The sequence below is a fragment of the Cohnella sp. 56 genome (assembly GCF_037963805.1).
Classification (GTDB): domain Bacteria; phylum Bacillota; class Bacilli; order Paenibacillales; family Paenibacillaceae; genus Cohnella.
In genome coordinates, this window is sequence record NZ_JAZDQE010000012.1 from 57,672 (window position 1) to 115,342 (window position 57,671).

The window sequence follows — 57,671 nt, forward strand, 5'->3', positions numbered from 1 at the left end:
GAACGCCGTCTCCCCCAAAGGAGCGATCGGAATCATGCAGGTCATGCCGGACACGGCCCAATGGATTCTGAAGCAGGATGACTTCGGCGATATAACGGTCAAGCAGGCGGGAGAGCGGGCGGATGCCGGCATACGGCTGGGCGCCTGGTATCTCAAGGAGCTGCTCCGGCAATTCGACGGGGATATCGTCAAGTCGCTCGCGGCTTACAATGCAGGCCCGGGCAAGGTCAAGCAGTGGCTGCGGGAAGGAGCGTGGGATGGACGGGAGGATACGCTGACGGACATTCCATACGGAGAGACGAGGCGCTATGTGCAAAAGGTGCTTTTTTATCATAAAAAATACGGCGAATTGTATGACAATTGGTCCTGAGGACGGTAATATATAAAAGAAGCCCTGAAGCGCGAAGCTTCAAGACTCCTTGTTATTGAATTACCTAGGTGAAGAGCGTGGACTTAAGCACGGCCAGCGAGTTGTTGCTCGGCGATTTGGACCAGACGCTTGGTGATGCTGCCACCAATCGAACCGGTGTCGCGAGTAACCATGTTCCCGTAATAGCCGTCTTGCGGGATAGCGATTCCCAGTTCTTGAGCAACTTCATACTTCAGTTGATCAAGTGCACCGTGAGATTGAGGCACAACCAGGTTGTTGCTGTTGCTGTTGTTTCCTTGGCTCATGTTGTTCACCTCCTCGCGGTTGGTAATCGTATTATGTGCCTTATCCCGTGAATCATGTAAGGGAAGGTCTGGAAATTAAAAAAAAGTTCTTCTCGAGCCCAAAAGGAGAGCCGCCGACATATGAAATGCCCTTATTGCGACTACAATGGTACGAAGGTACTGGACTCCCGTCCGGCCAACGACAACAAGTCCATCCGCCGCCGCCGCGAGTGCGAATCGTGCAACCGCCGCTTCACGACGTTCGAGATGGTGGAGGAGACGCCGCTCATCGTCATCAAGAAGGACGGCAGCCGCGAAGAATTCAGCCGTGAAAAGCTGCTGCGCGGCCTGCTGCGCGCCTGCGAAAAGCGTCCGGTATCCGTGGGCCAGCTCGAGATTCTCGTCTCCAACGTCGAACGCGAGCTGCGCAACACCGCCCAGGCCGAGATCGACAGCAATATGATCGGCGAGAGCGTCATGGAGCAGCTGTACCCCGTCGACGAAGTCGCGTACGTGCGCTTCGCATCCGTGTACCGGCAGTTCAAGGACATCAATATGTTCTTGAAGGAGCTGAACGTGCTCATTAACAAGCACGGAATCTGACGTTGGCTGGCCCACGCGACATGCACAGCTTTTTTGAGGGCAAGTGGGACAGGCTCTGCCTGGTTGAATGGCAGAGCCTTGGCGGCGTGAGTTTGGCCGAATTTTTCTTTGAATTTAGCGTTGACATGACATCTGGTCCTATGATAAGATCATTCTTGTCGCCAACGAGCGATACATGCTACGGGGCCATAGCTCAGCTGGGAGAGCGCATCGCTGGCAGCGATGAGGTCAGGGGTTCGATCCCCCTTGGCTCCACCAAATGCAAACTTCAGACACGCCGAATAAGGCGTGTTTTTTTGCATTTAGTGGAGCCCCGGAGGGCGTTCCGCGCGCAGGGAGCCGGAGGCGGACAGTAGTGTGGGGTCCCCGCAAAGTAGTTGGAATAAGCTACGGAGCATTGCTTCACTTTGTGGGGAAGGAAAACGGCATCGATATCTACCGCTGCGCTCTACATCGGCGAATTTGCTTCGTTAGCAAGTTAAATCAGGATATCGTTATCCCCCTTGGCTCCACCAAATGCAATTCCGACATTTCACTTGATCTTATTTTCTGCTGTAGAAGAGGTACTGATAAATATAGTTTTGATAGATGCTCTCTTATTGAGTTCTGTGCTATGGTTGATTTGTGAACCGATATTAAGCAGGTGAAGAAATGATTGTTAAATTGCTATCGATTATTTTAAAGGTTTTCTTCTACCGGTTGCCCGCACCATTGTTTTCAGCTGAAGAAGTTAAGGCGTTCAGTAGAATATACGAGACTGCCGTCTCCACCCATACGGAGATTGTAATTGAGAGTTCATTTGTTAAGTCACGGTTTATTCAGTATGTCTGTGCGACGCGTGAGGTAGTCGTTCATGGGTCGAATCATAGTGGCATCGATGAATTTATACCGAAAAGACAAACCTTATTCGATGGAAAATACGTGAACGCCGTGTTTGCCACAAAGGATGCCGTTTGGGGCATATTTTATGCTGTATTTGATCGGCGGAAGCTTGTTGGAAGTTTTCGAAATGCTTGTTTGAAACTCAGGGAAGACGACAGTAGTTATTATTTTTTTTCCTTAACGCCGAATACTTTGGATAAGAAACCATGGACAACCGGAACCATATATTTTCTTCCTCAAAAGTATTTCGACAGATCAAAAAAAGGAATCGTTTCTTTTGATGAATGGACAAGTCAGGTAGCTGTTAAGCCGTTGACCCAGTTGCAAGTGGGTCCACAAGATTTTGGCTTTCTTAAGTCGATCTCTTGGCACAAACCAAGCGAAAATATTATTAAATCGTGGCTTCTTTATAAGTACAGAATACCTCAGACACGCCGATAAGGTGTGTTTTTTGCATTTGGCGGGATCCCCGGAGGAGGCGGACGCTGAACTTTGTTCATTTAAGAAATCTTTATTTTTTATAGTAAAATCTCTACTTCTCTAGGTGTCGCCCCCTTAAAACGCTCGCTATGATGGAAGATACAGGAGGAGGCATCCAACATTAAGATTGAGAGCGCTTTAGGTAACTTCAAAATCCAAGCAGGGGGAATGACATCCGATGAGTAGACGCTTCAAACGGCTATTGCTGTCACTGTTAGCGGCTGCATTGTTAGTGCCGCAATTCTGGTATGCGCCAAAGGCGAATGCAGCGACCGCAACGATACCGGTCATCCTGTACCATGTCATCACCGATAATCCGTCCGGAGATTATCAATACAGCACGGCCAACTTCAAAAAACATATGAAGTATTTGAACGATAACGGCTATACCACGCTATCCGCGGAACAGTACGTCGACATTATCGTGAACGGGGCAACCGCTCCTGCTAAACCGATCCTGCTGACGTTCGACGACGCGACACCGGACTTTATTACGAACGCGCTCCCAGTATTGACGCAGTACAATATGAAAGCGGTGTCTTTTGTCATCCAAGACAACATTGGTTCTTGGGGAATGACGTCGAGTCAGTTGAACACGCTGAAAAATAACCCGAACATCAGTCTGCAAAACCATACGAAGACGCATGATCAAGGGGTATGGACAACTAGCATCACCAAAGAGACCGCTGCCGCGGAAATTCAATCCGCGAATGCGTTCCTGAAAGGAATTACCGGCAAAGATCCGATCCTTCTTGCCTATCCTTACGGCAATTTCAACGCGGACGTAAAAGCAGCCGCGGCGGAAAACGGTATTAAAGCCGGCTTCAAAGCCTGGAGCGGCGATGAGGGCGCCCTGGCTATGGGACGCATTCTCATTAAAAAAGACGATACATTGAACACCTTCGCAGCCGCGATCGGCGGACCTACGCCTCCGACACCGGAATCGATCGGGGCTGTCGTTCTTTCGCACGACTTCGAGAACGGCACGCAAAGCTGGTTCAAACGCGGTAACGAAACGGTAACGGCTTCGACCAATGCTGCTCATGGCGGAGCGGGCAGTCTGTTGGTGCAAGGAAGAACGGACAACTGGAACGGACCGGGCTTTAATCTCGCCGCTACCGGCAAACTGAACAAGGAATCCGTTTACGAGTTTTCCGCATGGGTTAAGCTCAAAGAGGGAACGACCGGCTCCGAGACGATTCAATTCGGCGCTCAACAGACCGGGGCAGCCAACGAATACGTGAATCCAGGCTCCGCTGCTACGGTAACGGCAGACGCATGGGTACAAGTCAAAGGCGAGTACACGTACGATGCGAACGCCAATGCCCTGCAAATCTACTTGCAGAGCAACAGCAGTAAAACCGTCAGCTTCTACGTCGACGATTTCCAAGTGAAGGTCGTCAAACCAGCCGTCCTTGTCGAGAATTTCGAAAACGGCAGCAATGGATGGACCGGCAACGGCGCTGCGGCGACCGTCACGAATGCCGTCCACCGCTCCGGCTCGAACGCGCTTCTCGTGACGGGACGCGCCCAAAATTATCACGGCCCGAGCCTGGTGCTGACGAATACGCTCGAAAAAGGCGCGGAATACGAAATTTCCGCCTACGCCAAGCTGGATGCCGGAGCCGCCTCGACGCAGCTAAAAGCATCGGTTGAGCAATCCGGATTAACCGGCAACGATCAGTTCAAGCAAGTGATCGGATTGACGGCGGTCACGGATGGCGATTGGGTGAAATTGAGCGGTACTTATACGTATAACGCCGCTGCTACGGGAATCAAACTCTACTTTGAGTCCGAAGACGCCGGCAAAAATACGAGCTTCGCAATCGACGACGTCGTCATCCGCCAGACAAGCGCAGCTCCTCCTCCAGGATTCGTCGTCCTGTCCCAAAGCTTTGAGGACGGTCAACTCGGCGGTTGGGCGGATTTGGGATGGAACGGCACCGGTACTGCGGTAGTATCGTCCGACTATGCATCCGAGGGCACGAAATCCCTGCTGTATAAGGATCGTTCGGACAGAAAGAGCGCCGTATCGCTCAATCTGACCAGCAAGCTGGTAGCCGGTCACAAATACGATATTTCGTTTAAACTCCGTTCCGCTCAAGGAACCGATAACTACCACCTGGGTGCGAAGGTCAAAGCCGACGGTGCGGAGAGCTATCCATGGATTATCGGCAACCAAGCCGTTACGGATTCCGCTTGGAAGACGCTGGAAGTGAAAGGCTATGAAGTGCCTGCCAAGACGACCGAATTCCTCGTATGGATCGAGGCGAACGTCTACGACACGGATGCAGCCGCAACGGCAAAAGCCGACTTCTATATGGACGAATTCGTCATCAAAGACGTTACGCCTGGCGCCGAGCCTGCCAGAACGCCGGCTGTGCCGTTCAATACCGTAACGTTCGAGGATCAATCGCAGGGCGACTTTGTCGGCCGTGCAGGAACGGAAACTTTGACCGTTACGAATGAAGAGAACCATACCGACAACGGTTCTTATGCGTTGAAAGTAGAAGGCCGTACGGATACCTGGCACGGTCCGACGATTCGCGTCGAGAAAAACGTGGACAAGGGCAGCGAGTACAAAGTAACGGCATGGGTCAAGCTGATCTCACCTGCCAGCTCGCAGCTTCAATTGTCCACGCAAGTCGGCAACGGCGGCACCGCAAGCTACAATACTATTCAAGCCAAAACCGTCAGAGCTGCCGACGGATGGGTGAAGCTTGAAGGCACCTATCGTTACTCGAGCGTAGGCGACGAATTTTTGACCATCTACGTCGAGAGCTCCAGCAACAAGACTGCTTCCTTCTACATCGACGATATCAGCTTCGTAAACACGGGCTCGGCCGCTGTCTCCGTGCAAAAAGACTTGACGCCAATCAAGACGAAGTACCAGAACGACTTCTTGATCGGCAACGCGGTATCCGCGGCGGACCTTGACGGTTCTCGCCTGGAGCTGCTCAAATTGCATCATAACGTCGTAACGGCGGAAAACGCCATGAAGCCGGATGCGACGCAGGCGGTGAAAGGCACCTTCACTTATGCGGATTCGCTTATCGATAAAGCGATTGCCGCAGGCATGAAAGTACACGGTCATGTGCTCGTATGGCATCAGCAGACGCCTGCGTGGATGACGACCTCGAACGGTTCGCCCCTGAGCCGCGACGAGGCGCTCGCCAATATGAGAACGCACATTCAAACGGTGATGACGCACTACGGCGAGAAGTACGGCAACAATTTGATTTCTTGGGACGTCGTCAACGAAGCGATGAACGACAACCCGCCCAATCCGACGGATTGGAGTGCTTCCCTGCGCACCTCGCCTTGGAAGACGGCAATCGGCAACGATTACGTGGAGCAAGCGTTCCTGGCGGCCAGAGAAGTGCTTGACGCGAATCCGTCCTGGGACATCAAGCTGTACTACAACGATTACAACGACGACAATCAGAACAAAGCGACGGCCATTTACAACATGGTCAAAGCGATCAACGACAAATACGCGCTTGCGCATCCGGGCAAAAAGCTGATCGACGGCGTCGGCATGCAGGCGCATTACAACGTCAACACGAAGCCGGAAAACGTTAGAGCGTCGTTGGAGCGGTTTATCTCCTTGGGCGTGGAAGTCAGTATTACCGAGCTGGACATAACGGCAGGCAGCGGCGGTACGATCTCCGAAAAGGAAGCGATCACGCAGGGCTACTTGTATGCGCAGCTGTTCCAAATTTACAAGGAGCATGCCGCAAATATTGCCAGAGTCACCTTCTGGGGTCTGAACGACGCGACGAGTTGGAGAAAAGAACAACCGCCGTTGCTCTTCGACATCAACCTGCAAGCGAAGCAAGCCTATTACGGCGTTATCGATCCAGACAAGTTTATAGCGGAGCATCCGCCATCCTCGACGACCGCCAGCCAAACTTCCGCTAAGTACGGTACGCCGGTCGTAGACGGAACCATTGATTCGATCTGGAGCGATGCACCTGAGATCTCGATTCAAAAGTTCCAGATGGCTTGGCAGGGCGCGCGCGGTGTAGCCAAAGCGCTCTGGGATGAGCATAACCTGTATGTGCTGGTCCAGGTTACCGATAATGCGGAGCTGGATAGCTCCAGCCCGAACGCGTATGAACAAGATTCCGTCGAGGTGTTCGTAGACGAGAATAATGGCAAGACGACATCCTATCAATCGGACGACGGGCAATACAGAGTCAACTATAAGAACCAGGCATCCTTTAATCCGGTCAACAAAGAAGCCGGGTTCGAGTCGGCCACCTCTACTTCCGGAACGAACTACACGGTAGAAATGAAAATTCCGTTAACTTCGATCACGCCGGAGAGCAACATGAAGCTGGGCTTTGACGTACAAGTCAACGACGGTAAGAACGGCGCTCGTCAGAGCGTTGCCGCATGGAATGATTTGACCGGTCAAGGTTATCAAGACACTTCCGTTTTTGGAGTGCTCACGCTTGTCGGCAAGAATCCTCCTGCAACGGCACCGGCGGTGCCTGCGAACGTAACGGCTGCCGCCGTGAACACCAGCTCGATCAAGCTGGAGTGGAGCACCGCTTCAGACACGAGCGTGACGTTCTCCGTCTATCGCGGGGCGTCCGAATCCGGTCCGTTCGCGGAGATCGCTGCCGGCGTATCGGCTTCCGAATACACGGATAGTGGTCTGACCGCTTCGACGCAGTACTACTACTACGTGAAGGCAGTTAAAGGGGAATTGGTGTCGGAGGCATCCGCAGTCGTAAATGCAACGACGTCTGCTGTGGTTGTAACGCCGCCTGATGAGGTGTTGGAGGCGCCTGCGGGATTGACGGCTGCCGCTCAAAGCTCATCCTCGATCAAGCTGAATTGGAATGCTGCTTCAGACACGAGCGTGATGTTCTCCGTCTATCGCGGGGCTTCCGAATCCGGTCCGTTCGCGGAGATCGCTGCCGGCGTATCGGCTTCCGAATACACGGATAATGGCCTGGCAGCTTCGACGCAGTACTATTACTACGTGAAGGCAGTTAAAGGACAATTGGTGTCGGAGGCATCCGCAGTCGTGAGTGCGACAACGAACGCCATTCCGCCTCAGACCGGCACAGACACGTCTCCTCCAGTGACTGAACAACCGGTTGAGAACGGCCGGATCACACCGACAGTGACCGTGAATAACGGTAAGGCATCGTCCAGCATCTCTGCCGGCAATCTGCAGAAAGCGTTGGATCAAGCTGCTGCTAACGCTGCAGGCAAGAAAAAAGTTACGATCGACATTCCTGCAACAGCGGGAGCAACTTCATACGAAGTGCAATTGCCGATTCAAAGCCTGAAAGATTCCGGATCGACAGTACTTGTGGTCAAGACGGAGAACGGCACGGTCGAGCTTCCTGGCAACATGCTGGCAGGCACGAACGTCGGCAGCTCCGAGTCCGTATCGGTTCGCTTGGGCAAGGTATCGGCAGAAGGACTCAACGATAACGTTCGCCAGCAAATCGGCAACCATCCGGTCATCAGCCTCGAAGTTCTGGCAGGCGGTTCCGTTGTCGCCTGGAACAATCCGAACGCGCCTGTAACGGTATCCGTACCTTACACGCCGACGGCCGAAGAGCTAAGCAACCCGGATCACATCATCATCTGGTACATCGACGGCAGCAACGCGACACCTGTGCCGAATGCCCGCTACGATGCGGCAAGCGGTGCAGTCAAATTCTCGACGACTCACTTCAGCAACTATGCAGTTGCGTTTGTCGTGAAGTCGTTCGGAGATATTCAAACCGTACCGTGGGCGAAAAAAGCAATCGAAGCGATGGCATCCCGCGGCATCATTAACGGCACGAGCGAGAGCACGTACGATCCGGGCGCCTCCATCAAGAGAGCGGACTTCCTGTCGCTGCTCGTTCGCGCATTGGAGCTTAAGGGCAACGATGCTGCCATAACGATGTTCTCCGACGTGGACACCTCCGCATACTACTACGATGCGGTCAAGATCGCTGTGCAGCTCGGCATCGTTCAAGGTACGGGCAACAACTTGTTCGATCCAAGCAGCAAGATCTCGCGTCAAGACATGATGGTCATCGCGGCGCGCGCGGCAATAGCCGCAGGCAAAGCGTTGCCGACAGGCGGCACTTTGGATGCGTTCAGCGATGAGGCTACGGTAGCCTCCTACGCAAGAGACAGCGTTGAAGCGCTGGTCAATGCCGGTATCGTGCAAGGAGCGAACGGCAAATTGGCGCCGAAGAGCTCTCTCACTCGCGCCGAAGCGGCAGTTATTCTGCAGCGGATTTGGAGTAAATAAAAGCTTAAGCTAGCCGGAAGAGGCTGCTCCGCTGATTGAATCTTAAAATGCTCCCCATACGGCAGACAGGTGAAATCATCTAACCTGTTTGCCCGATGGGGAGCATTTTTCATGCGTACCCGGCTCGCAATCGTGGCCCTCCCGGTTTTACTTCAACTAAAGCGCTTTAATCAGATCGTTTCCGGTTATATCCAGTAGTTCATAAGCCCTGGCAATCATTTCTTTGTCCTGTCCAAAGAGAGGCGTGGTAGGAATTCCACTTTCTTGAGTTACATGAATGAGCTGCTGAACCATAAATTCCGAGTTGCAGAGAACGATAGCTTTATTGCTATAATGCAAAAGATTTCTTTGGAAAATGATAGAACGTTCAGCTACTTCAGGCGAGTAGACAACGGGTTCACCGTCAGAAGACTTCATATCGCGATGATCTACCAGAATACTCAACTCACTTTTTCCGTACGCTGAACATACCCCCATCAAAACGGAGTTCATATAGTCCACGTCACTCCTATTTTGCAACCCTTTTACTTGGAAAGATAAAATCCTTTTCTCGTAATCCACAGAATACTTGAAACGTTCTTTAAAGGGAAGGGCAAACTCCTTTTGTTGATAGGCAGCATTTGTAGAGAAGCGCTCACCTGAGAACAAATAGGCCATTGACACTCTTAGCGCTGCAGCGATGCGTTGGATGTTGTCTATACTAATATTCCGTTGACCTCGCTCCACGCCACTGATATAAGTCCGATCCAATCCTGCGCGGTTTGCCAACATCTCTTGAGACATTCCGCATCTGGCCCTTAATTCGCGTATTTTAGAACCAAACTCGATCCGTATATCCATTGCATATCGCCCCCGGACTGCATCAATTATACTTTCTCTCTTTACTGAACCGAAAATTAGGTATAAAGTTTTATTTTTCTCTTGAGAATAAATAGGACAATGTGACTTAATGTCAACAGAAATAGGCAATAATGCCCAGTATACTTTCTAAGTATGCTCCTTTTCAAGAAATTTTTAGGGATATGATTCCGGTCTATTAAATTTATTAGGAGGCAACTTTGAAAAAGTATTACTTGGCAATTAGGAATGATCGTTGTATGCCAGTATAACTAATGCATTCGTTCCATCTGACGATGTGGGAGCCCTCATGAAGGGAAACACAGAGAAAAGAAGCTCTTTGCAGCAAGAGAGTAACAAGACGGTGTCAAATAGAAAAATTTAAAGTATGGTGATGTCCTATGGCAAAAATAATGCTTGTTGATGACGCGGCTTTCATAAGGATAATCCTTAAAAATCTTCTTGTAATTAATGGACATGAAGTTATTGCAGAAGCTGCAAATGGAATAGAAGCGCTGATGCTTTACAAGCAGTACAAGCCTGACCTGGTGATAATGGACATCACGATGCCTGAGTTGGATGGAATCGGGGCGGTTAAAGAAATAATTTCGTACGATCCGAAAGCCAAAATCATTATGTGCAGTGCGATGGGACAACAATCATTCGTACTGGATGCAATTAAGTTTGGGGCCAAAGACTTTATTGTAAAGCCGTTTTTGAACGATCGAATAGTTGAAGCGATAAACCGGGTGCTCAAACCGTGATGCAAATCCGGCATGTCGCGGACGAGCCCGTGTCGGAATCTGCGGTCGACTTCCGAATTCTCGCGGGTATTGTCCGTAAATTGTATGGAAGCGGGGAAAGCCGGTAAGCTTGGCCCCGCAGCCTGCGTGAATCTATAGGTAAAATTCGATGCTTATACTTTGAATTGTCTCAGCATATCACTCAAATCAACTGCCAACTTGCTCATGGACTTGGCTACGGCGCTGATCTCTTGGATCGTTGCCAATTGCTCCTCGGTTGCTGCGCTTACGACTTGAGCACCGTCAGAGGTATCGGCTGTTATTTCAGAGATTTGATCCACTGAAGCTGTCACTTGTTCGGCGCTGGCAGACATTTGTTCCGAAGAAGCCGAGATTTCCTCTACTTGTCCGGTTACTGTCTGGATGGAATCGCGGATTGTTCTGAATGACGCTCCTACAGCATTCATCAGACTTACGCCGGACGCTGCTTCTGCAGCGCCGTTTTTCATAGCCGTTGTGACACTATACGTATTTTGTTGTATTAAAGCGATCCGTTCCGTGATTTGGTCGGCGGATGCTCTGGATTGTTCGGCAAGCTTGCGTACTTCGTCGGCAACAATAGCGAAGCCTCTGCCGTGCTCTCCCGCGCGTGCGGCTTCAATGGCCGCATTTAATGATAACAAATTGGTCTGTGCTGTAATTTCCGTAATCGCGCTTGTAATCATGCCGATTTCTTCGGATTGCCTATTCAGTATTTCTGTCAACTCTACGGATCGATCAACGCTGTGCTTGATCCGGTTCATCTGTACTGCAGCGAGCTGCACGGTACGGTTTCCTTCTTCCGAAGCTTCTAAAGTTTTGGCGGCGGACTCCGAGACAATTTGAGCGGATTCCGCTATTCGTTGAATACCGATTGCAGACTCCTGCATGGCTCGGGACGATTCTTGGCTGGCCTCCGCAGTCGTTATCGCATTTTGCGTCAAGCCCTGGATTCGGTCCGTTACTTCTGCTGCCGACTTGCTGACCTCCTCGGCGCCAACATTTAATTGCTCTGCCGAAGCCGCAACCAGTTCAGCGTTTTTATTAATCTCAGCGATTAATGCAAGCAGATTGTTTTTCATTGTGTTAAAGGAAATTACTAATACCTGGAATTCATCGCGATTGTTCACCTTTACGTCTGCTTGGGTCAGATCTCCCTCTGCGATCAACCTGGCTGCGCCTGACAATTTGGCAAGCGGCTTCGCTATTATGCGGCTGATGTACCATGCAATCAATGCTCCCAGTACGATCGCCAGCAAACTCATCATTATAACCGTTGTCATGATCGAGCGGGCGCTCTTACTTGCAGTGGCGGACTCTTTTTTTAATAAATCTTCCTGAAACTTGACCATCTCATCAACTTTAAGCACCAGCTTTGCGTAAGTCGGAATGGCCTTGCCCGTCAAATTAGCTAATGCTTCTTCTGTCTTGTCCTGCTTCTTCAAATTAATGCTCAGATCCCTTGCCGTCAAATATTCTTGATGTAATCTCGCTACCTCTTCGATATTTATTTTTTGAGAAGGGATCACGTACATCGTTAGTCCCTTTTCAATATTTGCATTATTGTCTTTGGTCAGTTCATCCATTTTCTGAAGCGAGCCTTCGTCTTTCATAAGCAAATAATTGCGCATTTGCATTCCTTGCTGAGAGACGTTGAGCGCAATATCTTTGACCAATTGAATTCGTGGCAGCCGGTTTTCAATAATATTTGTGTTGTTTGCATCTATTTTATGGATATTAGAATAACCCATATACGCAATCATACAAAGCAAGATTAAAACAGCGCCAAACCCCGCAAACAACTTTCCTCTAACCGATAATTTCATCATTTCTTCCTCCAATCCATACCCAACGAACTAAAGTCGAATATTGTCTATTTTTGTCCATTGTATTGAAGAGGCGGTAATTTGCATGTGAGAAATATCACTAACTATGTTCCCGTGCTGCTACGGACGTAGTGAGATGGCTGCGCTGAACATGATCAGGCAGGGGCTGTTCGGCGAGCTGATCCACTGCCGCGGCGGGTATCTGCACGATCTGCGGGAGGAAGTGGCGACCGGTATCGAGAACCGGCACTACCGTATCCACAACTACCTGAACCGCAACGGCGTGTTTTTTGCGCTTCAGAAAGTGACGGCCTATAAAGCCTGCATCCGTGCAGGTTTTTAGCAAGCTTGACGAGCCAAAGTGAAAAAGCCTGCAAATCGGCAGCTATTTAGCCGCGAAATCCGAAGTCACGATTGAAAAGAGACCAAAGCCTGCAGATTCGCATCTTTTATTGTTCGGCGCATGCATGAGAAGGGAAAAAGATGTAAATACGCAGGTATTCGTCTATTTTTCGCGAATGCTGTGAATATTTCATGTCTTCGACGTTGAAGTTGGCGGATGTCGGCCGGATCGATTTTCTGTCGGCCGGGCTGGCGGACAAGTCGACCGCCGGTGCCGAGTCCGCCCTTTGCCAATCGGCGGCCTATGTTCGTTGAGGTAAAACCGGCTTTTGTCGCCAACGAGCTTTACGGGGTGGCCAAGGACAAGGACAAGGCCAAGGCCAAGGACAACGACACGTCGGACCCGTAAGTGCAAACGCTGAACGTCCCGCTGGCCTTCGACGATCTGCCGGACGTCCTCCCGGTCAACGACACCAGAGCCGGCAAACCTATAATATCCCGGGGCGATAAGCATTAAGAGTGCAGGGTTGTTGACGCCAAGGCCGGGCTGTACACTTTTCATATAACCCGGTCCGGCATCGGGAAGCAGACTGGACAAGGAGTGTGGGAGATGGCGCTCGTACAGGTAAGCCATTATTCGAAATGCATGAAAAGAGAAGTGACCTTCAGCGCCGTTCTGCCCGCGGTCAATGCGGAGGACGATGAGAATTCCAGCTCGACCAGGCCGATGAGGTCGTTGTATCTCCTTCATGGCTACGGCGGTAATCATATGGATTGGATCCGATCCTCTCGCATTCACGAGCTTGCGGATCGATACCGCATAGCTGTATTTATGCCCTCCGGCGAGAATCGTTTTTTTCTGGATGACGAGGAAAAGGAAGAAATGCTCGGAGAATACACGGGGAAGGAACTGGTGATGTTCACGCGCCGTATGTTCCCGCTCTCCCGCGAGCGCGAGGACACGTGGATCGGCGGTTTGTCCATGGGTGGTTACGGCGCGATTCGAAACGGGCTGAAATACGCGGAGCGATTCGGCCGAATCATCGCACTGTCTTCGGCGCTGCTGCCCTATTCGATTGCGAATATCAGACCGGACTATCACAACGGGATTGCCGGCTACGCGTATTATAGAAATGTATTCGGCGATCTGGACCGGCTGCTCGGCAGCGATAAAGATCCCGAAGCGCTGATCGCTTTGTTAAAGGCGGAAAACCTGGAAATTCCCAACATATATATGGCCTGTGGAACTGAAGACTTCCTGTTGGAGTCCAATCGTCGTTTCCATCGGTTTCTGGAGCAAGAAAACGTCGAGCACACATATGACGAAGGCCCGGGTGATCATAATTGGGACTTCTGGAACGCGACGATCCGCGATGCGCTGGCGCGTGCGGATGCAATCGATTAAATGTCGATTAATTAAGGAAAACGCTACGATCCCGCCCCTTCACCTGGAGCGGGATTTTTTTAATTTTAATCGGATTCCCGCCGATAGAAGGACAGCGTCCGGCCAACGATACGCTTGAACAGCCGGTGGAAATGAGGCATGCTCCCGAAACCGCATTCGGAGGCGATCCACGCGACGTTGTGGTCGTTGCCCCGCGGCAGGCCCGTCCGCTTCCGTGCGGACGCTCCGAGCTCCCGCCCCACGGACAGCATGACCCGCTTTAAGCGACAGGAGCGCGGCAAGGCGGCATCCGCTCTTGGCAGCAGGAGAGTTGCATTTAAAATATCAAGATAAGCTATAAATATGCAAGTTTAGGCGATTTAGCTTTCATTTTGGATGCTAATATAAAGAGAGTTGGTAAGAAGGCGATGATGTCTAATGTACCCGAGAATGCGTACCACGATCGACTGGATAATGCTGTAACGCAGGTGCCGGGCGTACCGTAACAGAATCGCGGCCGGATTCCCATCCGGCCGCGATTCGCTGTCTATGCCGCGACGTCGCGACGGGTGAAGAGCAGCCATGCGACAAGCTGGAACACGACATAATAGGCGGCGAGCATGCCGATCGAGAAGCCCAGCGTCATCTCGGGCCGGAGCGGATGTGCCCCCTCCAAATACTGGGTCAGGTCGATGTTGGAGAACAGCAAGTATTTGACCCATTGATATCCGCTGAGGAGCCCGGACAGCGTATTGCCGACGAGCATGAACAGCAGCGAGAAAGCGATCGCCATCGACGAGCTGCGGAATGCGGCGGAGATCATAAACGCCATGGTGACATACATCAAGAGCGAGACGACGCTGTAGCCGTATTTTTGCAGCGAGTCGACGATCATCGAGCCTTCGTGGACGACGCCGTCCGTTCCGACCGCCAGATGCGGGAGATTCAGTCCGTTGAAGCCCTCGAGCACCGACCCGAGGCTGAACGCGACGGCGAAGGAGACGAGCAGGAGCAGCAGCGCAAACATCATCGTGGCGATATATTTGGCCAGCATGACTTTTGTTCGCGAGGCGGGACCGACGAGCAGCAGCTTGATCGTGCCCCAGGAAAATTCGGCCGCAATCATATCCGCCGCGATAATGACGGTCAGAATCGTGACCAGGATGATGAGCGAGGCAGAATTATTGACATAGCTCCACGGCGTCATTGCGCGCGGGTTCAGATCATGATCGAGATAATACTGATTCAGCTTGATTTGCTCCGTCCACCACGCTCGCTGCTCCTGGCCCATATTGGGGTCCTTGTCCAAATTGCTCTGCATGCTGACGATTTGCTGGGACAAGTCCTGCTTCCAATCGGTATGGTCCTTTTTGGACGCGTCCCACTTCATGACGCCGCTCATCAGCGCGAGGGCGAGGATCAGGATGCCGACCATCGCCCATGTGCGGGGACGGCGATAGATTTTCATATTTTCGTTGCGTATCAGATTGGCTAAACTAGACAACCATCTCACCTCCGGTAATTTCGAGGAATTGTTCCTCCAGCGATCTCTGCACCGCATGAATGCCATACACTTCCAGCCCGGCGCCAACCAGCATTCTCGTCAGCTCGGGAATGGCCGCCCTGTCCGCCGCCACTTCAAGCGTCTCGCCGCGCTCGCTTACTTTCGACTCGCCGACGACGGCGACCAGCAGCTCCCGGGCGGCGGACTTGTTCCCCACTTCCACGACGATTTTTGTGCCCTGCTCGTCCTTGTAGCCCTGCAGGGGACGAACGTCCACCAGCTTGCCCGCCTGGATGATAGCGACGCGGTCGCACATCAGCTCCATCTCGGACAGCAGGTGAGACGATACGACGACGGTCAGCCCTTCTTCCCGAGTCAGCTTGCGCAAGTAATCGCGCAGCTCGCGAATGCCCGCAGGGTCCAGCCCGTTCGTCGGCTCGTCGAGGATGAGCAGGGACGGGCGATGCAGAATCGCCTGCGCGACCCCGAGCCGCTGCCTCATCCCGAGCGAGTAGCGCTTGACCTTCTCGTGAATCCGGTTTTGCAGGCCGAGCAGCTTCACGACCTCGTCGATCCGCGCCTTCGTCACGCCGGAATGGCGGCGCGCAAAATGAACGAGGTTCTGATAGCCGGTCAGAAACTTGTACATTTCCGGATTTTCCACGATTGCGCCGATGTGGGTCATCGCCAACTCAAAATTTTGCCGCACCGGGACGCCTTTTACGATCGCCTCGCCTTTGGACATCGAGATCAGCCCGACGATCATGCGGATCGTCGTTGTTTTACCGGCGCCGTTCGGCCCCAGGAAGCCGAATACTTCCCCCGCCGGAATGTCAAAGCTCAGATTGTCGACGATGTTGCGTTTGCCGATCGTCTTGGTGACGTTGCGAAGCTGCAATACGGCCTCTATCATTGCCTAATACCCCCCGAATGGACTTGAATAAGTGAAAGTATAACGGATCGGGAGGAAGCGAAGGCACGGCCTTGGGATGAGTTGGTACCTGTACTTTGGTCGAGGTCGGGGGCGGGAGCGGGAGCGACATTGACCCTTAAAAGGAGAACAGGGATAATAAATGAATATCCGAAAATACAACAGCTAGACGATAGAGGCGCCGAAGGCGGCCAACAAGCTTGGGGAAGGGAGGGGCGTCATGCCGACGAGGCGCGTCCTTTATATTGAAGATAACCCTGAGATCGGGCGCTGGGTGAAAGCGGACCTGGAACGGCGAGGCTATGCAGTGCAGTGGCTGATGTCCGGCGAGGACGCGGATCGGGAGGTCGCCCGGCACGATGTCGTGATCCTCGATATTATGCTTCCCGGCCTGGACGGCTTCACCGTTGGCCAACGGTTGAAGAAGGCTGCGCCCGCCGTACCGATTTTGCTTTTGTCCGCGCGCGGGGCCGTCGAAGACAAGCTGCTGGGTCTGCAATTTGCCGACGACTATGTGACCAAGCCGTTCCATCCCGACGAGCTGGCTGCCAGAGTGGAGGTGCTGCTGCGCCGCAGCGGCGCGGGACCGTCCGAGCCGATCAAGCTTGGGCAGCGCTTCGCTGTGGATCTGGCCGGACATACGGTGCTGGACGAGGTTACGGGGGAGGAAGTGGAGCTGACAGCCAAGCAGTATCAGATTCTGGCTTGCTTCCTGCGCAACCCGAACCGAATCTTGACCAAGGACCAAATTTTCGAGGCGGTGTGGGGCGAGCCCTATATCGAGGGAGACAAGACCCTGATGGTCCATATTCGTCATCTGCGCATGAAGCTGGAGTGCGACCCGAGCGATCCGGAGATTATCGAGACGGTGCGGGGCATCGGCTACAGGGTTCGGTTATGAAAAAGACGAGATCGCCGTTTCGCCGGTACCTGTTGGTGCATTTTCTGATCATGCTTTTGTTCCCGCTACTGATTCTGGTGATGGCGGTCGGGGTGTTCCCGGCTGACGAGCCGGCGGCGACGGACGCGCTGAACGAGTCTCGCAGCGCGACCCTTTTGATCAGCCTTGTGCTGGCGGTGCTCATTACGATTTCCTGGCTGTTTTTCTATCGGCTGCGCAAGCGGCTGATCCATTTGCAGCAGGCGATGGACCTATCCGCCCACACATCCGATTTTCCGCTGCCGGTGGAGGTGCCGCCGAATCAGCTCGACGAGGTCGGACAGTTGGCGTACGCTTTTAACCGGATGATCCGTCAGCTTGAGAGCAGTCGGAACCGGGAGCGAGAGGAGGAGGCGCTTAGGCAAAAGCTGATCGCGAATTTGTCGCATGACCTGAGGACGCCATTGACGGTTTTGCGAGGGCAGCTTGTGGGCTTGCGGTCGGAGCCGCTCGGTCCCGCTGGGCGCGAGTCGCTGGAGACGATGGATCGCACGATTACCCGGATGGGAGAATGGATGGAGGAATTGCTGTCGTACACCCTGTTGACCTCCGGCAAATATCCGTTCCGCCCGGGCTCCGAGAATATCGTCCGACTGGTGCGGGCTTCGGTCGCGGCATGGTACCCCGTTTTCGAAAACGCGGGCTTTCAGATTGAAGCGGAGCTGCCCGAGCAGGGCGCTTTTTGCTGGGAGATCGATCCGGCCTGGATGACGCGCGTGCTGGACAATCTGTATCAGAACGTGTTGCGGCATGCGGCGAGCGGCCGCTATATCCGCATCGCCGCGGATGCGGCGCGCGAGGAGCTGGAGATTGAGGATCGCGGTCCCGGCATGACCGCGCCTTCCGCCGAGGGCGGAGTCGGCATCGGGCTGTCCATTGCTTTATTTATGCTGCGGGAGATGGGGCTGCAGGCTCATTTCTCGTCCGGTCGCGAAGGCACGATCGTCCGAATCGGCAAAATTTAACCCGAATTTAAACGACGCGCTCCCCGGCATTTAACCTCGGCCCGTTACAATGCAGGAAACGAGGGGGAGTGTATGCATGCTGACCATTCAACAGCTAGTCAAATACCGGGGGAGCCGCCGTATTCTAAGCGGGATTACCTTCCAGGCCCGGCCGGGCCGCGTGACCGGTTTTCTGGGCCCCAACGGCGCGGGGAAAAGCTCCACGCTTCGCATCCTGCTGGGACTGGATCGGGCGTCCGCGGGCCGGGCGCTAATTCACGGCAAGCCCTATGCCGAGCTGCGCCGTCCGCTCTCTACGGTGGGTGCCGTGCTGGACGGGTCCGGGGCGCATCGCGCCCGCACAGGGCGGGACCATCTGCGCTGGATCGCATGTGCCGCAGGCCTGCCCCGGAGCCGGGTCGAGGAGGTATTGGAGATCGTCGGGCTCGCGGACGCCGCCTCCAAACGGGCCGGCCGCTATTCGCTGGGCATGGGCCGCCGGCTCGGGCTGGCCGCCGCGCTGCTCGGCGATCCCGAGCTTTTGATATTGGACGAGCCGGTCAACGGACTCGATCCCGAGGGCATTCGCTGGCTGCGGTCGTTGCTGCGCGAGCGGGCGGCGGCGGGCGGGGCGGTGCTGCTGTCCAGCCATCTGATGGGGGAGCTGGCCGAGACGGTGGACGATGTCGTCGTGATCAATCGCGGGCAGATCGTGGCCGACGGCACGCTCGCCGAGGTCGTCGGCGCGCATCGTACGCTGGAGGACGCCTTTTTTGCGCTCACGGCAGCGGGCGGAGGCGTATCATGAGGGTCTGGAGAGCGGAGCTGTCCAAGCTTGTCTCGCTGCCCTCGGTCTGGGTGGCAGTGGCCGTCGGGCTGCTGATCCCGTCGATCATCGCCGGGATCACCGCGTCCGCCGCCCGGACTGCAATCGCGCGGGGCCGCGAGGCCGCAGCCGGTATCGATACCGGCTACCAGGAGCTGGCCTTCGGCGTCATCGGCGTTATTATTTTGGGCGTGGTCGCCATCAGCAGCGAATACTTCACCGAAAGCGAGGATTCCGGCGGCGGCCGCCAGATCACAACTACCTTGACCGCCGTGCCCTCCCGTCTGCGGCTATTGCTGGCGAAGGCGTCCGCCGTTGCCGCGGCGAGCGCAGCGCTGTCCGTCGGCGCGGCAATCGTCACGATGACTGTCGTGCAAAGCATGCTGGGCGAATACGCGCCCGCGCTGTCCGGCCAGGATATCCCGCGGCTGCTGGGCGTCGTCTGCTACTGGGCGCTCACTGCGCTGCTGTCATTCGGAATTACCGTTCTCGTCCGCCACGGGATACTCCCGCTCGCGGTTTTGATTGCCAATACATCGGTCGTTTCCGTCACCTATCTGCTGACTCGCCTTACGCCGCTGGCCAACTATTTGCCCGACATGGCCGGCATTCGCATGTTCATCCGCGATTTGCAGGATTCCAGCGCGGACATCGCCCCGCTCGTTGGCGGGCTGGTCATGGCGGCATGGACCGCCGCGCTGCTGGCCGTCGCCGCCTTTGTGTTTTGCAGGAGGGACGCCTGATGCCGCCGTCCGCTGCTAGGACGTCGCCGGCCCGGCGCTTCGGCAGGAGGCGGGAGGCGGCTCATGCCCTCGCCGCCGAGCTGTCCAAGCTGCGGTCGCAGCCCGCTGTCCGGCTGACCCTGATCGGGACATGGTGCGTCCATCTGCTCCTGTCTTTTGCCTTTACCCAGGCGGAAGCGCAAAGCCCCGGCGGCCCGCAAAGCTGGCTCGACATCGGACTCGCTTCCTTTCCGTACGCGCAGGCCGGATTTATCGTGCTGGGCGTATTGGCCGCCTGCTCCGAATACAACGGCGGGCAGCTTCGGACGACGCTGCTCGCCATGCCCCGGCGCGGCCTTCAGTTCATGGCCGCGCAGCTGGCGCTCGCCCTCTGGGCCGTACCGGCCGCCCTGATCGTGATCGCCTCCGGCATCGGACTGGCCGCCGTCCTGGCCGATGCATCGTCGCCGCTTGACGCGGGCCGGCTCGCCGCCGCCCTGGCGGGAGCGACCGGCGCCCTCGCCTTGACGACCCTGCTCGGTGCAGCCGTCGGCGCGCTGCTCCGCCAAACTCTGTCCGCGGCGGCCGTCATGCTCGGCCTTTACTTTGTGGCGGGGCCGATCCTGCGAGGCCGGATCGCGCTTGCCAAATACCTGCCCGACGCGGCAGGCATCGCGATGTGGCAGCCCCAATCGGCCCAAGCGCCGCACACGCTCGCCCCGGCCCAAGGCGCTCTCTGCCTCATCCTATGGACGCTCGCCGCTCTCATCCTTGCCGCGATTGTATATCGCAGGCGGGATATTTGATTTAATCGCAACCACTTCTTCACGCTCGTGATCAAGGCGCATCTTGCGCCACTCATCCGTGCAGCAGCGAACGGTACTTTTGCGGATGGATGCCGGTGTACTTCTTGAACACGGTGCTGAAGTAGGTCGTATTCTCGAAGCCGACCATCTCCGCGACCTCCATAATTTTCAGATCGTTGTCCCTCAGCAGCGTCTTGGCGGCTTCCATCCGGACCTTGGTCACGTATTCGGTGATGTTCTCTCCCGTCTCCTGCTTAAAAATCAGGCTAATGTAGTTGGGAGAGAGGAACACCTCCTCGGCCAGCTTGGCGACCGACAAGTCGTCCATGTACCGCATGGAAACGATGTCCTTGATCTTGCGGATCAGCGGGCCGTTCTTCTGGTTCATCCGCTGGGCGAAGTGGCCGGTCAGCTTGTGGAACAGCGCCAGCACCATATCCTGCAGCTCCGCCGCGTCCCGCTTGTTGTACACCTCCCCGAACATCCAGTAGTAGTCGCCGACGATTTTTTCGATGTTTTCCCCGAGCTCGTACAGCGTTTTGGAAGCCATGTTGATGAGGTCGAAGCAGACGCTTTGCACATAGCCGACAGTATAAGCGTTGCCCGCCAGCACGGCGTCGAAGATCAGCTGCGTCTTGGCGGCCACCTCCTCGCGGTTGCCCAGCTTCATGAAGTGAAACAGCTGCTTCTGCTCCTCGTACACGAGCGAGAAGTCGGGGCTCGCGCCCTGCGTCTGAAAATCGCCGATCGGGAGAATGGCGTTTTTCCCTTTGAAGAAGCGGTACTCCAGCGCCTTGAAGGCTTCTTCGTAGGAGGCGTAGAGATCGACGAGCCTCCCGACCGGATGGCCGATGCCGGCCGAGATCGAGAAGTTCAGATAGCGGTTGACGCTGTCGATCATTTCCGGGCAGAGGGCGAGATGACGGCTGTCGTACAGCGCCGCCTGGTTGAACAGGACGATAAACTCGTTCTCGTTCATGGCGAACGACACGCCGCCGGGAAAGTCCCGGGAGACGATCTCCTCGAGAATGTTCGTGACCGAGAAGCCGAGCAGCTGCTTGTACTCCTCCGTATACCGTTCCATCGCTTTCTCGTATTCGTCCATTCGGAATACCGCGACGACGGCGGCGCCGTCGAGCTTGAACGGAAGCTTGTAGCGGGCGAGCTTGTCCGCGACCTCGCGCTCGCTCTTGTAGAGGCCCTGTACGAGATCGACGAGAAACTTGTCGCGAAGCGCGGGGATATTCTCCTGCAGCTGCCGCTGCAGTCCCATCGCGTGCTCGTCCCGCTTGCGCTCCGCCTCTATGGATTCGACGACCCGGGCGACCGTCGCCTGCAGCTCCTGGAGCTTGATCGGCTTCAGGATATAGCCGTCCGCGTGAAGGTTCAGCGCCGTCTTCACATAGTTGAACTCCTGCGCGCCGCTGATGATGACGATGCGCACCTTGTCGTGGAATTCCTTCAGCTTGAAGGCGGCCTCCAGACCGTCCATCATCGGCATTCGGATATCGGTGAGCAGAATGTCGGGCTTCAAGTCGCGGCACAGCTCGAACGCCTCCTGGCCGTCCGCGGCGACGGCGACGATGTCGACGCCCAGCTCGTCCCAGGGAACGATCTCCCTGAGACCATCCCGAACATGCTGCTCGTCATCGGCTATGATCATCTTCAGCTTCATATTCCATTCCCTCCAAGGATGTGACGCATGGGAATCTGACCGTTACGGTGACGCCGGGCCCTTCGTTGCTCCGGTATCGAAGGCCGGAATCGGGACCGAACACCTGCTTGATTCGCTCGTTCACGTTGTTCAGGCCGAAGGAATCGCCGCTCGCCTCGCTGCGCAGCATATCGTTCAGCTCCCCGACGTTCGCGCCGACGCCGTTGTCTCCGATGTCGATGACGATCCAGTCGTTTTCGCGGCGGGCCGACAGCTCAATGACGCCTTTGCCCCGTCTTTTCTCGATGCCGTGGATCAGGGCGTTCTCGACCAGCGGCTGCAGGATGAGCTTGACCGTATAGTGGCCGTAAACCTCGGGCTCGACCTCGATCGAATAGTCCAGCCGGTCCTTGAACCGCACCTGCTGGATCGACAAGTAGCTTCTGACCTGCTGCAGCTCGTCCTCGACCGGGATGATGTTCCGGCCCTTGCTCAGGCTGTAGCGGAAAAAGTCCGACAGCGACGTGACCATCTGGCTGATCTCCGGAACCTTGTGCCGCAGCGCGATCCAATTGATAGAGTCCAGCGTGTTGTACAGGAAGTGAGGGTTGATTTGCGCCTGCAGCGCTTTCAAGTCGGCCTCTTTTTTCTTGACCTCGGTGATGTACAACTGATTGATCAATTCTTTGATCTGCCTTATCATCTTGTTATATTGGCTGAACAAAAACGTGAATTCGTCCTTGCGCTTGTATTGGATGGCGATGTCGAAGTTGCCCTCGCGCGCGTATGACATCGACTTGATGAACTTGCGGATCGGCTTGGTGATGTTGTTGGACAGCAGCAGCGCCATCAGCAGCGCGAGCGCCATGCAGACGGCGATGACGATATACATCACTTGGCGGATGTAGACGAGCTTGCCGTTCAGGTCGCTGACCGGAGACACGGAGACGATCGTCCAGTCCGGCGACTCGATGCTGCGGTAGGACACGAGCATGGCCTCGTCCCTGATGCTCGTCTCGAACGAGCCGCTGCCGCCTGCATGGAACGGGAGCAGCCGCTGAATATAAGGCTCGCCGGCCAAGCTCCGGTTCAGCAGCGCCGTGTCCGGACTGGCGACGACATGGGCCGCTTGGTCGACGATAAAAATGCGGCTGTTGACCGACGGCTTCAGCTGGTCCAGCACGTCGTTGAAGTTGCCGATATCCGCCTCGATCGTCAGAAGCCCCACGTACGGAATAGTGAGATTGTTGAGGCCGAACAGCCTTTTGGCCAGCATGATCGTCGGCGCGGCGCCCGAGGACGAGCCGTCCGCAGGGACGACGGTATAGCGGGATTTGAATGGCAGCGCGGCGTACCAGTCTTTCTTCTCGATCTCGCTGATCGTCGATATGTTGCGCGAGAAGTTGTAGAGCTGGTACTCGGGCCTGTCCAGCATATACAGCTTCGGAATATAGCTGCGGTTGTCGGCGCCCGGCATGCTGTAGCCGTCGATGATCTTGTCCAGGTTCGTCAGCTCGTTCACGACGGCGATCTGGTCGACCGGGCGCTCGGCGGACAGCAGCTCGGTCATCTCCGGATTCATGTAGATGGAATCCGCCAGGCTGTCCATTTCTTCGAACTTGTTCATGAACAGCGTCTCGACCATGTTCAGGTTTTTCTGAACTGCAGTGCTGATGTTCTCCGTGATCGTCCGGTAGGATTCATTATAGATCGTAATCGAGATAATGGAAGTCGGCAGAATGACGAGAAACAAAAAGTAGAGCAGAAGCCTGACCTTCAGGCTGACGCTGTTAAATGTTAAAAAGGCCGCGAGCTTCTTGAGCATATGCGCAGCTCCTTCGCGATCGGATCGTGGCGCTTGGCACCATTATACGGGAAGGGAGCTTGCAAATGAAAAGCTTTTTCGTTCGCGGCATAAGAATGCTGCCGGCCGCTGCGCTGGCTGCCGGACTGGCGGGCTGCGCCTCGGGGAATGCGGAGCTTGCGCCGAACGAGCGGCAGTCCGGGGATTCTGTCGTCCGCCTGACGCTGGCCGTGCAGACATACGCCGAAGACAAGACGCTGGCAGACTGGATCTCGCGATTCAACGCGGGGCATCCCGGCATCGAAGTTCAGCTGATGAGCCTGCCCAGGGACCAGTACGACAAGTTCCTGAACATGCGCATGACGTCGGACGAAGGCCCCGATGTCTTCCAGATCTCGACCGGCTGGCTGACGCCCTATATCTACAAAAATTATCTGCTCGATCTGTCCGAGGTCGTGGACGACGCCTTCAAGGTCGCGTTCCCGCAATGGGCGTCCGATTATACGAAAAACAAAGACCATTACTACGCGATTCCCTCCGACATGATGACCGTGCGGCTTATTTATAACAAGGACTTGATGTCGGCCGCGGGCCTCGATCCGGACCTTCCTCCCCGCACGTGGGACCAGCTGCGCGAATATGCCGACCGCATTACCGAGGCGAGCACCGGCTATTACAAATACGGCTTTGCCTTGCCCGCCGGGGACGACGAGACGTTCCGCAAAGCGCTCGAGATCGCCGGCACTGCAAGCGGCGCGTATTACTTCGACTTCGCGACGGGCAAGTACGGCTTCGACGTGTACGAGCCATGGTTCCGGACGATGCTGGCCATGAAGGAAGAAGGCGGGCTGTTCCCGGGGGAAACGTCGCTTCAGACCGATACGGCGCTGACGCAGTTCGCCCAAGGCAATATCGGGATGATGATCGTGTCCAATCACGACTTCGCCTTGCTGAGCCGGATGAAGGCGCCTTCCTTTTCGTTGGGGATTGCCATGCCGCCGCTCACGGAGCTTGCCGACGCAGGCAAAGGCGCGCTGATGCTGTATCCCGAGCCGCCGGTCGTGATCAACGCCTACACGGCGCATCCGGCCGAGGCATTGGAGCTATGGGAATTTCTCCTGTCCGCCGAATATCTCGGGGAGATGTACAAGCTGGGCGGCTCGATCCCGACGAGGGAAGGGATCACGGGCAATCCGGCCTACCGGCCGCAGCAGCCGCAGATCCAGGCTTTTCTGCCGACAGGGCAGGAGTCTCCTTATCCGCGGGAGCCGAAGTTTATTTTGCAGAGCGCCCAGACGCCGTTCTCGCCCAAAAACCTGGGGGATTCCGAGCGGATGAAGACGTACCGGGAAATATTGCAAGGCCTGCGCGGGCCCGGCGAAACGCTGCATAGCTTGACCGACCAGTACAACAAGTCGCTGGAGAACCAGATCAGCAGGCAATTGATCAGCATGCAGGATTTTGTCTTCCCGTCGTTCGACCCTCGTCGTCCGCTCGCCGAAAATGCGGTAGAAAATCAAAGGTCGCCGTAGATTATTTGATTCAGCAATAAAGCCGGGGCGTCTACAATGAAACCTGCAAAGCAAAAAGACTTCGAATGATAACGGGAGGGTTTCAACATGTTGCAAAAAAAGAAGACGCTTTCAGTAACAGCGCTCGCCATGCTGCTCGCGACCTCGACGGCGCTCGCAGGCTGCGGCAACAACAACAATTCGAACGCAGGCGCCGAATCGAGCGCGCCGGCATCCGGATCGGCGTCGGCCTCCGCACCGGCCTCCGAGTCGGCGGCGCCGTCCGAATCGGCACCGGCGCTTGAGCCGGTCGAGCTGTCCATCTACTACCCGGGCACGGAGCAGAAGGACAAGGCGGCCGTCGAAGAAGCGCTGAACGCGCTGCTCAAAGACAAAATCAACGCGACCGTCAAAATCAACGCGATCGACTGGGGCAACTGGGGTCAGAAGATCAACCTGATGTCGGCTTCCGGGGAACCGTTCGACCTCGCGTTCACCGCGGGCTGGGACAACTTCAGCGGCAACGTCGCCAAGGGTGCTTTCCTTGACATCACGTCGATGATCGATCAATACGCGCCGGACGCCAAAGCCGCGATGAATCCGCTGCTCCTCACCGGCACGCAGATCGAAGGCAAAAACTACGCGGTCCCGGTCGTGAAGGAAATGGCGCAGCAGTTCGGCGTCGTCCTGAACAAAGACCTGGTCGACAAGTACAGCTTCGACCTGACGACGCTGAAATCGTTCGCCGATCTGACGCCGATGCTGCAAACGATCAAGGACAAGGAGCCGGGCGTGACGCCGATGTGGGGCGGCAAAAACAACATTTCGCTTATCCCTTACGAAGCGATCGGCAACGCGCCGGGCGCAATCAAAAAAGACGGTTCGACGACGGTCGTCAACCAATGGGAATCGCCGGAAATGCTCGATACGCTGAAGCTGCTGAGCGACTGGAACAAGAAAGGCTTCTTCCAGAAGGACCCCGCTACGAATAAAGACGCGGGTCCCTCCAACAAAGCGGGCACGATCTTCGCGCAGTGGCAGCAGCTGACGCCGGGCAAGGACAAGACGCTCAGCCAGCAATGGGGCCACAATATCGTGCAGGTCGAACTGACGACGCCGTACACGGCCAGCGGCGACCTGAGCGGCGCCATGACCGCGGTGTCCAGAACGTCCAAAAATCCGGAACGCGCGCTCATGTTCATCAACCTGCTGTACAGCGACGCCCAGATTCTCAACACGCTGGTGAACGGCGTCGAAGGCAAGCACTGGGTCAAGACGGGCGACACGACGATCAAGCTCCCGGAAGGCGTCGCCGCCGGCCAATCGGGCTACGCGCCGGGCATCAACTATATGTACGGCAACCAATTCCTCAACTACCTGTGGGACAAAGAGGACCCGCAAAAATGGGAAGCGTACAAGGCATTCAACGAAGCTGCCGTTCCTTCCAAAATCATCGGCTTTATGTACAACGCCGAGCCGGTTAAAAACGAAGAAGCGGCGATCTCGAATATTTACAACGAATACATCGACGGCTTGAGCACGGGCGTGATGAACTACGAGACGGAGCTGCCGAAGTTCATCGACAAGATGAAGAAGGCGGGTCTCGACAAAGTCATCGCCGAGAAGCAAAAGCAAATCGACGCCTTCCTGGCGAACAAATCCTAATCGGCATAGACTTCAGCAAGCCGGAAATCCTCGCGATTTCCGGTTTTTTTGCGCTTTCCGCCCCGCTGCCCGCCGGACCCTGGAAGATGCATAGAATTTTGAAGCTTATCTTGGATAATTTGATTCAGCAAAATTCGGTGCGCTTTTACAATGAGAAAAAAACAGCAATCGAGGAGTGGGTTACAACATGAGCGGCAAGCTGGAGCGTTATGCGATGGATCTGCGCCAAAGCGTGGCTCCGCCCAATCATATCGGCGTTACGAGCCTTTACAGCGTGACCTCGCCGCTGCACGGCACGGTGACGGGCGTGAAGGGATTTTATTCTCCTCCGTTCGCGGCGGGCGAATTGAAGCTGCAGCTGGATTTTCTCGTCGACGGCCGTTCGGTCGAGGACACGGGCAACCGGGGCAAGGAAGACTGCGGACTGCTGTTCTCGGGCGCGGTCTGGCAGCCGGACCGCATCGTGAGGCGCGGCACCTATCACTGGATCAAAGAAGATAAGCTGCATTCGTTCAAGGTCGTCAGCGAGCTTGTCCCGCTGACCGGCAAAGCCGGCTTCGTCCTGACCGTCCGGGTGACGAACCGGAGCGGGCGCATGCTCCCGATCGCGCTCGTACCGTCGCTCAGCCTCGGACCGGTCAGATACGTGCCGCTGAGGGCATGGGACTTCAGTCCGCCGACGGGCGGAGACACCGCCCGGGACGCGAGCGGCGAGGGACGAATCTGGGAAACCGATGCGGTGCGGGTCTCGCTGCTGCAGGAGACGCAGGCGGGAGAGGTCGAGCATGGCCGCGAATTCGTCGCCCGCCTGGCGGTCGTCTTTACCGAAGCAGGCGCATCTGCTCCCATGCCGGCCTCGTCGGGGCTCGCTGGATGGGCGCAGGAGACGACGGACCGCTGGGAGGAGCGGATCGCGCGGGCGGAGGCGGCGCTGCCGCGGCTCGAGACCGATATCCCGGGGCTGGAGGCGTATTACCGCCGTTCGCTGATCAGCGGACTTATCTGCCTGTGGGAGCACCCGGACTTCAAGATCAGCCCGCTTCCTTCCGTATCGGGAATCGACGGGGGCGGCATCAACTGCTATGCGTGGGACTCGGCAGGCTATGTCGGCCAGATGCTGGCGATCGTGCTGGGCGAGGGCAAGTCGGAGGACTTCATCCGTTATCTGGTCGAAGGCGGGATCGACCGGCATATCAGCTTCGCTCCGGATGGCTCGGGGCATGAGCCGTTCGCTTACTCGTACAGCCTGTGGTCGTTTTTCCATTTCGCCTGGTCGCTGTTCGGACAGCACGGGGTCATAGCGGATCTCTACCCGATGCTGGAGAGAGTGCTCGAGGTCGACGAGGAGCGGCTGGCGCATCGGGGAGAGCTGCTCGACTACGGCAACCAGCATCATCTGCTGGAGATGCGCAGCAGCGGCTACGAGCATGTGGTCGCCAGCCCGAATGCGGAGCGCGCCTGGTGCTACGACCGGCTGGCCGATCTGGCCGGACTGCTCGGCAAGGACGAGGCGGGCAAGTGGAGAGACAAGGCCGCCGGCATTCGCCGAGCGATCCAGAAAGAGCTGTGGGACCCGGGCACAGGCTGGTTCAAGAGTCTGTATCCGGACGGACGCACGGAGATCATCTACTCGATTCAAGCTTACGACGCGCTGCGCATGGGTGCCTGCACGCCGGAGATGGAGCAAGCGCTGCTGTCCCGTCTGCGCGACGGCGCGTTCCTGGGCGCCTGCGGCGTCTCCAGCATCTCCGCCGAAGACGAGCTCCACTACGAGGTCAACGATCCGGACTGGTCGGGCAGCGGCAGCTTCGCCGGGGAGGGCGCGATCCTGGCGCAGACGCTCTGGGAGCTCGGACATTCGAGTCTCGCCTGGGACGTGTTCAAGCGCCACTTCTGGATGGGCGCGCACCTGCCTTATTTCCCGCAGGAGCACTACTCGGACCGGCCGATGGCGCCGGCGCACAAGCGCGCCAACAATATCGCGGGCATGTCCGGCGCGCAGGCGGTCATCTTCGGTCTCGCAGGCATCCGGCCGCAGCCGGACGGCAGCCTGATCGTCTCTCCGCAGCCGCCCGAGGCGGGCAGCATCGCGCTGCGAGGCTACTCGTTCCGCGGCCGGTCGATCGACGTGTCGATGAAGCCGGGCTATTGCGAGATCGCTCTCGACGGTAAAACCGTCTACCAAGGCGCGCCGAGGAGTGTGACGGTATGCTGACGAACGCCCCGCGCTTGCTGCGCAATCTTTTCAAATTCCGGGCATTGTACCTGATGGTGCTGTTCCCGGCTGCCGTACTCATCTTCAACAACTACATTCCGATGTTCGGGGTCATCGTCGCTTTTAAAAACTACAACTTCGTGGACGGCATCTTGGGCAGCGCCTGGGCGGGTTTCGAGAACTTCAAATATTTGTTCCAGACGGAGGACGCTTGGAACGCGACGCGCAACACGGTGCTGTACAACGCAGTGTTCATCGTGCTGAACAATGCGGTTGCGATCTTTCTGGCGATCGCGCTGAACGAGCTGAGAAGCCGGAGGCTCGCCAGACTGTTCCAGAGCAGCCTGCTGTTCCCGTACTTTCTGTCCTTTGTCGTCGTCAGCTATCTCGTGTATGCGTTCCTCGGCGGGTACGGCTTCATTAATAAAGGAATTCTGGAGCCGCTCGGCTTCGATCCCGTGTCCTGGTATACCGAGCCGAAGTACTGGACGGTCATTCTGCCGCTCGTGAACCTGTGGAAGCAGGTCGGGTATGCCATGATCCTCTATCTGGCGGCGATCGTCGGCATCGACCAGGAATATTACGAGGCGGCCGTCATCGACGGCGCTTCCAAGTGGCAGCAGATTCGCCGGATCACCGTTCCGCTGATGGCCCCGGTCATCATCATTTTGATTATTTTGCAGATCGGCCATATATTCAACGCGGACTTCGGTCTGTTCTATCAGGTGCCGCTCAATACGGGCGTGCTCTACCCGACGACCAACGTCATCGACACCTTCGTGTACCGCGGCCTGCTCGTCAGCGGCAATGTAGGCATGTCCTCGGCGGCCGGCCTGTACCAGTCGACCATCGGCATCATCCTCGTGCTCGCGACCAACTTCATCATCCGCAGATTCAGCAAGGAAAACGCGTTGTTTTAATGGAGGAATATAGATGAACGCACACATCGAAACGACGCCGCTCACGGCGGAAAAGGCGGAAAAGACAGAAGGACACGGCTTCGGCAACCGCATATCCAAGCCGGCGAATTTCCTGCTCGTCCTGATGTTTACGCTGATCGGCATCGCCTGCCTGTATCCGGTCCTGCTGGTCATCGCGGTCTCCTTTACGGACGAACAGACGATTACGACGAGCGGCTACAACATCATTCCGAAGGTGTTCTCGACGTATTCGTACGAATACTTGTTCCAAGATGCCGGGAAAATATTCCGCGGTTACGGGGTCTCGATCGCGGTCACGCTGCTCGGGACGCTCGGAAGCCTGCTGCTGACGTCGTTGTTCGCGTATCCGATCTCCCGCAAAGACTTGCCGTACCGCAACTTGCTCGCTTTTTTCGTCTTTTTCACCATTTTGTTCAACGGTGGACTTGTCACCTGGTATCTGACGTATTCGGCGGCGGGGCTGAAGAACACGATGGCGGCGCTTATCCTCGCGCATCTGGTCGGGCCGTTTAACGTGCTGATCATGCGGACGTTTTTTGCCAACACGATTCCCGTCTCGCTGATCGAATCGGCCAAGATCGACGGGGCGGGAGAGATGCGCATCTACGCCCGGATCATCCTTCAGCTGTCGCTGCCGGTCATGGCGACGATCGGATTGTTCCAGATGCTCGGGTACTGGAACGACTGGTTCACAAGCTCGGTGCTGATCAGCAGCAACAATCTCGTCAGCCTCCAGTATTTGATGTACAAAATCATTTACAATATCCAGTATTTGAATTCCGGCATGGTGGACGCGTCCGTAGCGGGCAGCCAGACAGCCACAATCCCGACGGAAACGGTGCGGATGGCGATGGCCATCGTCGGCATCGGCCCGATCATTTTCGTATACCCGTTCGTGCAGCGGTATTTTGTGAAGGGTCTGACGATCGGCGCGGTCAAGGGTTAAGCGTCTCGCATTCGCAGAGAAAGCATAGAGGAGCTGGCACGGTGAAGGAACGGATCAAGCTGGCATATGTCGGCGGCGGCAGCTATCAGTGGGCTCCGCGCATTATCAAAGATATTATGCTGAAGGACGAGCTGCCGCCGACCGACTTCTTGCTGCTGGATAAGGATTGGGAGAGAGCAAGCGAGATTCGGCAGCTATGCGAGCGAATGAACCGGGAGCTTGGGACAAATCACACCTTCACGGCAACGACGAGCGAGGAAGAGGCATTCGACGGCTGCGACTTCGTCGTCATCTGCATCTCGACCGGCGGCCTCGAGGCGATGCGCCGCGATATCGCGATTCCCGAGAAGTACGGCATCTATCAGACCGTCGGGGACACGGTCGGACCCGGCGGCTGGAGCCGCGCGCTGCGCAACGTGCCTGTTTTTAACGCAATGGCGGATAAAATCGCGCGGCTGTCGAACGATGCCGTCGTGCTGAACTACACGAATCCGATGGCTTGCCTGACCAAGGCGTTCGCAGCCCGTACGCGCCTGAGAGCCGTCGGGCTGTGCCACGGCTTGTACGAGAATTACGAGGTGCTGCAGGACATATTCGGCCTGAAGTCCGAGCAGGAGCTGACCGTTCGGTTCGGCGGCGTCAACCATTTTTTCTGGATGCTCGACTTCAAGGTGAACGGCCGGGACGGCTATGGACTTCTCCGTGAGAAGCTGGGCGCGGACAAGCGGTTTCACGAGCTGATCCGCGAGACGCATGCGGACGGCATCGGCTTCGTTTCCCCGAAAATACTGGCCGGCGAGCTGTTCGAAACGTTCGGCTATTTGCCGTACTTCGGCGACCGGCATACATGCGAGTTTTTGCCTCATGTCATCACGGGGACGGAAGGCCGGCTGAACGAGCTGCAAATTCACCGGACGACGATCGAGGAACGCTACGGCAAGCTGGCCGAGTGGAAGGAAGAGGTCCGGCGGATGATCGACGGGACATTGCCCGTCGCGTACGAACGGACGAGAGAAACGGCTGCGGACATCGTCGAGGCGGTCGCTCTCGGCAAATCGTTCATCGACATCGTAAACGTGCCGAACGTCGGGCAAATCCCGAATTTGCCGCTCGGCGGCATCGTCGAGACGCTCGGCGTCGTCAACGCGCTCGGATTTACGCCGCTCGCCGCCGGGCCGCTGCCGGAGCCGATCCGCAAGCTCGTGCTGCCGCACCTGGAAAATTCGGAGACGATATACGAGGCGGCCAGTACGGGCGACAACGAGCTGGCGTTGCAGGCGTTGTACAACGACCCGACCTGCGCGCATCTAAGCTACAAGGCGATACGGGACATGGCTCGGGAGCTGGTCGAGGCGAACAGGGAATGGATTGGGGATTGATCACCCGGCGGGGAGGGAGCAATGCTCGACAAGAAGATAGAAAATTGAAGACTGGCGTAGATTATTTTATTTTTCGCTTTTATGCAAGCGTATACAATGTGAGGGCAGGTCAATTCATTCGAAAGCGGTGAAGATGGCTGATGAAGAAGTGGAAAAAAACGGCCGGCTTGGCGCTGTCCATGCTGATCGCATGGCCGACGCTGCAAGTCTTGCCCGGCGGCAAAGCCGAAGCGGCAACGCAGCCGGTATACGACGTGACGGTGTCCGGCGTCGACCAGCAGACGGTCAAGGGCTGGGGCGTATTCCCGTCCTGGAACCGGGCCGATTGGAATCGGGATTTTACGGGCAAGACGGGCGCGCATCAGGCGCTGTTCGAGGATCTGGGCGCCACGATGTACCGGATTACCGTACCGCACAGGGCGGGCGACGCCGACGGCAACCTGGTCGAGGTCGGGATGCAGGAGATTTACACGATCATCGATATCGCCAAGCAGCATGGGATGGAAGACTATATGATGTCGGTCTGGTCGCCGCCGATCGGCATGAAGACGCTCCCGACCGTCAACGGCTGGACGGGCTCGGAGCATGTGCGGCTGCGTCCCGAGAAGGAAGGCGCTTATACCGATTACTTGGTAAAAGTCATTCAAGATCTCGTCGCCAGGGGGGCATCGGTGCCGAAGGCGCTAAGCTTCCAGAACGAGCCGCTGTCCCAGATTATCAGCGAGTGGTGCTACTGGGGCGGAGACAACGGGACGCAGTACCAGCGGGTAGCAAAAATGCTGCGCGCCAAGCTGGACACCGCCGGATTTGAGGATGTACAAATTTTAGGGCCGGAAGGGGCCGCTTATTATGAGAACGAGCTGCTGCTGGGCCAGAATTTCTCCGCGCTGAGCAGCGACGCCGAGCTGTACGACGCGATCGACGGACTCACCTCTCACAGCTATTTTGCCAAAGGATACGATAATGACGCCTCATACAAGTCGTATGCGGACGTCGTGAAGCTGTTCCCGGAAAAGGACAAATGGCAAACCGAGTACAGCACGCTGATCGAGCACGTATCGGAGATGGACATGGCGATCAACGCCGCCGAGCGTCTGTCCAGCGATATGGCGCTCATCGGCAACAACTACTGGTTCTGGTGGCTGGGCTGGGCGCTGAACCGGCATCCGACCGACGTCGGCGAGGTGCTGCTGGACGGCGACGGCGTCACGGTCACCAAGTCGAAGGCCTTTTACGTGCTCAGCAACATTTTCAATAATGTGCCGGTCGGCTCCAAGGTAAGACGGGTCAGCGCGGATCCGGCGTCCGGGCTCGTGACCAAGGACGCGGTCTGGATGGACGCGGTCGCCTTTGTCGACGGCACGAAAACGGTGGCGCTGCTCGTCAACCCGACGGGCGAGAGCAAGCGGGTAAACGTAAAAGGCTTGACGGGTGCGACGGCAGAGGCCTACCAGCTGACGTCCGCCGTGCCGCTCGGCGACGACATGCCGCTGGCCGCTGCGCGGAACATCCAAGGCGGAACTGCGGCGGACATCGCCCTGCCGGCGAAAAGCGTGACCGTAATCGTCACCTCCGATACGGACACGGCGCCTCCGCACATCGCGTTCGATCAGTCGGACAGCACCACGGCGCACGACGCGGGGTATGCAGTGCGCGCATCGCAATTTACCGTATCCGGGCATCTGGACGAGCCGGGCACGCTGCAGATCAACGGGCAGCCGGTCACGGTCGGCGCGGATCTGAGCTTCGGCACGACGGTGACGCTCAGCGCCGGCATGAATACGATAACTGCGGTCGCGACCGATGCGTTGAACAATCAGGGACCGCCCGTTCAGCTGCGCATTCGGTACGATCCGACCTACCTGGGCTTGACGCTCGATCATGAGGCTATGACCTATACGAGACAAAGCGCATTCACGGTGGCGGGCCGCACGAACGGGAGCGCGACCGTGAATATCAAGCACGAGCACGGCGGCATGACCGTGACGGCAGCGACGTACCAGGTCGGCTCGCCCGACGGCGACGGCAGCGACGGCAGCGGCGGTCATCCGGCGGGAGAGCTGATCAGGCAAATATTCGACGACGCTTACATACGGTCGAGCTACAATGTGAGCGGCGGCTTGTCCACGGCGGGCGGACAGATCGTCCGGGACCCCGCCACGACATTGGCGCCGGCCGAGGGCGCGTATTCGGCGAGATTAAAAATGCTGGCCGGCTTCTACAGGATCGGCTTCACCTTCATCAATACGTCGAATGCGATCGCGCCGGAGGACTTCTCCGCGTTCCATTCGGCCGCAGGCTTGCAGTTCTGGGTGTATACGAGGAGCAAGGTGGACAGCTTCTCGGCGGTTGTGGCGTCGGCGTACAACGGCACATTCGTAGAAGCGCGGGTTCCCCTCTCCAACTACTTGAGCGCCGGCGATTACGGCAACAAGTGGGTGAAGGTCACGATTCCGTTGTCCGCGTTCGACGCCGCCGCGCATTACGGCTCGGACGGCACGGCTACCGCAGAGCCCCTTTCATGGAATGCCGTCAGAGGCGTCGGATTTTCGAGCGAGAGCCAGGCGGCTTACTCGCCGAACGTAGACGACGTTAAAATCGTATATACCGGCGGCGGGGGCTCCGAGCCTTCGGAGCCGTCCGAGCCCGTCGATCCGTCGTCGCTGGAATTCAGCGCGGATCTGAACCTGCTCGTCGGGGACAACTCGGTGACGGCTTCGGTGTACAACGGAATGGGGCAGACGGCCGCGCCGTCGACGATTCACATCGTTTACGATCCGAATCCGCCGGTGCTGACGGTGCCGAGCGCAGGGGAGACGTCGGGGACGAGCTATGTCCTGAACGGCAGCGTGAACGAAAATGCGAACGTCACGGTGAACGGCGTCGCGGCGACGCTGAAGCCCGACCTGACATTTACTTCGGTCGTGCCGGTCGGCAAAGGCGCGAACGCGATCGTCGTCGTGGCGACGGATCCGGCGGGCAACGTCACCCAAGCGGTCGTCAACGTGACCTCCGATCCGGTCGACGACGGCGCGCTGACGCCGGGCGTGACCGTGGCCCAACCCGCCGCGGCCGCTCCCGTCATCGACGGAGAGCTGAACGAAGCGGGCTGGACGGTGAACAACCGCGTGGAGAAAATGATCACCGGCACCTCCGACAACAATCTGACCTTCGGCTCGATGTGGGACGACGACAATCTCTATGTCGCCGTGAAGGTGCTCGACGTCGATCTGAAAAACGACTCGGCGCAAGCCTATCAAGACGACTCGGTCGAGCTGTATATCGACGGCGACAACAGCCGCGGCGCGGTCTACGGCACGGACGATCATCAGATCACGCTGGGCTGGCACGACACGGAGCTGTCGGTCGGCGGCGACATCGCGGGCATTCAATTCGCACAGCACGACATTACGGGCGGATTCACGGTCGAATTCGCGATTCCGTGGAGCGGCATCGGCATCGATCCTCCGGTTAGCGGTTCCGTCATCGGCTTCGACGTCGCCTATAACGACGACGACGGCCATAACGGCGGCAACCGCGAGAGCCAACTGATGTGGCGCGGCAACGGGGACAACTGGCGCAGCACGAGCGCCTTCGGAAGCTTGATTCTCGGAGACGGCAGAAATATAGCGGTCGCGCTGACGCCATCGGGCGCACTCACGATCGACGGCGCGCTCGACGAGCCGTATTGGGCGCTCAGAAGCAGCGTGACCAAAAACATTACGGGGACGTCGAACAACAGCGTCACCTTCGGAACGCTCAGCGACCTGCAGAACCTGTATGTAGGCATTCGCGTGCTGGACTCCGAGCTGAAAAACGATTCGGCGCAAAACTATCAGGACGACTCGGTAGAGCTCTATCTCGACGCCGATCACAATCGGGGCGCAGCGTACGATGCCAAGGACCATCAGTTGACCGTCCGCTGGCACGACAATCAGCTCTACATGATCGGCGAATTGGATAACGTTCAATTTGCACAGACGGACATTAACGGCGGATACACGGTCGAGTTCGCGATTCCGTGGGCGAGCCTGGGCGTTACCCCGTACCGCGACATCATGCTGGGACTCGACGTCGGCAACAACGATGACGACGGGCATAACGGCGGCAGCCGGGAAAGCCAGCTCATGTGGAACGGCACGGCCAACAACTGGCGCGATACGTCCGCGTTCGGGGACGTGCTGAACCACAATCTGAGCCTGCCGCTGCCGGACAACACCGCGCCGGAGCCGGAAGGCTTGACCGAATTCGCGGACCATGCGGCGGACCTGACGAAGCTGTACGACAAAACGTCCAAAATCGTCATCGCGACCGGACACCCGGAATATTACGATGGCGACGCCGATCGCATGGCGCACAATATCGACAATCCGCCGACGCCCGAATATGTCGTGTACAAATCGCCGGAGGGCGACATTTACTCCTTCGACATCGGGACCGGGCTGTTCTCCAACACACCGCAGTTTACTTTCTACGGCTCGGCGGACGGCGTGACTTATACGAAGATTACGCCTCAATCGACGCTGCAGGGCGGCTCCGCCGGCTATGCCACTTACAGCAACAAGGCAAGCGGGCTGCCGGCAGGGACGAAGTACTTGAAAATCGAATTCCCGGGCTTGGAGAACTGGAAGGAGCAGCTGCTGAACGTGACCTTCAAGTACTTTGGGGAAACGACGCAGCCTCCCGGAAATACGGCATCGTTCGTCGACGATGCGGCCGACCTGACGAAGCTGTTCGCCAAATCGGCGAATCTGAAGCAGGTCACGAGAACCGGCGCGCTGGACAAATGGGGCGGCGACGGCACACAGTATTATCATTCGAACGATGACGCTTTGCAGCCGGAATTTATCGTCTACCAGTCACCGGAGGGCGACATCCGCGCGTTCGATATTACCGTCACGGATTGGACCGGCTTGCCGGACAGCCCGACCTATACCGTGTTCGGTTCCGGCGACGGCGTCGAATTTACGCAAATCCCGATTGCATCGGAAATAATCAGCACCAATTCGGGCTACGATACGCTGCGAATCGCCAAAGACAATCTGCCTGCCGGCTACACGTACTTGAAGGTCGTATTCCCATACGGGAGCGACGTCTTCGACAACTGGACCAGCACGATCAATAAGGTGCAGTTCGATTATGAGGTCGCGTCCGAACCGAATCCGGATCCGGGCGTCCAGTCCGTATCCGCGACGGCGACGCTGACGGGACCTGCGTCCGCCGCATCCGGCCAAGCGTTCGACGTCACGTTCGGTCTGACCGACGTCGAAGGAAGCATCGCGGCGGAGGATGTGACGGTCTCCTACGACGCCTCGAGGCTTGAACTCGAGCACGTGGAGGCGCTGAAGGCAGGCTTCGATATCGCGGGACAAAGCGCCGGCGCCGGCACCGTACGTCTGCTGCTGGCCGCGTCCGGCACCGGGAGCGCGGTCGACGCCGAGGCGGAGCTGCTCAGGCTCGAATTCCGCGTCAAAGCTTCGGCCCCGTCGGGTACCGCGACCGTATCGGTCGGCGGCAACGTCATCACGAACAGCCTGGGCGAAGAAGCGTCCGTAGCGGCGGTCACCTACAGCCTGCAAGTGGCGGTCGGCGCCGACCCGTCCGCGCTGACCGCGCAAATCTCCGCAGCGCAGAGCATCTATGACGCAGCGGCGACGGGAACGGAGCCCGGCCAATATCCAGCATCCGCCAAGTCGTCTCTGCAAGCGGCGATTCAAGCGGCGCAAGCCGTTGCGGACGATGACGCCGCCACGCAGCAGCAGATCGACGCCGCCGCTGCGGCGCTTCAGACGGCCGTCGACGCGTTCGCCCTGGCGGTCAATCGGATCGGCGACGGCGATTTGAACGAGGACGGCAGGTTTACCGTCGGCGACCTGGGTATTTTCGTCGCCTCGTACTACGGCAAGTCGTCCGCCGATCCCGACTGGGACGATTATGCGGCCGCGGATATGGATCACAACAATCAGATCGACATTGTCGACCTGGCCATGCTTGCCAGCAAAATTTTAGCGTAACCATTCTATTTTTTGCGGAGGAGCTGTCCTATCTGACCGTAGGACAGCTTTCTCTATATACGGGAGGCATGCGAGATGAACAGGAACAACACATTGCGGCTCGTCCTTCTGGGCTTGTTCGCTTTTCTGGTCGCACCGTTCTTATATGCGATTTCCGCGCGTGCGGAGGCAGCCGCGCCGACATTTACGTTGACTGCCAAGTCCGAACAACCGGCATTGGGCAACAAATGGACCGTAGATATCCATGCCGACGGCGTGAGCGATATGGTCTCATTCGAGCTGAAGCTTTCGTTTGATCCACAAAAGTGGAACTTTTTCCGAGCGGACTCCAAGTTGACCGGCTTCAAAGGGACTCCGCTTCCGGAGCTCCGCGATACAGGCGTTCTTACCTTTGTGTTCACGAAAACCGGGCAATCGGCCGGGGAGAACGGAAGTTTGAACTTAGGCAGCGTGACGTTTACGGCGAATGAACCGGGAGACGCTCAAATTGCCCTGACTTCCGTTCGTATGGTAGATTCCAAATTCGAAGCTGTGAATTATGCGCCGAACGCCGTAATTGATGTGAAGATCGCCGGCAGCAGCTCCCCGAATACCTCGCAGCAGATGGTGAACGAAGAGAGCCTGAAGCCTGATGACAACGGAAAAATCGTCGTCGAAATTGCAGCGGGCCAGAAAGGAGTGCTGCTTCCGGCAAAGGCAGTGGGTCTTTCCGATTTAAACAAACTCGAGGTTCATCGTGAAGATTTTTATGTCGCGATAGATTCAAAAGTGCTGCAGGATCTGAAAGCTTTGCTGAAAGGCGAAGAACTGGAAGGCGCAAATATATCGGTGAAGCTCGAACGCGCGCCGAAAGACGAAGCGGCAACGCTGGCCGGACAAGGCCATCAAGTTGCGGCTGTCATGAAAGCGGCGGGTGCCGTTTACCATATTTCGTTATCGATCGTGACGAGGGACGGCCAAGAAGCCAAGCTCACTTCGTTTGAAAGACCGGCAGAGCTGTCTTTTCCTTACGATGCTGACGTGGACGAGAGCTTATTGGGAATCTATTACTTTAACGAAAGCTTGAAAGAATGGGAATATGTCGGCGGCAGCGTTGACAAAACCGGAAAGCGGATCACCGCCGACGCAGGTCATTTCAGTACTTACGGCGTATTCGAGTTCGTAAAGACGTTCAAAGATGTACCCGAGAACCATTGGGCATCTCCTGCGATCCGGGCGCTTGCTGCAAAACATGTCGCAAGCGGCATTTCGGACACCGAATTTGCGCCGGCGAACAAGGTGACCCGCGCCGAATTTGCGGCGCTTCTGACGCGCGCACTCGGACTGAAGGCGAACACTGCCGCGCCGTTCTCCGACGTACCCGGCACAAGCTGGTTCGCGGATGAAATAGCAGCGGCCTATGAGGCGAAGCTGATTACCGGCAAATCACAAAAGCAGTTCGCGCCGAACGTTTTCATATCCCGGGAGGAGATGGCCGCAATGCTTGTGCGCGCGTTCGCATACGGAACGGGGACGAAGGCGGAAGAAAGCGTTATGACGTTCGCCGACGAAGCGGCCGTATCGAAGTGGGCGGCCGACGATGTCCGGGCGGCTGTCGGCAGCGGGCTCATGAACGGCACGGGAGGCGGGAAGTTTGCGCCGGAGGCGATCACGACACGGGCAGAAGCGGCGCAGGCTGTCTATAACCTGCTGACGAGGTTGGAATCCATTCGCGCCTAGCGTCAACGACATCCGGTTTGTGACGACAACGATCCGACCAGTAAGCGATCGAATCGGCTTCTTTGTATGGAAGTCTAATTGAACGGGTTCGCATATGCGAAATTAAATCAGGGGAAAGTCTATTCATAGCGGAAAATCAGCACGATATAATCTACTTAATCATTATTCGTTCTTAGGGGCGAAATAAGTTGATTCATCCGAAGGGGTGAAAGCATGAAAATGGTTAAATCTGCGTACCGTGCCTTGGATGCGATTGAACTTCTGGCGGCTGTACCCGAAGGCTATACATTCTCGCAAATGCTTCAGATGCTGAAGCTGCCGAAGAGCACCGGACATGAACTGCTAAAGACGCTAGTGAACTGCAAATACGTTCAATTCGATCCAATGACAAAGACGTATTCCTTGGGGACCCGAATGATCGCGCTTGGGATGCAACGATTGCAAACTTCAGTGGAGATGCAGGAGGCGATCCGGTTGGCAGAGCATCTGGCGGCATCCGTCCATCAGGCAGTGTCCGTTCGAGTCGGGCTGCCGTCGGAGGACGATGTAATCGTCGTGTTCGCGGTCGATCGACGGCAAAATCCCGAAAGAAGTGCCCGTCCCTTGATCGGGGCCCGGTACCCGTTATGTACCTCGGCGTTAGGCAAAGCCTGCCTGAGCATGGGCTCCGAGCAGGAGGTCCGTAATGTATGGCATCGAAGCGTGCGGGAGAATGGCTCGCCCGAACATTCTTTTCTTCATTGGCAAGAGCTCTATTGGGAGCTTCAAGAGGTACGGCAGTGGGGCGTTGCATTCGAAGTCGACCAGGCGGAGGCCCTGTACCGTATGGCGGTTCCGGTCAGAAATGCAACGGGGGAGATCATAGCCGCCGTCTCTATAGACCTGAGCGTGCAGACGGATAAACAAGGGCTTCGAACGGCATTTCGGACGCTTTTCGAATTGAACGGATCCGACAATAGAGATGAGAGCGCGGCAAGTAATCGACATCTTGTCTTCGTCTCCTTGCCCAACTTTCATTCTCAGAAGGCGCTTGCCTATTTGCAGACATTTGAGCGGCAGTTCGAGATGCCGATGATGGCGGTAACCTCGCATGATTTGGAATGGAAGCAGCAGTTGTATCTGGACTGGGCGCTGGAAAACTTGCAGTTGTCTTGTGCGATCCTGTCGCCCGTTAATGCCGCCCGCTCCGATTCATTGTTTCGAATCGCGCGCGAGCGGAACGTTCCCGCCGTCTGCTTCCAGCGTCCCTCTCGCAGCCGTTTCGTCGACTATTTCATCGGGGGCGACGGCTACGAACAAGGCATCATGCAGATGGAATATGTGGCCAAGAAGCTGAAGGGCCGAGGGAAGGTGCTGCTGCTCGAGGGAGATCCTTACAACGACAATGCGCGCAACATGTCGATGGGCCATCAGGCGGTGCTTCATTCCTATGAGGATCGCATCAAGGCAGAGTTCATCTCCGTCCCGCTGTGGAGCAAGGAGGAGTCGAAGCAGATCGTCGCAGAATTTATGGACGCCGGGACACCGTTTGACGCCGTTATTGCAGGCACCGATCTGATGGCGGAAGGGGTCGTAGAAGAGCTGGATAAGCGCAAGCGGGCCGGCAAAGTCCTTGTGATCGGGGGAGACGGCGATCCCTCGGCAATCCGTTTGATAAAGGCGAGGAAGCAGCATGCAACGATTTACCAACGCCCGGATGAAGCGGCAGCGGCGGCTGTGCGAATCGCTCATTTGCTCATCGGTGGCATTCAGACGGATCTGATGGAGCGAAGACCGCTGATCCGTGATTTTCCCGGGAAGGAAGTCTGGGTGTATCCGATTCCCTACACCCTCTATGATTCATCTAACATCGGAGAGCTGGAGCAACGGTGGGCGGAAAAGGAACGCTATTCAGAATGATCGGTTATGGACGGGAGTGAAAATCGTGGCAAAAGGAACGGTAACTTATGATTTTAGCGGAAAAACCGTTGTTGTAACGGGCGGGGCGAAAGGAATTGGAGAATCGACGGTACGTAAATTCGCCGAAGCTTCTGCCGCTGTTCTCGTCGCCGATATGGATACCGAAATGGGGATGCGACTGGAGTATCAGCTGCAGTCGAAGGGTTACCGGGTCCGCTTTAAACGGACCGATGTCGGGGTTGATAACGACGTGAAGCAGTTGATGGAGGAAGCTATCGAGTGGACCGGGCGAATTGATGCTGTGTACAACAACGCGGGCATTGCCGTGCCGGGCGAGGCTGCTGCCATGAGCGAGGACGATTGGCAACGCGTTATCAACATCAATCTGGGCGGCGTCTTTCGGGGTTGCAAGCACTGTCTTCCCTATATGGAGAAACAGGGAAGCGGAGCGATCGTAAACTGCAGCTCGACGCAAGCGGTCAAAGGGTTCCACGGCTGGGCGGGATACGCGGCTTCCAAAGGAGGCATTCTTGCCCTGACGCGGCAGATTGCGATGGACTATGCCTCAAAAGGCATCCGTGTCAATGCCGTCTCGCCGGGAACGATTATGACGCCGATGAATGAGCAGATCTTCGAAGAGGCGGTCAATCCGCAGGCGCTGATCGAAGCTTGGAACCGGGCGCATCCTATCGGGCGATTCGGACAGCCGTCGGAAGTCGCGGATATGGTGTTATACCTCTGCAGCGATGCATCCGGCTTTATAACCGGGCAAACGTTCGTGATTGACGGAGGACAAACGATTCGCGGGGAATAGCGATTCATAGGGAATGGAAGAAAGGGAAGGAAGCGAAAGAAAGGATGATACGAATGGATCGAGCCGGAACAACGGATGTACCGGTCTTTGCATTTCTGGCGCTGGAAAGAACCGCGCGCGTATTGACGGTGACGATCAGTCGCGAGGAAAAACTAAACGCGATGAACGATAGGATGATGGAAGCGTTGACAGAATGCTTCAGGTGGATTCAGCGGCAGAACGACATTCATGCAGTCGTACTGACCGGTGTCGGCAAGGCTTTCATGGCAGGTGCGGATATCGGTGGCTATCATGACTTCAATATGGGACAGTTCTTCGATTTCCAGGACCAGGGGAGAGAGATGTACCGGTCCATCGAAGCATGCAGCAAGCCTGTAATAGCTGCGGTTAACGGATACGCATTAGGCGGGGGATTCGAACTGGCGATGGCCTGCGACTTGGTAATCGCCTCCGAGAAGGCAAAATTCGGGCTTCCGGAGGTGAAGCTTGGTCTGGTGCCGGGCGGTGGCGGCATCCAGAAGTTGGCTCGTGTCGCCGGGTCGTTCCTGGCCAAGGAGCTCCTGATGACGGGCCGGTTTATCGAGGCGGCCGAAGGGAAGGATCTTCGCTTTGTCAATGAAGTCACGGAGCATGACAAGCTGCGGGAAACGGCACTGCGCTTGGCGGCACAGCTTGCGGAACAAGCGCCGCTGGCCGTTCAGGCGCTTAAAAAGCTCGTCAACGAGGGGCGGGACGCCAGTTTGGAAACCGCTCAGGCGTATGACCGCTCTTACCTCGCCAGCTTGTTCTGCAGCGAAGATGCGAAGGAAGGCGTCGCGGCGTTCGTCGAGAAGAGGCAGGCCCTATTTCAGGGGAAATAAGCGGACGAAACGAAAAGAGAGGAGAGGACCGATATGGATAAAGCATTAACGGGCGTCAAGGTGCTGGATTTTACGCATTTGCTGCAAGGACCCTTCGCAACGCAAATGCTCGGCGATTTGGGCGCGGACATCATCAAGGTCGAACGCAAAGGGAGCGGTGACAGTTACCGTGCATGGTCGTTTCTGAAATATTGGGTAGGCGGGAGCGAATCTCCCTGCTATCTGGCATTCAATCGCAACAAGCGTTCGCTCGCGCTGAATCTGAAAACGCAAGAAGCGAAGGAAATCATCTACAAGCTGGCAGAACAATGCGATATCGTGGTGGAGAATTTTCGTCCGGGTGTCATGGAGAAGCTAGGCTTCGGCTATGAAGATCTGAGGAAAATCAACCCGCGCATTATCTACTGCTCCAGCACTGGCTACGGTCAGGACGGACCTTATGCCGAGCGCCCTGGACAAGATCTGATGATCCAGTCGCTAAGCGGTTTGACGACTTTGACCGGGCGCAAAGACGCGCCTCCGACGCCGTTGGGTACGGGCATCGCCGACCAGCTCGGCGCATACAACATCGTCTACGGTCTATTGTCGGCGCTATATTACAGGGAAAAGAGCGGAAAAGGGCAAAAGCTGGAAATCAACCTGTACCAATGCCTGCTTACGCATCAATTGCAGGAATTTGCGGTCACATTGAACTCGGGCAAACTGTTCGAGCGTCCGGAGTCCGGCATCGCGCATCCCGGGCAGTCGGCCCCGTTCGGCATTTACCAGACCTCGGACGGTTACCTGTGCATCTCCGTCAATCCGATTCCCATACTGGCCGAGGTTCTGGGCGACGAAGGCTTGAATGATTTCAACGATCCGCAAACTTTATACGACAAGCGCGACGAACTGTTCTACCGCATTCAGGCCAGCGTGATCAAGCAAACGACGGGCTATTGGATGGAGAAGATGCTGGAGCGCGACATGTGGGTGTCCGAAGTGAAAAACCATCTTGAGGTAGAGGAAGACCCTCAGGCGGTTCATCTTGAGGCGTTCACGTCGTACGAGCATCCAACGGCCGGCCCGGTTCGTACCGTGAATATCCCTGTCAAATTCAGCGAGACGCCCGGCACGATTGTACGCCATCCGCCGTTGATCGGCGAGCACAATCGGGAGATTCTGCGCGAACTCGGCTATACGACGGACAAGATTGGTCACTTGGGGGACAAGGGCGTCATTTAAGGTAAGGGGTTGAGAATAAAAGTGGTAACGCTTAAAGGCATAACGTGGGATCACGCACGCGGATTTGAGCCGGTTCGGGCAGCGGCCGACGCGTTCCGCCGGTTCCACCCGGAGGTTCGGATTGAATGGGAGAAGCGTTCGCTCAAAGACTTCGGCGATTATCCGGTGAGTGCGCTAGCTGCGGATTACGATCTCATTATGATTGATCATCCGCATGTCGGAATCAGCTCCGCGCAAGGCGTGCTGGTACCGCTCGATCTATATCTCCCGGCAGATTACTTGTCTGATCAGGCGGAGAATTCCGTTGGCCCCAGTCACCGGAGCTACCAATGGAATCATCATCAGTGGGCGCTTGCCGTGGATGCGGCCGCTCAGGTAGCCTCTTATCGGCCGGATCTGCTCGCCGAGGATCGGCTGCCTTGTACCTGGGAAGAAGTAATCGAGCTTGCACGAGCGCTGCCGTCAGGTCGCCAAATCGGATGGCCTCTCTGTCCGACGGACGCGATGTGCAGCTTTCTCACGCTTTGCGCGGGAGCGGGAGGAGAGGCGTTCTTCGATGAATTTAGGGGCATTCCGCCTCATGTGGGGGAAGCCGCCCTTGAAAGGATGCTGATTGTACTGCCAATGCTGCACGAGTCGTCGCTGGCCTCGAACCCGATCCAGATGTACGATCGGATGGCGAGCGAGGATGAGATCGTCTATATCCCATTGGCATTCGGCTATTCGAATTACGCGAGAAGCGGGTACTCGGAAAAGTTAATTCGTTTCGCGAATATCCCGAGCGAGGATGGCTCTCCGACAGGCTCGCTCTTGGGCGGAGTTGGCATCGCGGTGTCCGCTTCTTCCTGCTCCATTCAGCTGGCAGTCGAGTTTGCCCGGTTCTTGGCGAGCGGCGAAATCCAAAGGGCTTTGTACGCGGAGCACGATGGACAGCCCGGACATGCGGCTGCCTGGCGCGATGCCGAAGTTAATCGTTACACGCACGGCTTCTTTTTAGACACATATGAGACGTTGGTCGGCAGTTATATGCGTCCGCGTCATGCCGCATTTCCTGATTTCCAAGCGCGTGCAGGCGTCATTCTGCATGAAGCATTGATTTTGTTCCGGCAAGGAAAAGACATGGACAAATCGCGTGTTATCGACGACATAAACCGGTTATACGCGTCCATATGCAGGGAAACGATCGTTTAGGCCATCGAAGTATAAGAATCAACGAACCGGTGACTGCTAAGATGCCGCTAGTCGGCGTGAGTGGTCACCGGTTTTTTATTGTCTTGTAGAGGTCTCCTAAAACAGAAAATGAATACTCCGCAGACGAAGATGATTGCTAACATTCAATCTACTAGAAATTGAATAGGCGCATCATCTATTCCCCAGTTTATGATTGTCGACCTGAACGGCCTTTAATCCTTAGATTATAGAAGAGGCAAAAATTGTTGCAGTCTTCTAACCATAAACGGGCAAAGGATGGATCGACAATGAGTTATCAATTAAACGATTTTGCGTTCGATTTGCGGGCGAGTCTGGCGCCGTCCAATCATATCTGGGTCGGAAGCGGTTATAGTACGGTCGCTCCGCTGGCGAATACAGTAGCAGGCGTAAAAGGTTTGTTTTCCCCGCCTTTCGCAGCGCGAGACGTACAGCTGCTGCTGAACATCGAAGCGGACGGGCATCAGGTAAGCGACACCGGCAATTTGGGCAAAGGGGACTGCGGATTGTTGTTCGCGGGTGCAGAGTGGCGGCCCGACCGCATCGCGCGGAGCGGAACGTATCATTATTTTCACGAAAATCGGCTCATTTCTTTATTTGTCAGCAGCCGGCTCGTGCCGCTGTCGGATCAGGCCGGGTTCGTTGTATCCGTCAAAATCATGAATCGTACGGAGCGGAGTATCGAGGTTTCCGTTTTGCCCGAGTTGTCCCCCGGGCGGCTGAATCTTCATCCGTTGGACGATTGGGATTACGGACATCCGGCACCAGGTGAGGTTGCGCACCTGATCCGGGAAGACGTATGGGAAAACGAAAAAGTGCGGATGACGCTATATCAGGAAGGGCAGAAGCCGGCCTTGTTGGGATCGGGGGAGGAAGCGGAATTCCGAGTGGGTGTCGTGCTGACACGCAGAGGAGAAGCAACGATGATTCCACAGGGGTTGGCGGCTTGGGAGAAGTGGACGGAGTCTGCTTGGCAAGACCGAATTGATCGCCTTTGCGGATCGGTGCCGCGGCTGGATAGCGATATTCCAGGTCTTAAGGATTATTATTTGCGTTCTCTTGTAAGCGGCTTGATCTGTCTCTGGGAGCACCCTGATTTTGCCATGCAGCCTTTCCCGGTCGTATCGGGCATTGAAGGAGCAGGCATATGCTGCTATCCCTGGGACACTGGCGGGTATGCAGGCCGACTGCTCTCGCTAATGATCGGCAGCGATAGCATGATGGAGCTGGCGAAGCTAATGGCCAACAGCGGCATAGAAGCGCATTCGCGATTCTCCCCGAGCGGGGTAGGCAAAGATGTGCCGTATGCATACAGCTTATGGTCATTCTTCAATTTGATCTGGAGCAACGTCGAGCAGCACGGGGAAGGCTTGGAGCTGTACGACAATATGAGGAAGCTGCTGCTGAGCGATGAGGATAGACTGCCTGCCTGGGGCGAATTGCTCGATTATGGCCAGCAGCACAACTTGCTGGAAATGCGCAGCGCTGCGCATGAGCATGTCGTCTCCAGCCCGAATGCCGAACGGGCTTGGTGCTATGATCGTCTCGCCGATTTAGCAGAGCGTCTGAACAACGGGGAAGCTAAGGCTTGGCGTAATAAAGCGGAACAAATTCGTCGTGAAATTCGAGAGCAGTTGTGGGACGAGGAGGCCGGGTGGTTCGTCTGTCGATACCCGGATGGTCATTTAGAGACAGTATACACGATTCAGGCATTCGATACGCTTCGCATGGGCGTTTGCACCGAATCGATGAAGACAGCATTGCTCTCTCATTTGCGGGAGGGCGCCTTCCTTGCCCCATACGGCGTCAGCAGTATTTCTGCCGAAGACAAGATTCATTACGAGCTAAATGATCCCGATTGGTCGGGAGGAGGCAGCTATACGGGAGAAGCGACCATACTGGCACTGACGATGTGGGAAATCGGAGAAGCTGGCTTGGCGTGGGATGTATTAAAGCGACTTTTGTGGATGGGATGTCATTTGCCGTATTTTCCCCAGGAGCACTATTGCGATCGCCCGGCGGTCCCCGCTCACAAGCGGGCCAACGTCATCGCGGGATTGTCCGGTGCTGAAGCCGTACTATTCGGCATGGTCGGGTTGAAGCCCGGCGCTAACGGGATATTGATCGTAGAGCCGCAACCGCCGCTCGAAGGCAGTGTGTCCATTACGGGATACCCCTATCGAGGCCGTATGATCGATGTTCATATGCAGCCGGGATTTTGCAAAATCGTCTGCGACGGCATGATCGTTCATGAAGGGCCGCCTACGCGCTGCATCCTCTAGTCGATCAGGAAGCCGTGACGCCATAAACCTTGAAGAAACTGATTAGAACATGACAGAAAATGATTGCGTTCGCCGGCGAAACCGGCAGGTTCAGTACAAATCATCAATATGGCAATGAAATGAATATCGACCGAAACGTAGGCCGGCCCCTACAATGTGGCTGTAGAAACAGAAAGGTGGGATGGAGATGGACCGAATTGCGGCTCGTGCCGGAGAGGGGCGACGCCTCCCAAAGTTGGAATCAAAAAAACGAAGTTATTTCATGCAGCTTGTATCAGATATCAAGAGAGAACAATTACTGTATCTGATGTTACTGCCCGGCGTCTTGTTTTTCGTTTTATTTAAGTACTTGCCTATGTTGGGCGTTGTGATCGCTTTCCAGGAATATCAGCCATTTGCGGGCATTTTGCATAGTCATTGGGTAGGCTTTAAGCATTTTCACCGTTTCTTCACGGATCCGGCATTTTGGCAGCTGTTTAAAAATACTTTGTTGCTCGCAGTGTACAACCTGCTCTTTTTCTTCCCTCTGCCGATCATTCTTTCGCTTTTGCTTAACGAAGTACGGAAGCAATTATTCAAACGCTTCGTTCAGACCGTCATTTATATTCCTCATTTCATATCTTGGGTCGTAGTGGCTGGCTTGACCTATACGATGTTGACGACAGAAGGCGGCATAGTCAACGAGGCGCTTGCGTCGCTGGGGGCAGACAAGATTAATTTCCTGCTCAGTACGGATTGGTTCCGCACGATTATTACGTCGCAAGCGATCTGGAAGGAAACAGGGTGGGGAACGATCATCTTCCTGGCTGCGCTTGCAGGTGTCGATCAGCAATTGTACGAGGCAGCTCGTATGGATGGAGCGGGTCGCTGGCACCAGCTTTGGCATGTTACGTTTCCCGCCATACGGACCACCATCATTTTATTGCTGATCTTGCGACTCGGCAGCTTTTTGGATACGGGCTTCGAGCAAATTTTCCTCATGCTGAACTCGGGTAACCGCGATGTCGGCGATGTGTTCGATACGTATGTCTACACCACAGGGCTTAAAAACGCACAGTTCAGCTACAGTACCGCGGTTGGCGTGTTTAAATCGGTGGTCAGTCTGATCCTCGTCATCTCTGCGAATGCGTTGGCCAAAAAAGTCGGAGAGGAAGGGGTGTATTAACATGCAGCAGCGTTCAATCGGAAGCAAAGTGTTCGACGTCACGAACCACACATTGCTTTTAATCGTCGGACTTGTGACCGTTTTGCCTTTTATATACGTCATATCGGGATCCCTGGTCAGTTCGCAAGAGCTGCTCACCAAAAAGATCGTGCTTTTTCCGACACGAATATCCTGGGATGCATATCAATACATTTTTGCCACACCCATCATTTACCGAAGTTTGTTGAATTCCATGTTTATTACTGTCGTCGGAACAGTTATAAATCTGGTGCTGACGACATTGATGGCGTATCCGCTTGCCAAAAAAACGCTTCGCGGACGCAGCAAACTGATGATGCTGATCGTTTTCACGATGCTGTTCAACGGCGGCATGATCCCGACCTATCTTGTCGTCAAGAGCATGGGATTGTTGGATACGTACTGGTCGCTATGGCTTCCTTCCGCGATTAGCGCGTTTAATTTGATCCTGCTCCGCAATTTTTTTCAGCAGCTTCCAGAGAGCCTGGAAGAATCGGCAAAAATAGACGGCTGCAACGATCTTCGGATTTTGTATAAAATCGTTGTTCCATTGTCGCTTCCAGCGATGGCAACCTTCGCTCTTTTTTATGCCGTTTATTACTGGAACTCGTATTTTACAGCCGTGTTGTACATTAACAAGTCCAGCCTGTGGCCCATTCAAGTTTGGCTCCAGCAGATCGTGCTCCTCTCCGCAGGCGGATTTTCCGACGCCAACGCATTATCTGAAGTCGTCGTACCTCCGGACAGTATCAAATATGCGGTTATTGTGGTTGCAGCCGTGCCCGTTTTGCTGCTATATCCGTTTCTCCAGAAGCATTTTACTAAAGGGGTTTTACTTGGTTCGGTAAAAGGATAGACCTGTCCATAATATGAATCAGGCAGGCTGTCATTTTATAAATATCAGATTATGGAGGGTTTTCGATGAAGAAGAGAAAGAAGCTTTACAATTGGAGAAAAGCGGGGGCGGCAGGCATTGCAACGGCCATTGTCATCGCATCATTATCCGCTTGCGGAGGAAATTCGGATAAAAAAGGTCAGGCAAGCAACAGCAGTCAACCGGAGCAGAATGTAAAATTCAGCATTATGGTGCCGTTTTTTGCCGCTCAACCGCCTGCGACAGACAGCTCCAATCCTGCATTCAAAGCGCTGGAAGATCTGACCGGCGCCCAGCTTGACGTTACCTTCGTTCCGGGCTCGGCATACGATGACAAGGTGAATGTGACACTTGCCTCCGGCAATTTGCCGCAAGCCCTCGTCGTGACCAACACCAAAAACTCCGCCGTTATTAACGCGATTCATTCCGGCGCCTTTTGGGAAGTCGGGCCGTACATTAAAGATTACGCGAATCTGCAAAAGTACTGGAAAGACCCGATCGCCAACAACATCTCCGTAGACGGCAAAATCTACGGTATCTACCGCGAACGCCCGGTAGCGCGTAAAGGGTTCCTTTTCCGTCAGGATTGGCTGGACAATCTTGGTCTGCAACAGCCCAAGACAGTCGATGATATTTATAATATCGCAAAAGCCTTTACATTGAACGATCCTGACAAGAACGGCAAAGACGATACGTTCGGAATGGCTTTGTCCTCCGACGGCCTGGCCAATGATACGATGATCGACCTCGTGACGGCGCTTGGAGGTTTTAACAAGTTTGGAATTAAGGACGGGAAAGTGACGCCTTATTTCATGACTTCGGAATATACGGAAGCGCTCAAGCTGCTTAAGAAAATGTACGATGAAAATTTGATTAACAAGGACTTCGGTGCAATCAAGGGAACCAAGGTGCGCGACTTTATTAACCAAGGCAAGGCAGGAATGGTCACCGGAAGTATCGATGACGCTAATTCTCAATTTACTTCCCTGTACAAGCTGATCCCTGACGCCAAGATTGACTTCGTGGCTGGGCTTGAAGGACCGAATGGCGTCAGACTGCCTGCTAACTCAGGCTACTACGGCCAGTTTATGTTCCCGAAATCGAGTGTGAAGACGGAAGCGGATTTGAAAAACATCTTGTCCTATTTTGACAAAGTACTGAACCCTGATGTAGAGAAATTGTTCGATTTCGGAGTAGAAGGCGTGCACCATAAGGTGGAGAACGGAAATCCCGTAATTTCGAACCAAGAATTGTATGGCAACCAAGTGGCCGATCTGGGACAGCTTCGTATTGCACCATCGGATTTGACATGGCCGACAGAAAACGATGTAATGAAAAAAGTAAAGCAAATGTATAAGGATCGAGCCCCGAATGCAGTGCCGAACATCACCGAGCCATTCCTATCGCCGACTCAGGCAGAGCGAGGAACCGATCTGGACACTTTCATTAACGATGCCAGCATTAAATTCATTATGGGCGCAATCGATGAGGCCGGGTTTACCAAAGCGACAGATGAGTGGCGCAAGCAAGGCGGCGATAAAATGATCGATGAGTACACGCAGGAGTATAATAACGTTCAGAGCAAATAACAGTTCATTCAACGGCATTCCTTCTTAAGGCGCCTTCCCGCCGGAACTTTCCGGACGGAAGGCGCTTTAAATCGTTATTCTTCACGCAGTTTGCGAAAAAGAAGCTGCATACGGCCAAGCAGGACCGTGCATTATAGACAAAGTTCGCGGAGGCTTAATCCATGAAAAAATATGCGTCGACATTTCTGTCGAAGCTTATCTGGTTCAGTTTGCTGCTCGGAACGTTCCCGGTTATCGTATTGGGTGCGTATTCCTATTACACAGCTTCCCATACTCTGCAGGCAAAAGTGTATGAAAGCAACCAGCAGCTTCTGCAGCAAACGGAATCGCAAATCGAGCAACTGCTGCGATTGGTCGACTATTCGGCCATTCAGTATATGAACCAGCCGCTTGTCATCAGTGCTTTGCGGGAAAACTTGCAAAGCGACGCAAGCGGCGTGGACACGGTAAGCGACCTTCTTAATGCCATTAGCAAACTGCAGAGCAGTCAACTTGTAGCCATGAGCACCCAACTGGTCAGTCTGGCAGGCAACTGGTCGGTCAGCGAGACGGGATTGTCGGCTCTCTCCGCAAACGATGTGAAGGATTATGATAAATGGGTGGAAGATCCAAGAACATCGTTCTGGTCCTCCGCGCCTTCCGGGATGCAGTTAGTCAAAAAAATTCCGACCTACGCCGCACATCCGACCGGGCTGCTTGTCATGACCATTCCGCTTTATGAGATCAACAAGTTAGTCGGAAGCGAGACAAAGCTTGGCCATGTGCTGATCATGGACGAATCGAAAAACGTTTTCGCGGGCAACGATAATACCTCTCTAGGCAAACGGTTTGACGAGCTTCCATTCGGAGGACAACTGGCAAACGTCACAGAAGAACATGGTTTCTATAGTGCACATATGGACAACGAGAGGGTCGGCGTCAGTTACCGCTTGTCGTCTTATAACGCCTGGGTGTATTTGTCCGTCGTTTCGATTGATGAGTTAAACAAAGAAACGCAGGATATTGGTTGGGTTACGTTGTTAATATGCGTAGGCATCTTAATGATCGCCTTATTTATTGCTTATTTGGGATCCCAAAAAATGTATAAACCCATTCGTCGTTTATACGATGTGATGCGGGACGCTACCGGTGTCGTTGGCGAGGCAGAGACCGCTAATGAATTTGAATTTATGAATGAGCGTTTTCATGGTCTTCTGCAGAGGGAGGATCGCCTTTTACAAGAAATGAAAGGGCAGTCCCTTCAGATGAAGGAGTACTTTGTTTTCAAGCTATTTCAAAGCGATATGTCTCGTGTCGAAATTTCAGACAAGGTGGCTATGTTCGGTCACCCGCTCAACTGGAGCGACATGTGCGTGATGGCGATTCAGATCGATACGCTTACTGGCACGCGATTCGAGGAGCAGGACCGGGATTTGCTCATGTTTGCCTTGAATAACATTGTTTCCGAACTGGTTGCCGCAGAAAGCCGGCTGCTTCCTGTCGTGATGGGCGATTCGCAAGTGACATTGCTGGGCCGGGCGTTATCCGGCGAGCAGCCGTTCAAAGCATATTTGGATTCGCTGGCGCAAGACATTATGAGCATGATCAACCGTTATTTGGAGCTCAAGATCAGTATCGGCTTCAGCCGCGTTTTTACCGATTTCAAGAGTATCCGAGAAGCGTACATGGAAGCTTTGACCGCGTTGAAATACCGAATGAAGCTCGGTGAGGAATCGATTCTGTTTATTGAAGAAGTGCAGCCGGAGCATAGTGTTCCGCAGCATTATCCTGCTGCGCTCGAGCAGCAGTTTCTTGACGCACTCAAACTGGCGGACCGGGACCAAACGGCAAGGCTGTTGTCGCAACTGATCGCCGCCATTGCCGCTGACGAAAGGACATATGAGGCCTATTTTATGTCTTTTGTTCGTCTGCTCCTTCAAATCTTGCAAACGATCAAAGACACCGGAGTTAATTCCGACACATTGTACACGTCCGAATCGGATTTGTTCAATCAACTGTTTAGCTTAAACACTGCCGGACAAGTGGAACTGTTTTTCGAAAAAACGGTCATTCGGCCACTGGTGCAGCATCTGGAACAGCGGCGCGACAAACAGTATCAAAGTATATCGAGCGAGATCATCCGTATCATTGAAACCGAATTTGACACCGATCTGACGTTGGAAGTATGCGCACGGCGCATGAACTACAGTCCCAACTACCTGACCAAAGTGTTCCGCAAGGAAACCGGCATTAATTTCAGCGATTATTTGTCGGAACAAAGGATGAGAATGGCGAAAAAGTGGTTGATTGAAACGGACATGAAAATAGGCGAAATCGCGGAAAAACTGAAATACAATACACCGGCGAACTTCATTCGGTATTTCCGCAAGCTGGAAGGCTGTACGCCCGGGCAATATAGAGAGAATTATTTAAACAAGGCATAGATCCGTATGCCAGTTTCCTTTCTCTGCACGAGTCATCGTATTGAAAATCGTATGGATTTTTTAATACATGTGTTTCTTTTTTTATTTATGGATAGGGAATACGATTTTATAATGAAAGCGTTTTAAAATATTAGGAAAGAAGGGAAGTAATAATGAAAAAAACGTCAAGGGTAAACAATTTGCGGGTATGCTTGTCTTTTGTTCTGGCTTGTTGTCTTCTCAACGGGTTGCCCTTGCAACCGCTTAAAGCAGCAACGATTGGCCCCGTTGTGCCGATTACAGTTAATGGAGAAAATTTCGTGAAGTCAGACGGAACGATTATGCATTTTTGGGGAATGAATGTAGCAGCGCTCTACCCGACACATACACAAGCAGACAAGCTTGCTTCTACGCTTGCCAAATATGAAATTAATCTTGTAAGGCTCCACCATAATTACCGTAACAGTTTGGATTGGAATCCCAATTCCCAAATAGGCGCATTAGTAACGTACGGTACGGATACCAGAACCCCGAACACGGAGGCATGGGATCGATATGACTATTTTAATTCAAAACTGCGGTCTGCTGGAATTTATGAGTCCGTGAGTTTGTTTGGAACCAGAAGATTTTTACCCGGCGATGTTGACATTCAAAGCACCAATTCGCAGGACCGTCAACAATGGATGGATGCAATTGTCGCCTTGAACAAAATGCCGAGCAATTTGGATCTTTATAAAATGCTTCCTATGATTGACGAACGCAGCGCACTATTAATGGAAGAGCAGGCAGCATACCTGTTGAACCATATAAACCCGTATACGGGAATTGCATATAAGAAAGATGCTCAGATTCTTAATCTTGAAATCATGAACGAGACATCATCGGAGTATGCGGTGAATAGCGGTAACCAGTTTGCAAGCTCAACTTACCCTGCTGTCTCCTACTTTAAAAATAAACTGCAAATCAAATGGGACGCTTATACTGCAGCCCACGGAGTCGTAACTTGTGACATCTATGCTCCTTCAACCGATGCACAGAAATATGCAAGGGGCGATTTCTTAAGGGAGTTAGACGAGAATTACTTTAATCGGATTAAAACTAAAGTAAGGAACCTTGGGAGCATTCAGCCACTAGTCTTCTCGAATCTCTGGAGAGGTGAAAGTTTTCAAAAGATGGAAAGCGAAGTTAACGATCTAATTGAAGATCATTTCTATATTGATCCACTAATCACAAGAGGGAGTAACGACTATATCAATCTCACCAACAGATCCGCCATTACAGGTAAGCCATTCTTAATTAGTGAATTGAATCAAAGCCAAACGGATGCTTCTATTAATGCCAATAAACAGTACCGCACCATGCTTGAAATAGCTACAAGCGCTTATAGCTCATATAATAACTGGAGCGGGGTCGAATGGTTTGCCTGGCTGCATGGAGATCGCAATCTTGATGCGAACGGTAATTCTACAATCGTACAAAGAACACCTAGCACAAATAGCAATATTATAGGGGAAATGCAGTCAGATGCCATGTTTATTGACCACCTACGTACCACTGGATTGATTGTAAAAAGAGGACTGGTAGGAAGGAGTGCAAGTCCCAAAGTCCTATACGTCGATGAACCTATGCATGCAAAAGACTATAATACCTTGATGAACCCCAAATATAGCATTATACCTGGATGGCAGAATGTTTACAGCATACGCAGGGCGTTCGGTGCGGTGCCTTCCTCACAGCTTACGGCAAACTTTATGGCAGCAACGCCTTCAAACCCATTAACAACAACAAACAATCAAATTATAAAGGATACGGTCCGAAAACAATTTACAGTTGCTGCTCCATACACAGAAGCATTCAGCGGTTATCTGGACGCAAATGCTCCGGCAGGATTGGCAAAGTTACAATTAACGGGAACAAGCGGCAGCTTTGCATCAGTAGTGGCAGTATCCAACACTGGAAATCCTCTAGCAACCACAAATTATATGTTCCTTAGTAGAACCGCTCTGGACGCAAGCAACAATGAAATTACCGGACCTGCAATCAAATTAAAAGGTGTTACGGCAGCTTCAGGTTCAAATGCATGGTACTATAAAATTACACGTCCAATTGAGCAGACGACTTGGACGAAGATTACCGAGACGCAACCTGGCGAGTTTAACCTCCCGGCAGGAACTTGGTACGAAATAGAACTAAGATATGGAAACGGAAGTTTTTAAAAGAAATCAGCTTTAATGAATAAAAAACGATAAACGTATATCATTCTTTTTAAACCACCATCAACTCACGATCCATAAACAGATCGTGGATGATGGTGGTTATTTCAATCAAATTGGTAATGACGAAGCCGCCGGGGAAAATCAGAAGCTGGAATTTCCGGCTAACGGACATGCCGGAAGCGGGGGATAGAAGTCCTATCCGCATAACATGCGAATGCTTCGTCACGAGACGCTGCCCCGGAACAGCTTCCGGTATTGCTGGGGAGAGATGCCCTGCCATTTCTTGAATATATGGCTGAAGTTGTGCAGATCGTCGTAGCCGACCAGGGCCCCGATCCGCTCGATTTTCTCGTCCGTCTCCAGCAGATAACGCTTGGCGGCCTGATGGCGCAGCTTCTGCACGAATTTCTGGGGAGACTCGCCGAACGATTGCTTGAACAGGCGGATAAAGTAATCTTCGCTGACGTTCAGCTGCCGAGCCAACGTCTTGTTCGTATGCGGCAGATGGAGATTGTGCTGCAGCTCCGCCTTCAGCTCGAG

40 protein-coding genes and 1 tRNA gene (2 of these 41 cut by a window edge) are annotated in these 57,671 nt (G+C 54.9%); 32 read left to right on the plus strand and 9 right to left on the minus strand.

Going from position 1 to position 57,671, the window contains the following annotated elements; all coding sequences use genetic code 11:
* Window positions 1-370: the 3' portion of a lytic transglycosylase domain-containing protein gene (locus VQ071_RS19875; RefSeq protein WP_340515917.1), read on the plus strand. 212 nt of this gene lie to the left of the window's left edge; 370 of the gene's 582 nt are visible here — the last part of the coding sequence; its start codon lies beyond the left edge, outside the window; the stop codon is at window positions 368-370.
* A gap of 83 nt (window positions 371-453) precedes the next feature.
* Here VQ071_RS19875 and VQ071_RS19880 read toward each other — a convergent pair whose 3' ends face one another.
* Window positions 454-675: an alpha/beta-type small acid-soluble spore protein gene (locus VQ071_RS19880; RefSeq protein WP_340515918.1), complete on the minus strand. Its 222-nt coding sequence runs from the start codon at window positions 673-675 to the stop codon at window positions 454-456.
* 120 nt (window positions 676-795) lie between these two features.
* Between VQ071_RS19880 and nrdR the strand changes: the two genes are divergently transcribed.
* The 4 genes from nrdR (at window position 796) to VQ071_RS19900 (ending at window position 8,890) form a co-directional block, all read left to right on the plus strand.
* The gene (gene nrdR, locus VQ071_RS19885) at window positions 796-1,257 is read left to right on the plus strand and encodes a transcriptional regulator NrdR (protein WP_090113883.1); all 462 of its coding nucleotides are present in this window, start codon (window positions 796-798) and stop codon (window positions 1,255-1,257) included.
* 182 nt (window positions 1,258-1,439) lie between these two features.
* Window positions 1,440-1,515: transfer RNA gene (locus VQ071_RS19890), tRNA-Ala, on the plus strand.
* Between the two features lie 393 nt (window positions 1,516-1,908).
* On the plus strand, window positions 1,909-2,580 hold the full coding sequence (locus tag VQ071_RS19895; protein ID WP_340515919.1) for a hypothetical protein: 672 nt from the start codon (window positions 1,909-1,911) through the stop codon (window positions 2,578-2,580).
* Window positions 2,581-2,797: 217 nt separating this feature from the next.
* Window positions 2,798-8,890: an endo-1,4-beta-xylanase gene (locus VQ071_RS19900; protein ID WP_340515922.1), complete on the plus strand. Its 6,093-nt coding sequence runs from the start codon at window positions 2,798-2,800 to the stop codon at window positions 8,888-8,890.
* Window positions 8,891-9,046: 156 nt separating this feature from the next.
* Here VQ071_RS19900 and VQ071_RS19905 read toward each other — a convergent pair whose 3' ends face one another.
* Window positions 9,047-9,730, minus strand: coding sequence for a helix-turn-helix domain-containing protein (locus VQ071_RS19905; protein WP_340515923.1), 684 nt, complete (start codon window positions 9,728-9,730; stop codon window positions 9,047-9,049).
* A 398-nt stretch (window positions 9,731-10,128) separates the two neighbouring features.
* Here VQ071_RS19905 and VQ071_RS19910 point away from each other — a divergent pair, with 398 nt between their 5' ends.
* Window positions 10,129-10,491 carry a response regulator gene (locus VQ071_RS19910; protein WP_340515924.1) on the plus strand — a complete coding sequence of 121 codons (363 nt, stop codon included), beginning with the start codon at window positions 10,129-10,131 and terminating at the stop codon, window positions 10,489-10,491.
* Window positions 10,492-10,643: 152 nt separating this feature from the next.
* Here the strand turns inward: VQ071_RS19910 and VQ071_RS19915 are convergent, their stop codons facing one another.
* Window positions 10,644-12,335: a methyl-accepting chemotaxis protein gene (locus tag VQ071_RS19915; protein WP_340515925.1), complete on the minus strand. Its 1,692-nt coding sequence runs from the start codon at window positions 12,333-12,335 to the stop codon at window positions 10,644-10,646.
* Between the two features lie 136 nt (window positions 12,336-12,471).
* Between VQ071_RS19915 and VQ071_RS19920 the strand changes: the two genes are divergently transcribed.
* Both VQ071_RS19920 and VQ071_RS19925 read left to right on the plus strand, forming a co-directional pair.
* Window positions 12,472-12,678, plus strand: a complete 207-nt coding sequence (locus tag VQ071_RS19920) for a hypothetical protein (RefSeq protein ID WP_340515926.1) — start codon at window positions 12,472-12,474, stop codon at window positions 12,676-12,678.
* A gap of 609 nt (window positions 12,679-13,287) precedes the next feature.
* A complete protein-coding gene (locus VQ071_RS19925) occupies window positions 13,288-14,082 on the plus strand; it encodes an alpha/beta hydrolase (RefSeq protein WP_340515927.1) in 795 nt (264 codons plus the stop codon).
* 65 nt (window positions 14,083-14,147) lie between these two features.
* On the opposite strand, the gene VQ071_RS29340 is transcribed toward VQ071_RS19925, so the two are convergent.
* The 3 genes from VQ071_RS29340 to VQ071_RS19935 all read right to left on the minus strand — a co-directional run bounded on the left by VQ071_RS29340 (window position 14,148) and on the right by VQ071_RS19935 (window position 16,478).
* Window positions 14,148-14,333 carry a helix-turn-helix domain-containing protein gene (locus tag VQ071_RS29340; protein ID WP_445293319.1) on the minus strand — a complete coding sequence of 62 codons (186 nt, stop codon included), beginning with the start codon at window positions 14,331-14,333 and terminating at the stop codon, window positions 14,148-14,150.
* 275 nt (window positions 14,334-14,608) lie between these two features.
* A complete protein-coding gene (locus tag VQ071_RS19930) occupies window positions 14,609-15,565 on the minus strand; it encodes an ABC transporter permease (RefSeq protein ID WP_340515928.1) in 957 nt (318 codons plus the stop codon).
* Window positions 15,558-16,478, minus strand: coding sequence for an ABC transporter ATP-binding protein (locus VQ071_RS19935; RefSeq protein ID WP_340515929.1), 921 nt, complete (start codon window positions 16,476-16,478; stop codon window positions 15,558-15,560). The genes VQ071_RS19930 and VQ071_RS19935 overlap by 8 nt, the downstream gene beginning before the upstream one ends.
* A 238-nt stretch (window positions 16,479-16,716) precedes the next feature.
* On the opposite strand from VQ071_RS19935, the gene VQ071_RS19940 reads away from it, so the two are divergent.
* From VQ071_RS19940 to VQ071_RS19960, 5 genes are all read left to right on the plus strand, one after another.
* Window positions 16,717-17,397 (plus strand): response regulator transcription factor, encoded by a 681-nt coding sequence (locus tag VQ071_RS19940; RefSeq protein ID WP_340515930.1) that lies wholly within the window; start codon window positions 16,717-16,719, stop codon window positions 17,395-17,397.
* Window positions 17,394-18,401: a sensor histidine kinase gene (locus tag VQ071_RS19945; RefSeq protein ID WP_340515932.1), complete on the plus strand. Its 1,008-nt coding sequence runs from the start codon at window positions 17,394-17,396 to the stop codon at window positions 18,399-18,401. The genes VQ071_RS19940 and VQ071_RS19945 overlap by 4 nt, the downstream gene beginning before the upstream one ends.
* A gap of 76 nt (window positions 18,402-18,477) precedes the next feature.
* On the plus strand, window positions 18,478-19,188 hold the full coding sequence (locus VQ071_RS19950; RefSeq protein WP_340515933.1) for an ABC transporter ATP-binding protein: 711 nt from the start codon (window positions 18,478-18,480) through the stop codon (window positions 19,186-19,188).
* Window positions 19,185-19,949, plus strand: coding sequence for an ABC transporter permease (locus VQ071_RS19955; protein WP_340515934.1), 765 nt, complete (start codon window positions 19,185-19,187; stop codon window positions 19,947-19,949). Before VQ071_RS19950 ends, VQ071_RS19955 begins: the two co-directional genes overlap by 4 nt.
* A complete protein-coding gene (locus VQ071_RS19960) occupies window positions 19,949-20,734 on the plus strand; it encodes an ABC transporter permease (protein ID WP_340515936.1) in 786 nt (261 codons plus the stop codon). The genes VQ071_RS19955 and VQ071_RS19960 overlap by 1 nt, the downstream gene beginning before the upstream one ends.
* 52 nt (window positions 20,735-20,786) lie before the next feature.
* Here VQ071_RS19960 and VQ071_RS19965 read toward each other — a convergent pair whose 3' ends face one another.
* Together VQ071_RS19965 and VQ071_RS19970 are read right to left on the minus strand one after the other, a co-directional pair.
* Entirely contained in the window at window positions 20,787-22,409 is a 1,623-nt protein-coding gene (locus tag VQ071_RS19965) for a response regulator (protein ID WP_340515937.1), read from the minus strand.
* Entirely contained in the window at window positions 22,381-24,213 is a 1,833-nt protein-coding gene (locus VQ071_RS19970; protein WP_340515939.1) for a cache domain-containing sensor histidine kinase, read from the minus strand. The genes VQ071_RS19965 and VQ071_RS19970 overlap by 29 nt, the downstream gene beginning before the upstream one ends.
* A 65-nt stretch (window positions 24,214-24,278) precedes the next feature.
* Here VQ071_RS19970 and VQ071_RS19975 point away from each other — a divergent pair, with 65 nt between their 5' ends.
* The 19 genes from VQ071_RS19975 to VQ071_RS20065 all read left to right on the plus strand — a co-directional run bounded on the left by VQ071_RS19975 (window position 24,279) and on the right by VQ071_RS20065 (window position 57,131).
* Window positions 24,279-25,724 carry an ABC transporter substrate-binding protein gene (locus VQ071_RS19975; RefSeq protein ID WP_340515940.1) on the plus strand — a complete coding sequence of 482 codons (1,446 nt, stop codon included), beginning with the start codon at window positions 24,279-24,281 and terminating at the stop codon, window positions 25,722-25,724.
* 87 nt (window positions 25,725-25,811) lie between these two features.
* Window positions 25,812-27,368: an ABC transporter substrate-binding protein gene (locus VQ071_RS19980; RefSeq protein WP_340515942.1), complete on the plus strand. Its 1,557-nt coding sequence runs from the start codon at window positions 25,812-25,814 to the stop codon at window positions 27,366-27,368.
* A gap of 187 nt (window positions 27,369-27,555) precedes the next feature.
* Entirely contained in the window at window positions 27,556-29,583 is a 2,028-nt protein-coding gene (locus VQ071_RS19985) for an MGH1-like glycoside hydrolase domain-containing protein (protein ID WP_340515944.1), read from the plus strand.
* A complete protein-coding gene (locus VQ071_RS19990) occupies window positions 29,577-30,503 on the plus strand; it encodes an ABC transporter permease (RefSeq protein WP_340515945.1) in 927 nt (308 codons plus the stop codon). The genes VQ071_RS19985 and VQ071_RS19990 overlap by 7 nt, the downstream gene beginning before the upstream one ends.
* Window positions 30,504-30,516: 13 nt before the next feature.
* Entirely contained in the window at window positions 30,517-31,470 is a 954-nt protein-coding gene (locus tag VQ071_RS19995) for a carbohydrate ABC transporter permease (RefSeq protein WP_340515946.1), read from the plus strand.
* 41 nt (window positions 31,471-31,511) lie between these two features.
* On the plus strand, window positions 31,512-32,849 hold the full coding sequence (locus tag VQ071_RS20000) for a family 4 glycosyl hydrolase (protein ID WP_340515947.1): 1,338 nt from the start codon (window positions 31,512-31,514) through the stop codon (window positions 32,847-32,849).
* Window positions 32,850-32,989: 140 nt separating this feature from the next.
* A complete protein-coding gene (locus VQ071_RS20005; RefSeq protein WP_340515948.1) occupies window positions 32,990-38,863 on the plus strand; it encodes a sugar-binding protein in 5,874 nt (1,957 codons plus the stop codon).
* Between the two features lie 75 nt (window positions 38,864-38,938).
* Window positions 38,939-40,582, plus strand: coding sequence for an S-layer homology domain-containing protein (locus tag VQ071_RS20010; RefSeq protein WP_340515949.1), 1,644 nt, complete (start codon window positions 38,939-38,941; stop codon window positions 40,580-40,582).
* 213 nt (window positions 40,583-40,795) lie between these two features.
* Window positions 40,796-42,481, plus strand: coding sequence for a substrate-binding domain-containing protein (locus VQ071_RS20015; protein WP_340515950.1), 1,686 nt, complete (start codon window positions 40,796-40,798; stop codon window positions 42,479-42,481).
* A gap of 25 nt (window positions 42,482-42,506) precedes the next feature.
* Complete coding sequence (locus VQ071_RS20020; RefSeq protein ID WP_340515951.1) at window positions 42,507-43,295, plus strand: SDR family NAD(P)-dependent oxidoreductase; 789 nt, start codon at window positions 42,507-42,509, stop codon at window positions 43,293-43,295.
* Between the two features lie 53 nt (window positions 43,296-43,348).
* Complete coding sequence (locus VQ071_RS20025) at window positions 43,349-44,155, plus strand: enoyl-CoA hydratase/isomerase family protein (RefSeq protein WP_340515952.1); 807 nt, start codon at window positions 43,349-43,351, stop codon at window positions 44,153-44,155.
* Window positions 44,156-44,188: 33 nt separating this feature from the next.
* Window positions 44,189-45,376 (plus strand): CaiB/BaiF CoA transferase family protein, encoded by a 1,188-nt coding sequence (locus VQ071_RS20030; RefSeq protein WP_340515953.1) that lies wholly within the window; start codon window positions 44,189-44,191, stop codon window positions 45,374-45,376.
* Window positions 45,377-45,397: 21 nt separating this feature from the next.
* The gene (locus VQ071_RS20035) at window positions 45,398-46,567 is read left to right on the plus strand and encodes an ABC transporter substrate-binding protein (RefSeq protein WP_340515954.1); all 1,170 of its coding nucleotides are present in this window, start codon (window positions 45,398-45,400) and stop codon (window positions 46,565-46,567) included.
* Window positions 46,568-46,854: 287 nt separating this feature from the next.
* The gene (locus tag VQ071_RS20040; RefSeq protein WP_340515956.1) at window positions 46,855-48,867 is read left to right on the plus strand and encodes an MGH1-like glycoside hydrolase domain-containing protein; all 2,013 of its coding nucleotides are present in this window, start codon (window positions 46,855-46,857) and stop codon (window positions 48,865-48,867) included.
* A gap of 262 nt (window positions 48,868-49,129) precedes the next feature.
* The gene (locus VQ071_RS20045; RefSeq protein WP_340516116.1) at window positions 49,130-50,032 is read left to right on the plus strand and encodes an ABC transporter permease; all 903 of its coding nucleotides are present in this window, start codon (window positions 49,130-49,132) and stop codon (window positions 50,030-50,032) included.
* 1 nt (window position 50,033) lies between these two features.
* Window positions 50,034-50,906, plus strand: coding sequence for a carbohydrate ABC transporter permease (locus tag VQ071_RS20050; protein WP_340515957.1), 873 nt, complete (start codon window positions 50,034-50,036; stop codon window positions 50,904-50,906).
* Window positions 50,907-50,971: 65 nt separating this feature from the next.
* Complete coding sequence (locus tag VQ071_RS20055; RefSeq protein WP_340515959.1) at window positions 50,972-52,513, plus strand: extracellular solute-binding protein; 1,542 nt, start codon at window positions 50,972-50,974, stop codon at window positions 52,511-52,513.
* A 161-nt stretch (window positions 52,514-52,674) separates the two neighbouring features.
* The gene (locus VQ071_RS20060; RefSeq protein WP_340515960.1) at window positions 52,675-54,936 is read left to right on the plus strand and encodes a helix-turn-helix domain-containing protein; all 2,262 of its coding nucleotides are present in this window, start codon (window positions 52,675-52,677) and stop codon (window positions 54,934-54,936) included.
* A 152-nt stretch (window positions 54,937-55,088) separates the two neighbouring features.
* A complete protein-coding gene (locus tag VQ071_RS20065; protein ID WP_340515961.1) occupies window positions 55,089-57,131 on the plus strand; it encodes a hypothetical protein in 2,043 nt (680 codons plus the stop codon).
* A 222-nt stretch (window positions 57,132-57,353) separates the two neighbouring features.
* On the opposite strand, the gene VQ071_RS20070 is transcribed toward VQ071_RS20065, so the two are convergent.
* A protein-coding gene (locus VQ071_RS20070) for an AraC family transcriptional regulator (RefSeq protein ID WP_340515962.1) crosses the window boundary here: on the minus strand, window positions 57,354-57,671 show its 3' portion. The gene runs 597 nt beyond the window's last position; only the last 318 of its 915 coding nucleotides appear in the window; its start codon lies beyond the right edge, outside the window; the stop codon is at window positions 57,354-57,356.

What these genes read in the sequence shown, in the direction of transcription:
- VQ071_RS20025 (WP_340515952.1), top strand. Translation starts at nt 43,349, where the DNA reads ATGGATCGAGCCGGAACAACGGATGTACCGGTCTTTGCATTTCTGGCG.
- VQ071_RS19985 (WP_340515944.1), top strand. Translation starts at nt 27,556, where the DNA reads ATGAGCGGCAAGCTGGAGCGTTATGCGATGGATCTGCGCCAAAGCGTG.
- VQ071_RS19990 (WP_340515945.1), top strand. Translation starts at nt 29,577, where the DNA reads ATGCTGACGAACGCCCCGCGCTTGCTGCGCAATCTTTTCAAATTCCGG.
- VQ071_RS20010 (WP_340515949.1), top strand. Translation starts at nt 38,939, where the DNA reads ATGAACAGGAACAACACATTGCGGCTCGTCCTTCTGGGCTTGTTCGCT.
- VQ071_RS19925 (WP_340515927.1), top strand. Translation starts at nt 13,288, where the DNA reads ATGGCGCTCGTACAGGTAAGCCATTATTCGAAATGCATGAAAAGAGAA.
- VQ071_RS19955 (WP_340515934.1), top strand. Translation starts at nt 19,185, where the DNA reads ATGAGGGTCTGGAGAGCGGAGCTGTCCAAGCTTGTCTCGCTGCCCTCG.
- VQ071_RS20055 (WP_340515959.1), top strand. Translation starts at nt 50,972, where the DNA reads ATGAAGAAGAGAAAGAAGCTTTACAATTGGAGAAAAGCGGGGGCGGCA.
- VQ071_RS19950 (WP_340515933.1), top strand. Translation starts at nt 18,478, where the DNA reads ATGCTGACCATTCAACAGCTAGTCAAATACCGGGGGAGCCGCCGTATT.
- VQ071_RS19895 (WP_340515919.1), top strand. Translation starts at nt 1,909, where the DNA reads ATGATTGTTAAATTGCTATCGATTATTTTAAAGGTTTTCTTCTACCGG.
- VQ071_RS20060 (WP_340515960.1), top strand. Translation starts at nt 52,675, where the DNA reads ATGAAAAAATATGCGTCGACATTTCTGTCGAAGCTTATCTGGTTCAGT.
- VQ071_RS19940 (WP_340515930.1), top strand. Translation starts at nt 16,717, where the DNA reads ATGCCGACGAGGCGCGTCCTTTATATTGAAGATAACCCTGAGATCGGG.
- VQ071_RS29340 (WP_445293319.1), bottom strand. Translation starts at nt 14,333, where the DNA reads ATGCTGTCCGTGGGGCGGGAGCTCGGAGCGTCCGCACGGAAGCGGACG.
- VQ071_RS19995 (WP_340515946.1), top strand. Translation starts at nt 30,517, where the DNA reads ATGAACGCACACATCGAAACGACGCCGCTCACGGCGGAAAAGGCGGAA.
- VQ071_RS20045 (WP_340516116.1), top strand. Translation starts at nt 49,130, where the DNA reads ATGCAGCTTGTATCAGATATCAAGAGAGAACAATTACTGTATCTGATG.
- VQ071_RS19935 (WP_340515929.1), bottom strand. Translation starts at nt 16,478, where the DNA reads ATGATAGAGGCCGTATTGCAGCTTCGCAACGTCACCAAGACGATCGGC.
- nrdR (WP_090113883.1), top strand. Translation starts at nt 796, where the DNA reads ATGAAATGCCCTTATTGCGACTACAATGGTACGAAGGTACTGGACTCC.
- VQ071_RS20030 (WP_340515953.1), top strand. Translation starts at nt 44,189, where the DNA reads ATGGATAAAGCATTAACGGGCGTCAAGGTGCTGGATTTTACGCATTTG.
- VQ071_RS19960 (WP_340515936.1), top strand. Translation starts at nt 19,949, where the DNA reads ATGCCGCCGTCCGCTGCTAGGACGTCGCCGGCCCGGCGCTTCGGCAGG.
- VQ071_RS19915 (WP_340515925.1), bottom strand. Translation starts at nt 12,335, where the DNA reads ATGAAATTATCGGTTAGAGGAAAGTTGTTTGCGGGGTTTGGCGCTGTT.
- VQ071_RS20015 (WP_340515950.1), top strand. Translation starts at nt 40,796, where the DNA reads ATGAAAATGGTTAAATCTGCGTACCGTGCCTTGGATGCGATTGAACTT.
- VQ071_RS19880 (WP_340515918.1), bottom strand. Translation starts at nt 675, where the DNA reads ATGAGCCAAGGAAACAACAGCAACAGCAACAACCTGGTTGTGCCTCAA.
- VQ071_RS20050 (WP_340515957.1), top strand. Translation starts at nt 50,034, where the DNA reads ATGCAGCAGCGTTCAATCGGAAGCAAAGTGTTCGACGTCACGAACCAC.
- VQ071_RS20005 (WP_340515948.1), top strand. Translation starts at nt 32,990, where the DNA reads ATGAAGAAGTGGAAAAAAACGGCCGGCTTGGCGCTGTCCATGCTGATC.
- VQ071_RS19900 (WP_340515922.1), top strand. Translation starts at nt 2,798, where the DNA reads ATGAGTAGACGCTTCAAACGGCTATTGCTGTCACTGTTAGCGGCTGCA.
- VQ071_RS19975 (WP_340515940.1), top strand. Translation starts at nt 24,279, where the DNA reads ATGAAAAGCTTTTTCGTTCGCGGCATAAGAATGCTGCCGGCCGCTGCG.
- VQ071_RS20040 (WP_340515956.1), top strand. Translation starts at nt 46,855, where the DNA reads ATGAGTTATCAATTAAACGATTTTGCGTTCGATTTGCGGGCGAGTCTG.
- VQ071_RS19910 (WP_340515924.1), top strand. Translation starts at nt 10,129, where the DNA reads ATGGCAAAAATAATGCTTGTTGATGACGCGGCTTTCATAAGGATAATC.
- VQ071_RS19905 (WP_340515923.1), bottom strand. Translation starts at nt 9,730, where the DNA reads ATGGATATACGGATCGAGTTTGGTTCTAAAATACGCGAATTAAGGGCC.
- VQ071_RS19920 (WP_340515926.1), top strand. Translation starts at nt 12,472, where the DNA reads ATGGCTGCGCTGAACATGATCAGGCAGGGGCTGTTCGGCGAGCTGATC.
- VQ071_RS19970 (WP_340515939.1), bottom strand. Translation starts at nt 24,213, where the DNA reads ATGCTCAAGAAGCTCGCGGCCTTTTTAACATTTAACAGCGTCAGCCTG.
- VQ071_RS19945 (WP_340515932.1), top strand. Translation starts at nt 17,394, where the DNA reads ATGAAAAAGACGAGATCGCCGTTTCGCCGGTACCTGTTGGTGCATTTT.
- VQ071_RS19980 (WP_340515942.1), top strand. Translation starts at nt 25,812, where the DNA reads ATGTTGCAAAAAAAGAAGACGCTTTCAGTAACAGCGCTCGCCATGCTG.
- VQ071_RS20065 (WP_340515961.1), top strand. Translation starts at nt 55,089, where the DNA reads ATGAAAAAAACGTCAAGGGTAAACAATTTGCGGGTATGCTTGTCTTTT.
- VQ071_RS19965 (WP_340515937.1), bottom strand. Translation starts at nt 22,409, where the DNA reads ATGAAGCTGAAGATGATCATAGCCGATGACGAGCAGCATGTTCGGGAT.